Origin of the sequence: Paracoccus versutus (assembly GCF_000763885.1) — a bacterium.
Classification (GTDB): Bacteria; Pseudomonadota; Alphaproteobacteria; order Rhodobacterales; family Rhodobacteraceae; genus Paracoccus; species Paracoccus versutus.
Genome location: NZ_JRKO01000036.1, coordinates 1 through 53773, shown reverse-complemented (window position 1 = coordinate 53773; position 53773 = coordinate 1). Strand labels below are relative to the sequence as shown.

Here is a 53773-nt window from a genome sequence, read left to right as displayed (position 1 = left end):
CGGTGCGGAGGCCAACCCGGCGGGTGGGGCGGTTCCGCAGCATTCCTGCATCTCCTGTTGGCTTACCGGTTGATCGCCTGTTGGAGTGCCGCAATCCTGACAAGAATTTCACCGAACGATGGCGGAGTCTGATTGAACATCATCGGCGCCATCGCCCGATAGTCCGCGCGCAAGTCCTTGATCCGGGCGTCGTCCGGCATAAGCCGCAGCGTCCCCGGCCGAGCCGTGTCGTAGCTGGATCAGCCTGACCGAAAGAAGGTCGCCTTGTGCTTCGCCACCTGCGCCAACAGATCGAAGTCGCTGACAGCGGCCTGACCCTCTCCTGTGTCGAGGAGCATGGCCAGGTCGTAATAGTGCCGCGAGAAATACTGCGGCGTTGGCAACTGGGCCGGACGATGCGCTTCCGTGTGGAGGGCAGTGGCCTTCTATTATCATTTCCGCAGCAAGGACGATCTGATCGCCGCCTGGCTGGAGATGCGGGACCAGCCCAATCTGGCGGCTTTCCCGCATTGGTTCGCGAGGGCCAAGGGCGATCTGGCCGACAAGGTCCAGGTCATCTTCGACAATCTGGCCCGTTCCGCCCGCCGCCGCGCATGGAAGGGCTGCGGTTTCGGCCACATGCTCGGCCACGGCCTGCCACAGCGTTTCCTTGGTCGGAAAATGTCGAAACAGCGCAGCCTGCGTCTCACCCCAATTGCCGATGCGACCGCTCCTGTCGTCACCCGGTCCGGGCCGATCCCGTCGGCTAAATCCAGGACGGCAGCAACAATCTCGGCCTTGCGAAGCTCCGCTGACTTGCGCACGCGGCACCTCTTTAGTTAGCGATCAATCACAAACATACTCAGGCGGACTCATGCGATGCGTCAATCATCGGGCGTCTTCTTCTGCAAGAAAGAGGCCGGCCCGCCTCGGCCCTCGACGTGGCGAGTATTCAGCTTTGTTCGATCAATGCCCTCGGGTCTGACAGAATGAGCACGCCATCGCCTTACGTCGTCAGGCCAAGGGCAGCTCCACCCACGGCCGCCAGCAAAACCACAACCCACGGCGGAGCTTCCCAGGCCATCAGCGCCACGAAGCAGATCATGGCCAGCGCGAAGTCCGGCATGCCGCCGATCGCGCTTGTGAAGACAGGTGAATAAAGCGCAGCGCCGAGGATTCCGACGACGGCGGCATTGGCGCCCTGCATGGCCGACTGCGCCCATGTCGTACGGCGCAACTGATCCCAGAAGGGAAGTGCCCCGATCAGGATGAGGAAGCCCGGAAGGAAGAGTGCGGCAAGAGCGATTGCCGCGCCAGTGACGCCGTTCGGGGCCGGTCCCATGACCGCCCCGAGCCAGGCGGCAAAGGTGAAGAGCGGCCCCGGCACCGCCTGCGCGGCGCCATAGCCCGCGAGGAAGGCGTCATCCGACACCCATCCCGGCGTGACGGTTTCGGCCTGCAACAACGGCAGCACGACATGCCCACCGCCAAACACCAGCGAGCCGGCGCGATAGAAGCTGTCGGCCAGCGCCCATCCCTGCGCCTGCCCGGCCAGGAGCGGGAGACCAAGCAGCAAGATGGCGAAGAGTAGAAAGGCCATGAGGCCGGCTGTCCGTGAAACCGGCACAGGCAGATGCCCGCCGGTCGCAACCTGCCCCTTGCTCAAGGCGAGCCCGGCGATCGCGCCAAGGAGAATGGCGGCCATCATACCCATGGCGCCCGGCGCCCAGGCGAGCAGAAGCACGGCTGCGACCGCGATCGTGGCGCGCTCTTTGTCGGGGCAGAGGTTTTTGGCCATGCCCCACACGGCCTGCGCGACGATGGCGACGGCGACGATCTTGAGGCCATGCAGGACGCCGAGCGCAAGCGGGCCTTCGAGGCGTGTTGCGGTCATGGCGAGGCCGAGAAGGATCAGGGCAGATGGCAAGGTGAAGGCGAGGAAAGCCGCAAAGGCGCCGCCCCAACCCGCCCGGGTCAGGCCAAGTGCAAAGCCAACCTGGCTGGAGGCGGGACCCGGCAGGAACTGGCATAGTGCCACCAGATCGGCATAGGCGCTCTCGCTCAGCCATTTTCGCCGTGTCACCAGTTCGTCGCGAAAATAGCCCAGATGCGCGATCGGGCCGCCGAAGGAGGTGAGCCCCAGCTTCAGGAAGACGCGGAACACTTCGGAGACGCTTGCCTGCGATTGCCGGGGGCTGTGGTTCATTCGGGAGGCCTCGTTGGTTGACCATTTTTGCGAGCGATGATGCATGATCGGCACGGTGGGCGTATTCAGGTGATCGTTATCCGGTTGCGCTGCCGATAGCGACGCCTGTCGTAGCGGATCGTCTTGCCGCGCGACTTCCGGCCGGGAATGCAGGGCTTTATCCCTTTGTCTTGCAATGCATCCCTGAACCGGCCGGCGTCATGGCCGCGGTCGGCGATCAGCCATTCGGCGGCGGGCAAGCTGCCCAGGAGCGCCGCCGCACCGGTGTAGTTGTCGACCTGGCCAGCCGTCATGAAGAAGCCGAGGGGGCGACCTTTCGCGTCCGCGACGGCGTGCAGCGTCGTGTTCAGCCCGCCTTTCCTTCGCCCGACCAGACGCTCGCGTTGATCGTCGAGCCCCCTTTTTCCGACCGCAGGCTCGAAGCCGTGCGATGCGCCTTCAGGCAGGTCGCGTCCATCATCACGACCTTCTCCTCGCCCCCCTCGGAGGCTGATCCCTCCATCATCCGGCCGAACACCCCCTGTCGCCCCACCGTTTCCAGCGGTTGTAGAGCGTCTTGGGCGGGCCATGCTCCCGTGGAGCATCACGCCACCGCAACCCATTGCGGTTGATGAAGATGATCCCGCTCAGCACCCGCGGGTCATCAACCCGCGGCTTGCCATGGCTCTTCGGAAAAAACGGCCGGGCCGCTCCATCTGCTCGTCGGTCAGCCGGAAAAGGTTGCTCATCAGCACCCCCGTCAGCTCGGGTGCTTGAATCATCCAGGCCCGGCGGCATCAAGAAGATCAATGGGGCCTGACCCTATGAGCGGGCGATGGTCCTATCTGGCCCTAGGCCCGCAATTCGCGAGCGGCCTGCAGCCGATCGCAATCGTGGTGGCGATGCCATTGTTGCTGATCGGCGTCATCCTGGCACTGATGATCGCGGGCAGCATACTTGATGATCGGATGCATCATGCTGATGGGGCTGGTGACCAAGAAAGGCATCCTGCTGGGCCATTTCGCCAATCAGGAGCTAGCACGGGCTGGAACGGATCGCTGCGCTGGTCAGCGCCGGCGTGGCGCGGTTCCGGCTGATCATCATGACGACGCTCGCAATGATCTTCGAGATGGTTCCCCCTGGGCATCGCCATTACGGGCGGCGGCGCACAGCGTGTGCCAATGGCCTATGCGATGATCGGCGGGCTCATCAGTTTCACCATCCTGACGCTGGTCGTGATGCCGGTGATCTTATCCTATATCGACAGCGTCCCGGTTCATCCGGCCGTGCCCGTCGAAAGCGCTTGATGATCACGAGCATGAGCAGGGTGGGATGTTCACCCGCGCCGCAAACCGTCCCGCTCTTGCGCATCGGGACAGCCCAGAACCCGACGCGCCCATGTCCATGCCCAGGGCCGACCTCGACCCGGCCTTGCCGCCCTCGCCACTCCAGATCGCCATCCGCAGGGCCTGCGGGCTGGCGTGCCGAAGCCGGCAGGGTTCGGTTTCGTGCCGCGGCAGGACAGCGATGCACGGTCGTTCGTCGCCGTCCCTTGCCCTGCTATTCCGTCCCGGCAGACGCGGCCGCCTCGATCCGGGCGATGTCGATTCTCCGCATCGTCATCATCGCCTCCATCGCGCGCTTGGCCTTGGCGCGGTCGGGATCGGTCGTCAGCTCCATCAGCCGCTTCGGGGTGATCTGCCAGGAGTGGCCCCAGCGGTCCTTGCACCAGCCGCAATCGCTCTCTTGGCCGCCGTTTCCGACGATCGCGTTCCAGTAGCGATCGGTCTGTTCCTGGTCTTCGGTCAGAACCATGAAGCTGACCGCCTCGTTCGGCGTGAAGGCAGGACCGCCGTTGAGGCCGATGAACCTTCGGTTAAGGACGGTGAATTCGACGGTCAGCTCGTTGCCCGCCTGGCCGCCGGGATAGTCGGAGGGAGAGGCGTTCACCCGGTCGACATGGCTGTCGGGAAAGGTGGCGGCATAGAATGCGGCCGCCTTTCCGGCTTCGCCATGGTCGAACCACAGGCATGTCACGAGATCGGTCATCTCTGGTCTCCTTTGGTCTGGGGGTTTCGTACGGGATCGAGTGGAGTTTTCGTTTCCGGGGCCGCACGGTTTGCGCATGACGCTTTGCCGACGGCGATCCGTCGTCGCTATTGGTCGATTTCGGGCTGAACCAGGCTCGCAAGCTTGCGCAGGCTCTGCTGCCAGCCAAGGTAACAGGCCTCGGCCGGGATCAGGTCCGGCACCCCGGCCTGCTCGACGGTCATCTCGGTGCCCACCGACACGGGCTTCAGCGTGACGGTGACCCGCATCTCGCCCGGCAGGTTCGCATCGTCGAACCTGTCCGTGTAGACCAGCCGCTCGCCGGGAACGAGTTCGACATATTCGCCGCCGAAGGAATGGCTGTCCCCGGTGGTGAAGTTCCGAAAGGACATCCTGTGCTTGCCGCCGACCCTGGCATCCAGCTCATGGACGGTGCAGAGGAAGCCGAAGGGCGGAAGCCAGCTGGCAATGGCATCCGGTTCGATGAAGGCCCGATAAACCTTTTCGGGCTTCGCCGCGATGACGCGGTGCAGATTAATGGTGCTGGGCATGTCAGTCTCCTTTCGGGTTCGGGGTGTCGCCGCCCGCGCAGAACAGCAGCGTCAGGTAGCGGGTCAGATGGTCCATGCTGTCGGCGGCGACCTGTGGCCCGCCCTTTGCCTTGGCGAGGATGAAGGCGCCCTGCAGGACCGCCTGGATGTGGAGGGCGAGCGATTCGGGCGTCCAATCGGGCGACATGGCCCGGTCGCGCATCGCCGCCTCGATATCGGCCTCGAGTGTCCTGGCATGGGTGCTGATGCTGCGGTCGCAGGCGTCGCGAATGGCCGGAGCCGTCTCATAGGTCTCCTGCACCATGGTGCCGACGAGGCAGGTGAAATCGGGCACGCCGCCTTGCAGCAAGGCCTTGCGGAAGGCGAGATAGCCGAGCACGCGGTCGAGCGGATCGGCATGGTCGTGGTAGGGCGCAGCGGCGAACAGGGCGCCTGTCACCTCGGACCAATGCTCGGCGGCTGCGACGCCCAATTCGTCCTTGTTCCTGAAATGATGGAAGAAGGCGCCCTTGGTCACACCGGCGGCGGCGCAGAGCTCGTCGACCGTCGTGGCGGAATAGCCCTTGGCGCGGATCATCGACAGGGCGGCATCGAGCAGCTTGGAACGGGCATTGGGTTTCGCGGTCGGGGCGGGCATGTCACTCTCCTTGAGGATTAAAGATACCGACTGGTTGGTATGTAATCAAGGGTGAAGTGACGACGTGATGATGGAGAGACACCATGATGCGTTCACGAGCCGACTGATCAGGCGCATCACCTTCTCTCGGCCAGCATTCCAGAAAGGGGTTGCTTGGACTCGCTGCGGCGAGATCCGTGCCGAAACAGTGGCAATGCGGACTGGGGTTATCGCCGCAAGGACAGGGTGCCGCCGCCCACAATCAGCAACATCCCGAGGATCGAAATCGCGTCCGCACCTCCGAAAAGAGCAGTGAACCCTGCATAGGCGAAGTCGAAGGCTCCGATCATCGCTGATGCGGCGATGGCGATGACCATGAGCGGGCCCAGCTTCGGATTTCCATCACCCGCGCATGAAAAAACCCCGCCGCCACCGCCGCGGGATCGGTTCATCGATGGGGATGGCTTCAGAGACCGCGGGCGACGCGCTCGATATCGCCGCGGGTCAGGCCGATGTCGGTCAATTCGCGATCCGTCAGCCGGTTCAGTTCGCTGCGGGTGATGCGGGCGTCGTTCCATGCCGCGACCATCGCGGTCACGCGGGCAAAGACCTGGCCCAGGCCACGGGCAGCATGGCTATGGCTCATTTCGACAGCGGACATCTCGGCACCTTTTTTCATCTTGCCCATTCGGCGGGCATGTTTCGGACAAGGCGGATATAGGCCGGGCACCGGATGGGAAGTAGCCGTGATCCCGGCAAACCGGCCATGCATTCCGCGCTGCAGCATGGGCGGCCAGTCGGACGGATAGCAGCGCATCCCGACCCATTCCGGCCACTCGCGAGCCGCCGCCGCAGTGCGGCTTCCCTACCGCGGCCATTCGTGTTCGCCGCCGCGGGCATGGGGATATGCCGGACGCAAGCGGCCTGCCCTGATCAGCCGGCAGCGTCCGCGACCCCGAACGCCTGCCGGAAACCGATCCTGCCAGCCGGGGTGATCTCCAGTGCCCGCGTTCCGATGCGGCGCCGCACCCAGCCCTGATCCAGGGCATGGGTGCAGATGGCGGCGCCGAGAGCTCCGGCCAGATGCGGGCGGCGCTCGCTCCAGTCCAGGCAGGGACGGCAGAGCGGGCGGCGGCCGTGCATGTCGCGATCCGCCGCCAGGATGCCGAGGGCCTGCATCCTGGCTCGGCCCGAGCCCTGGCAGCTGTTCGCGGCGGCGCTGGCCAGCGGCGCTGGCTGGGTCGCGATGGGGGTGGCCGCCGTGAACGCGCTGATCGCGCCCTGGTTCATCCTGCGCCGTCCCGCCGCGCTCGGCATGGCCCATAACGGCGCGAGCCTGGGCGGGGTGATTTTCTCGCCGCCGTGGATCGCGCTGATCGCGGGCATCGGCTTTCTGCCGGCGGCCCTGGCCGTCGGCGGCGTCATGGTGGCCGTGGTCGCGACCCTGTCGGTGCTGGTGTTCCGGCACACGCCCGAAAGCATGGGGCAAAGCCCGGACGGCGTGCAGGGGGCCGATCCCCGGCCACGAGCGCCGCGAGGCGGTTCGCCCGCGCGCCGCTGGTTCTTTGCCGACGGCAAGTTCGTGACGCTGGCCGCCGGCATGATGCTGGGGCTCTTTGCCCAGATCGGGTTGCTGGCGCATCTGTTCTCGCTGCTGGTGCCGGTGCTGGGCGAGCGCATGGCGGGGCTGGCGATGGGCGGCGCGACGCTCGCCGCGATCCTCGGGCGTTCGGTGGTGGGCTGGATGATGCCGGTCTCGGCCGACCGCCGCCTGGTCGCCTGTGCCAGCTACGGCGTGCAGGTGGCTGGATCGCTGCTGTTCCTGCTGGCGGCGGGCGAGGGCGGGGCTCGGCATTGCGCTCTTCGGGTTGGGGATCGGCAATGCCACCTCGCTGCCGCCGCTGATCGCGCAGCAGGAGTTCACCCGGGCCGAGGTGGCCCGCGTCGTGCCGCTGATCGTCGCCATCGGCCAGGCCAGCCATGCCTTCGCGCCGGCGGCGTTCGGCCTGCTGCGCGGGGATGGCATGGTCGACGGATCCGGTTCGGTGCCGCTGCTCGCCTGCGCTGCGGCGATACAACTGGCCGCGATCGGCTGCTTTCTGGCGGGGCGGGTTGGAAGGCCGGGCCGCCGGGAGCAGGGGTGACGAGGATCGAGGCCGGCTCCGATGCTTCGGGCAGGGCAAACGCGCGCAGTCATCGCACGCAGCCCAGAACCGCCGGTCTGGCTCATCCCATGCTGCGTGGCTGCATTCTCCGAAGCTGCCGCTGACTGGCGCCGCGGCGAAATCCTGACCAGAATCGCCGCTCTATGGGACGGAACGGGCCTTCAATGGCAGGTCTTGTGCAACCCCTTATCCGCGTCCGGCACCTGCCTGCTGTCATTTCGCGCGATGGTGTCGTAGTGATGGCAAAACGATTCAGGTCAGATCATGCGCACTCATTTTGCCGCTCTTCTCGCTCTCGCTATCGCTACCGGCTGCGCGGTCGGTTCTGGTGCGGTGGTCAAGGGCGTCGGGTCAGACGATCTCCTGAAACTTCGCGCAGGCCCAGGCCTCAATCACAAGATCATCATCGGCCTGCCCGACGGAACGCGCCTTACCCGCCAGAACTGCGTCACGAATAACGGCAAGGTCTGGTGCAGAGTCTCGCTCACCGACAGGCCCGGTATCTGGGGTTACGTTTCAGCTGACTATCTGGCGCATCGCTGACAGCAACATTTCGCCCCGACGCTGCCGGGCGGCCTCGATGAATGCTGCACGCAAGGTTCCCGAAACCGCCACCCAGACGAGAGTACGGCGTTGTCCGCACATTAGGGTAAAGATGCGGGATAACCTGTCACCGACGGCATGTCGGATGGTTGTGCAAAGCTGAGACCTCCACTAGGCGACGTCCTGCCATGCAATGCCGGCGGACTGGTATAGCAGGATAGGGTCAAACATATAGGCAGACCTGCTGCGGATGATCGAGAATGGCAGCAGACGGCACGCGATTTCCCCAAGGTCTAGGGAGATACCTTAGCCAATTCACCCTGCGTTGGTGGTCCTCGTGGTGTGGTTCGGATTCGTTGCCACGTAAACGACGTCGCGAAGGCCATCGTCCGCATAGGCGTTCGCATTGGTGACATGGCCGTCATAGCCACCGACCTTGGTCAGCGTCCGGCCGTCGCGCCAGACCAGCAACAGGCCATGCTCTTCTTCCCAGGCGCAATTCGCTTCGACCATGACATACCAGCTGCTGTCGTCGCCGCGGCCTTTTCGCAGATCGAGAGTAGTCGGCGTGACATGTTTCCAGATGTCGGCAGGCGTTTCGGGAACACCCATCTGCTCGTCCAGCCAGTCTTGGCCGCCGACGGCTTCGCGGAAATCCCTATAATAGGCGAAGACATGGCGGGAATCCACGATCCGATCGGCGGGCGTGAGCATCAGGAACGTCTCCAGTGCCATTTCAGCGCCAGGATCCTCGGGATCGTCGATCAGCTCAACTTCGGCATTGTCGAAATACGGTATCCTGATCATGGCGCTATCTCCCTGGAATCATGCGTCGTGGGATCTTGGGGCAAGAAACATGATCCGCTTGGGCGGGGCAAGACGTCGGGTGCATTAGAGTTGCACAAAAATCCAGCATGCAGGGAAAGTTCTAACGAATCGCGTCAATCCGGCCCCCGGAAATTCGAGGGCGCATTATATCAGCGGTTCGAGAAGAACTGTTCGCGATTCCATGCTCATTTTGTATGGAAAAGTGGCGGCCTCCTTGATCGAAGCCTGGCGCCTGGCATCATTTGCGAACAATAAACTGCCCTTATCTAAACCGGTATAGCTGTAGAGTGCTTGACCCGACGCAGCACGAAGATTGACGACGAACTCGCAATGGAATCATGATCCAGTATTCCACGCATGAGTATCTTCTCGTAATCGGATACATCCTTTGCGACGAAGTGCAATAGGTAGTCCCTCTCGCCGCTGATAGAATAGAATTCTACAACATCTTCTTGCAGATCGATGAACTGCTCAAACGCAGCGCGCATGGCGCGAGCCTGGGCGTTCAATCGGATTTGGCAAAATACATCCAGGCCTCTCCCGAGTTTTTGGTCGCACGGCGGCCCCTAACACTCCGGCTTTCTCAAGGGCTTTGACGCGGCGCCAGCAGGATGCCGCAGACGAACCGACAGTTTCCGCCAGTTCCTGGCTGGAGAGATTGCCGCGCTTCTGAAGCGTCCGGATGATTCTCTGGTTTATCGGGTCGATCTGGTCCAGATGTTTCCGATTCTTCCAATTTTGTGAAATGAACATTTCAATAATGTAACCATACCCGGATGGGCTGAAAGAACTTTTCAGCTCGCAGATGCAAAACATGTCAGGAAAAGGCGTGCGAGAGGGAGGTCCGATGGCCAGAAGTTCGCTTAGCATTGCGCGACGCAACGCTCCTGACGTTTCCGTCGATTGGGTCGAGGTTCTGCGCCACATGGCCCTGAGCCGCGCGCTGGACGAGTTGGAGGAAACCCGTCTGGTTCCAGAAAAGAAGGTGCTCTACCAATTCTCTGCGCGTGGACATGACATGGCGCAGATCCTCCTGCGCATGCGCCTGGACGCACCTCATGACGCAGTTTGCGGCTACTATCGGTCGCGACCGATGCTGTTGTCGCTGGAGGTGGACCCTGAAGAAAGCGCTGGCTTCGGCTATGGGTCGCGCCGGCGGCTATTCGGGCGGCAGCGACATCGGTGTCGTCTTCAACTCTCCCAATCCTCGTGGTGCGACGGCGCTTCCCATGTGCGGTGGTGTCGGTGCGCAGTACAGCCCCATCGCAGGCTGGGCTCAGGCGATGGAATATCACGCCGAGGTGCTGGGCTCCGAGGGTCATGGGCGTTCAATCGGCGTGGTGCTGGGCGGGGACGGTTCCGTCGCCTCGAACGGGTTCTGGTCGGCTCTGACGATTGCGACGACGCAGAAGCTGCCGATGTTGTTCTATATCGAGGACAATGGCTTCGGTATTTCGGTGGCTTCGACGTTCCAGACCCCAGGCGGCAATATCGCGGCGAACCTGGCTGCCTGGAGAGGGCTCAAGATATTCACCGGCGACGGCACCGATCCTGAGGAGGCGGCGCTGCTGACCGCCCAAGCCCTTGCTTTCGTCCGCGAGGAACGTCTGCCTGCCATGCTGCGCCCGACCGTGCCGCGGCTTCAGGGGCATAGCTTTCAGGACACCCAGACATACAAGACTCCTGAGGTCGTTGAGGCGGAATGGGCACGCGATCCCTGGGCCAAGCTCAAGAATTACCTCGTGCCGGCGCTGATGAGCGAGGATGGCTGGAGGAAGGAGCTGGAAGCAGCCGCAGACCGCGCCGATGCTGTGCGTGAAGCGGCCGAGGCTCGGCCTGTCGCCAAACCTGAAACCGTGCTGCGCAACGTCTTCTTCGAAGGCGAGATGCAGGCGACGGGCGGTCTGATGCCTCAGGGCTGGGCCGCTCCCGCCAGCACCGATCTGGCGCGGCCCGAGGGGCAGCGCTCAGTATGGTCACGGCGATCCGTCGCGTTCTCGATCAGTAACTGGGGCTGAATCCCCGCATGCCGGTCTTTGGCGAGGATATCGGTCCCAAGGGTGGCGTCCACGCCGTAACGCTGGGGCTTCAGGAGAAATTCGGAACCGATCGCGTCTTTGACACATCGCTGTCCGAGGAGGGTATCATCGGCCGTGCCGTCGGCATGGCCCTTGCCGGCCTGTTGCCTGTCCCGGAAATCCAGTTCCGCAAAATATGCAGAACCGGCGACCGAACAGCTCAACGACTGCGGCTCGATGCGCTGGCGGACGAACAACCGGTTCGCGGCGCATATGGTCGTGCGTATGCCAGTCGGATTCTTCAAGTGCGGCGATCCCTGGCACAGCCAGACCAACGAGGTTGCCTTCATCCACAGCCCTGGCTGGAAGGTCGCTTCGCCCTCCAACGCCGAGGGCCTTCTGCGGACCAGTCTGCGCGGCAACGACCCGGTGATCTTCCTGGAACATCGCGCGATGCTGGACCACGCCTGGGCACGACGCCCCTGGCCGGGTGAAGATTACGCGATTCCCTTCGGCAAAGCGAAATTCGTGGCCGAAGGTAACGACGCGACCATCGTCACCTGGGGCGGGATGGTTGATCGTTGTCAGGAAGCGGCCGAAGGGTTCTCGGTGGATGTGATCGATCTGCGCACGCTGGTTCCCTGGGACCGGGAGGCGGTGCTGAACTCGGTCACCAGGACGCATCGTTGCCTGATCGTTCATGAAGACCTGCAAACCGCTGGTTTTGGGGGCGAGATTGTTCCGCATGACCAGATGCGGCTGGCTATTGCGTGAAACATGCTGAAATCCGTATCTGAAGCGCCTCAGGTGACGGCGGTCTTCGAGGCCGATTTCAGCGCCGTCATCGCACACCGCACTCATCGTAAAACGAAGTTCGAGGCCGATGGCATCTCACTGTCCTATGCTGCCTATATCGTCAGGGCGGCCGCAAAAGCCATGCTGGCCATGCCGCAGGTCAACAGCCGTTGGCATGCCGATAGGCTTGAAATTTTTAATGATGTGAACATCGGGATCGGCACTGCCCTGGGCGAGAAAGCCCTTGTGGTTCCGGTTAACGGCGTCGCGAACCGCGCCGAGGGATGGCAAGGACAGGACCACCGTTTCGCAGCGCTCCACGATTTCACGCGCCGACCCCGCCTGTTTCGCGCCCTACGCTGCCAGCGCCTCGACGGCGCTTTTGCGGATGTCGAAGGCAACCAGGTCGTAACCGCCCCGGATCAGGCGCATTGCCATCGGACGGCCCATGGCTCCAATCCCGATAAACCCAACTTCGGTCATCATATCCGCCTTGGTCGAGAGGTTATTCCTTCAGGGTCGATCCGGGGCCAGCCTTGGCCCCGGACCAGCGCGTCCGCACTACGCCTTATTCAGGTTCTTGTGTTCCAGATAGATCTGGATCGGAATCACCAGCGCCGACAGCGCAAGAACCAGCATCATGCACAGCGCGGCGGTTCCCGGCAGGTCGGGATAATTCCAGCGCTGATAGATCGCTGTCGCGACAACCACGTTGCTCGAGGTCAGCAGGAACAGCGGAAAGGTCAAGTCGCGCGCGCTATGCGCCACGATCCACAGCCAGGTATTGAGGATATGTGGCCAGATGATCGGGAACAGCACCTTGCGCAGGCTGGTTCCCCAACTCGCGCCGCTTACCGTGGCGGCATCTTCGAGCTCTCGGTGGATCTGGATCAATGCCCCGTTCATCGCCCGCGTGCCGAAGGACAGATACATGGCGATATGCCCGATCACGATCACCCAGATGGTTCCATTGAGCGGTGTCCTGAGGAACATCATCAGCAGCGCGATGGCCATGACGATTGGCGGGATCGCGGTGGGGGCGAAGGATAGCAGGTCCATGGCCCGGCCGCTCTTGCCGCCCAGCCGCACGGCGAACCAGCTGACCAGACAGGACAGCACGACGGCGAGGGTGGAACTCGTCAGGAACAGCAGTACGGTGTTGACGATGACGCGGAAGGTCTGCGGCTCGCTGAACACCCGGAAGTAGGCCGCAAAGCTGGCATCCGCGAGGGCGGCGAAGGACGGGAGCCTGTAGTAGGGGAACAGGCTGGCCCAGGCCAGCGTCAGCAGCGGCATTAGCATTAGGGCGAAGTAACCGCCCACCAGCAGGATCGCGAACACCTTCTGAAGCCCACGCAGGTGCAACAACTTGGGGCGGAAGCTCTTGCCGGTGACGGTGCGATAACGCTCGCTTGCATGAACCACGCGGAAATACATGAACATCAGCGCTCCGGCCAGGATCGCCAGGAACACGCCGAAGGCCGCCGCTAGCCCATAGTTCGGCAGGCCGAAATCCGGTGCCGCGGCCATGTAGATGCTGGTGGACAGGACCGGGGTCTGCGCGGTCAGGCCGATGATCATCGGCAGATCGAAATGCTGCACCATCGTCATGATCAGGTAGATCGAGATCGACAGCGTGCCGGGCGTCAGCAATGGCGCGGTGATCTTGCGCAGGATCACGAACCGGCTCGCCCCCGAAACGAACGCTGCGTCCTCAAGCGAGGGATCCATGTTGCGCAGCAGCCCGCTGACCATGATATAGGCCGTCGGAACTGCGCCAAGGCCGGCAATGACGGTGAGGGCCTGCATTGAATAGGGCGTGAATGGCGCCTGCTCGAGGTTGAAGATCGCCTTCACCATCACGTTGATGATGCCGTTGCCAGGGTTGAGCAGCAGGATCCAGCCATAGCCGAAGACCAGCGCCGGAACCGCCATCCAGGAAAACATCAGAATACGGACGGCGGTCCGTCCCGGCAGGTCGGTCCGCTCGGTCAGATAGGCGAAAGAGATGCCCAGAACGATGCCGATGGCAGAACTGCCCACGGCAAAGATGATCGTCCGCACGAACAGCGCGACGGTGCCCGAGCCGGTGAGGATCGAACGATAATTATCCAGCGTCAGTTCAGAGCCCGACAGGGGAACCGCGCCGGGGGGGAGAAAGCTGGTATAGATCAGCACCAGAAGCGGAAGCGCGATCAGCACGACCAGCAGGATCAGAAGCCCGTTGCGGACAACGAGCCGCGCGGTGCTTGAGGTATCGGGTTCCCACACCGCCTCCGTGGTAGCGCTGCTTGTGCGTGATATGCTCATGTCTACCCCCTCCTGCTGGCGGATTCGGCTGGAACCGCAATGCAGCATTCGGCTGGAAGCTGGACTTCAACCTCCTGGCCATTCGCAAGCGGCGCATAAGGATCTAGCGCGACGCGCATGACTTGCCCGCCAAGGATCACATCGGCCTCGATGAGGTCACCCAGGAAGGTTTGGCTTTCGATCCGCCCCACGAAGGTATTCTGGCCGCGCGTCGCATTTCTGGCGGCCACGGTGCGGACGACGTTCGGACGCACCACCAGCGCCACATCGGCACCGGGCGTCAGGCCGGAGGCGACGTTGCAGGCGACTTCACCGAATGAGGTCGTCACATGGCTGCCCGAGGCCGAAAGCTTGCCGGGGATCAAGTTGCTGCGCCCCATGAAATCGGCGGTGAATTCGGTGTTCGGGCGCAGAAAGACCTCCTGCGGGCTGCCCTTCTGGACGATATGACCGCCGCGCAGGAGCATGACCGTGTCGGACATCGACAGCGCCTCGAGCTGGTCATGGGTCACGAAGATCGTGGTGATCCCCATGGACTTCACCAGGTTGCGGATCTCGATGCGCATCACGTCGCGCAGCTTGGCGTCGAGGTTGGAAAGCGGCTCGTCCAGCAGGAGCAGTTCGGGCTGGTGGACAAGGGCGCGGGCCAGCGCAACACGCTGCTGCTGACCGCCGCTGAGGAAGGGGGCGGGACGTTGCGCGTAATCCTGAAGCTTCACCATCTCCAGTGCGTGCATGACGCGCTTGTCGACGTCCTGCACGCGCTGCCGCGCTCCATGGACCAGCGGAAAGGCGACATTCTCGAAAACGGTCATATGCGGCCAGATCGCATAGGACTGGAACACCATCCCCAGGTTGCGGTGGCTCGCCGGTACGAACAACTTCTGGGCAGAACTGTAGACGACCTTTCCGGCCATCTCGATCGAGCCCGCCGTCGGGGTTTGCAACCCTGCGATGCATTGCAGGATCGTCGTCTTGCCGCAGCCGCTGGGGCCGAGCATCGTAAAGAAGTCGCCCGCTTCCACCTCGAACGACACATGGTCGATCACGGTATGATCGCCGAACGACTTTAAGAGACTATCGACTTTCAGCATGTAATTCTCCTCTCCCCGAAGGAGGGCGCACTTTATCCTGGCACGGGCGCGAGCCGGCATGGCCAGGACGCGCCCGTGTGGTGGATCACGCGGTTTTCCCGGGTGACCCGGCTATTTCCCGGCGACGATATCCGCGAGGGTCTTGTTGACGCGCTCCGAGGTTTCCAGGTCTTCAGGGCCGCTCACCTGCGAGACCTTCGCGCCTGTGGCCGCGACACGCTCCTCGATCATGCGCACCAGATCCGCGCTCTTGTCGCCCGGACGAACCATCGGCTCATAAGCGTCGCCGACCGTTGCGCCCTCGACCGCCATCCAGGCGGTGAACAGCCGCGCGGTGTTCGGGTGTGGTGCGCCTTCAGGCACATAGATATGGAGGTTGGACAGGGCGATGATGTCGGACGGCAGCTTGAACTTCAGCGGTTCGCCGGTCCGTTCGCTGGTAAACGCGCCGATAGAGTTGATGACGCCGAAGGGAACAGCACCGGAAATGACCGCGTTCTGCACGGCGAGGGTGCCTTTCTCGAACACGGGCTGGTTGGCGAACAGCGCCTTCGCATACTCTACCGCGCCGTCATAGCCGATGACATAGCTGTTGATGTTGATCGGCGCGAAGAACGAATTGAACCCTATCTTGCCCTTCCATTTCGGGTCGAGCAGATCGTCGTAGGTCTCGGGAACGTCCGCGTCGTCTATGAAGTTGGGATTCCAGCCAAAGCCGTACGCGATGACATAATAGGGAAGCGCCACGTCGCGATATTCGTCGAACATCTGCTCTTCGAGATCTTTGATTGCGGGCAGTTGTTCGCCGAACACTTCCGTCCACGGGAATTTCGTGATCAAGCCCTGGTCGGCCATCAACACGGTGTCCTCCATGGAGGAACCGGCGATGATGTCCATGCTGACCGAGCCGCCGCCCGCCTTTTCCGTCAGTGCGCGCGAGTTCGAGGTTATCGGCGGGTTCGGAACCCATTCCAGTTGGGTTTCCAGACCGAAGCGTTCGTTGAATGCCTTGATCAGCGCCGCGTGGGTTTCGGTCTTTTGCGGGAACGAACCCCAGACTGTCAGCTTCCCTTCGGTCTTCGCGCCGGCGAGGATTTCATCGAAATTCGTTCCCGCTGCGGTTTCAGCGCTGGCCATGCCCGCGGGCGCCAGCATCGCGATGGGAAGGGAAAAGATAATCTGCCTGGTTCTGTGAACCCAACCCTTATGATTGCTCATGCTTTCCTCCTCTGTGCATTTCGCATTTGCGTTGCTTGTTCTTCCCCGGCGGCGTCGGACCCCCTGGACATCCAGGCCGACGTGGCATGTTCAGCGTTCCACCTGGTCAGTCGCGGGTTGCGGTCCCGAACATGGTCGCGGGCACTTTCGGGGCCGCCAGGGCCTTGCTTCGCAAGGCCGATCTTCGGCGATCACGCCTCTTGCGCGACCACCGGGTTCCGCAGCGTGCCGATCCGTTCCACGCTGACCTCGCAGACATCGCCCGGCTTCATGAAAACCTTGGGAGAGCGCGCCATCCCCACACCCGAGGGCGTACCCGTCACGATGATGTCGCCGGCCTCCAGCGTCATGCCGATGCTCAACAGTGAAACCAGCTTGCGGATGTCGAAGATCAGATCGTCGGTATTGGCGCGCTGCAAGACCTGATCGTTCAGACGCGTTTCGATCCGCAACCCCGCCGCGCCTGGCGGCAATTCGTCTGCCGTGACGAAGATGGGGCCAAAAGCACCCGTCCCGTCGAAGTTCTTGCCCACCGTCCACTGCGGCGTCTGCAACTGGAAATCGCGGATCGAGCCATCGTTGAAGATCGAGTAGCCGCATACATGATCTAGCGCCTCGGCCTCGGGGATTTCGCGCCCGGACTTGCCGATCACCGCGACCACCTCGCCCTCGTAGTCGAACATTTCCGAGACGCGGGGCCGGACAAGCGGCGCGCCATGCGCAACGAAGCCGCTGGGAAAGCGCGCGAAAACCGTAGGGAACGGCGGCACTTCCATGGCGCTTTCGGCGGCATGGTCGGAGTAGTTGAGGCCCACGCAAAGAACCTTGCCGGGATTGGCCAGCGGCGTGCGAAAGGTCACGGCATCGAGATCGAGCGGTGCGCCCGACCGAAGCGCCTGGGCGGCTGCCGCGAAATCATTGCGCCGCACGATCTCGTCCAGCGTGCCCGGAAAACCGCTGTCGGAGGCAAGGAGGCCGCGATATCCGTCGCCCTCCGTGGCAACGGCCAAGCCGCGTATCCCGGCGTTCTCGTAGCTCACAAACCGCATGCATTCCTCCCCGAACGCCGACATGCTTTCTGACAGCACAATCCCCAAAATAAAAGATTCTGTCAACTTAAATATATATTTTTTGCGAAAGATGGTGATATGGGTCGCTTACGAACAGAAGAGCGAATCCGACTGGCTTCCTGCCCGCCAGGGCATGACGGCCCGCCCCTGCGAGCAGCCGCGCAACCGCCCCCGGCACTCAATCCTGCTTGGTCGGATCTCTGAAATCACATGCAGAAACTGCGAGGTATCGCCAATGAACGTCGAGGTGCAGAATGATGGTCAAGCTGACGGGCAGGGGGCCGATGTAATCGTGATTGGCGGGGGCCCCGCCGGCCTGATGGCTGCGATAGAGGCCAGCGACCTCGGAGCCGAGGTGGTTCTTCTCGAATCGGAAAACCAGCTCGGCGGCGGCATGCTGCCTGCGACGGGTCATGTCACCCTGTGCGAAACGAAATTCGCGCCCGAGCCGCGTGCCCTTCTGTTGCAGGATCTTGCCCACGCCCATCCCGACGCCGATCCGGCCCTGTTGCAGGTCTATGTCGACAGGTCCGGCCGCAGTTTCGCCCGGCTTGAGGAACTTGGCGTCCGGTTCGCGAAATCGGTGCAGCTCGCGCATATGAGCGCGCCCTGGGCGCACGAGATGCCGTTGCAGAACCGGGGCGGCGGGGCGCAGATCGTCGATGCCCTGGTGGCAGCGGCCCAGTCCCGGCCCATCAGGATCCTGCGCAGGGTCCGGGCCAGGCGCCTTGTCCGCGATCAACAGCGCGTCACCCATGTCGAGGTCGAGACGGAGGGCCGGTGCCGCCGATTCGAGGCGCGGCGGGCGGTGGTGTTGGCTACGGGCGGGTTCAGCCGGAATCCCGATCTCATCAAGCATTTCGGAGGCCCCGGAACACAGCGCATCATGCCGGTCACTGCGCCGGGCTCGCGCGGCGACGGCCTGTTGATGGCGATGGCGCTTGGCGCCGGCACCCGCTTTCTGACCGCCGGAATTGCCGCATCTGGCCCGGTCGATCGCCACACCGGCGTGACGTCCATCATCAACTATTGCGGCGCCATCCTGCTCAACAAGGCGGGCAGGCGCTTCTGCGACGAATCGGAACCCTATACGGACATCACGCTGAAAGGACTGTCCCAGCCGGAGTCGCTGATGATCCAGATCTTCGACGCGAAGGTGAAGGACAATTTCAGCAAGACCATGTGGTCGAAAGTCTATGCCGGGGCGCGGGAGTTCACGGCCGACACGCTGGAGGACCTTGTCACGCGTCTCCGCCACGAATGCGGGCTCGACCCCGAAAAGGCCCTTGGGACGATCCATGCCTATAACGCCGCCATCGGATCGGGGCAGGACGCTTTCGGACGACGGTGTCTCGTCGGCTCGGTCGGCGCGCCCCAGCCGATCACGGCGGCGCCCTTCCATGCGATCATCGCGGTGCCGGGGACGACCCATTTCAACGGCGGCCTGGCCCTCGATGCGCAGATGCGGGTGCTGGATGTGTTCAACGAGCCTGTCCCTGGCCTGTTCTCGGCCGGAGAGGTGACGGGCGGTTTTCACGGCACCGGCTACATGTCGGGATCCCATATCGGGATGGCGCTTGTCTTTGGCCGGGAAGCGGGGATCAACGCCGCCGCACATTCCGTCAGGCAGGGCTGACAGACCGCCCGCAAATGCCACGGCGATCAGAAAGTCGGGCCGGATGAACGGAAACGCAACCGTTCATCCGCGCATCCCTCAGGGTCGGCAGCGCCTTCCGCCATCGACGATCAATTCGGACCCGGTGACGTTGCGCGCCTCGTCCGACGCGAAATAGACCGCGGGCCAGGCGATGTCGTCCGGCTCGATCATCCGGCCCAACGGGACTTCCGCGGTCATTACCTTCAGCGCCTCTTCCTCGCTGCCATAGCGGGCAGAGGCCGAAGCCCGGACGAAATCCGTCCAGACATAGCCCGGATGGATGATGTTGACGCGGATGTCGTAGCCGTGGATGGCAAAGCTATAGGCGGCCTGCTTGGTCAGCGTCCGCAGCGCCCCCTTGCTGGTCCCGTAGGCCGCGCCGCCATTCGTTCCCGACAATCCTGCCGTTGATCCGATATTCACGATCGAGCCTCCGCCCGTCCGGTGCATCGCGCGCGCCGCGGCGGACATGCCAAGGAAAACACCGTCCAAGTTGACCGACATGACCCGCCGCCAGTCCTCGAATTCGATGGCGTCATAGGGTTGCCCCGTTCGTGCCGCCACGCCCGCGTTGTTGACAAGGACGTCGAGACGCCCGAACCGCTCGCAGGTCCGGCGGACCACCTCTTCCCAGCTTGCCGCATCGGCAACATCGTGCTGGAGCAGCAGGGCTTGATCGTCGGGCAGGGCCAGCCTGTCGCAAAGCCGCTCGACCGCCTCGAGGTTGTAATCGGTGAGGCAGAGCTTTGCACCGCTTTCGGCAAAGCGTCGCACGAGCCCCGAGCCGATGCCACCGCCCGCGCCGGTGATGATCGTGACCTTGTCGGCAAGACGCATGGTGTTTGTCCTTCAGTTGGCCCGGCAATGGGCATGATGCTGGAAATCGTTGCCGTATCGCAACGGGACCGCAAGGCGGCCCTTCATCGGGATGTGGCGACCTGGTTGATATTCGAGTCGTCGCCCATGGCCGCCGACCGGCCCGCGATGCGCCCGAAGATCAGGGCCTTTCCGACCTGTGTCGCCGACATGTAGTTCGGGCCGTGGAAGCCGCCGATGATCTCTCCCGCCGCATAGAGGCCGGGGATCACGTTGCCAAACACATCCTTGACCTCCATCCGCGTAGTGACCTGCACTCCGCCGTTGTAGTGGCTGGTGCCGGGCCGGGTGATGGCCGCATAGTAGGGTGCGCTGTCGACGGGCGTTGCCTGACCGCTGTCCCCGACCAGATGGCGGCGGCCGAGCCTGTCGCCATCGGGCAGGCTCCGGTTGTAGTCCGCGATGGTCTCGGCGGCGGCGGCGGCGTCAAGCCCGCATTCCTCTGCGAGCTTGTTCAGCAGCGACGGCAGATCCGGTGCTGCATGCTCGACAAAGCCCGTCAGGGCGCGCGCCCACATGGTCGTGGCGAAGTAGTCCTTTGCCCGCTGGTCATAGACCTGGATCATCAGGGTATCCGGCTGCGACATCCCGGCTTTGCTGATGTCGCTATAAAGATCGGATTCGCGATGAAAGCGCTGCCCGTCCCTGTTGATCATCACCGCGCCGGCATAGATCATCAGGACACCCTTGCCGGTCACCGGATCGGCCGGTCCGGTCGGGGAAATGCCGGGTGCCATGTAGGCGGTGCCACAGCCAAGCGCGAGCGCCATCGTCAGCCCGTCGCCGCGCGACCCCGCACCGGTGAAAGGCACGATCTTGTCCGCTCCCTTCGGTCCCCAGTTGCGGATCATTTCGGCATTGCGCGTGAAGCCGCCAGAAGCCAGCACGATCCCGCGCGCGGCGCGGATGCGGAACGCGCCCTCCGGACCGTCGCCGTCGAGCATGGTCACGCGATCCCCCTCCAGGTGCAGGCGCCGCGCGCGATGTCCCGGCAGGATCTGTGCTCCGGCCTTCCTTGCCGCCTGTTCCAGCCCTTCTGTGATCTGTGCCCCGCCCCCCTTGCCGGACAGGGGCATCTCATGCGCCCAGGGGCGGCTCATCTTGGCCAATTGCACGCTTCGGGCGAAGTGGATCCCTCGCTCGGCAAGCCATTCGCAGGTGGCGCCGGCCTCATCGACATAGAGCCGCGACAGCCCATGATCGCCTTCGCCGTCATGGGCCGCGATGAGGTCGGCATAAAGCGCTTCTCGGCCACCCGGCACGATGGTCGTGTCGCAAAAGGCAGTATGGCCCGCCGAAAGTGCGGTGCTGCCCCCAGTCGCACCCTCGGATTCAAGCAGAACGGTCCTTGCGCCCCCTTCGGCGGCCTCGACCGCGGCGGCGAGCCCGGCCCCGCCCCCGCCGACGACCACGACATCTGCCAACATGACTTCCATATCGTCCACGACCTCCTTCGAACCGCAAAGCGCAGCGATCCCGTCCAGATAAGGACCAACCGCATCGCAGGTCAAACAAAAAGAATATTATCTTGTAAATCGTATATGATTAATCCTACACCTTCCTCCAGGTAGGGAGGGCAATCATGGAATCACAACGCATTGTCGTCGTGGGCGCTGGCGCCATGGGGTCGATGTTTGGAGGACGCCTCGCCGAGGGCGGCGCCGACGTCACCCTTGTCGACGTGAACCGCGACCACATCGGGGCCATCCAGCAGAACGGCGGCCTGATCCTGACGGGACATGGTGGCGACCGACACATCCCGATCAGGGCCACCACCGATGCCTCGACCATCACGGGGCCCATCGGCATCGCCCTGTTTCAGTGCAAGGCCATCTACAATCCCCAGGCAGCAGCCTCGGTTCGCCATCTTTTCGACGGGTCCGGCGCGGTCGCCGTCAGCTTTCAGAACGGACTCGGCAACGAGGAGGTCATCGAGGGGATCCTTGGAAAAGGCCGTGTCGTTGCAGGGCTGACGTCGCAATCCGCGATGATGGAAGCTCCGGGCCGCGTCCGCCATGTCGTCGACCTGCCGACGGATATGGGCGAGATCGGCGGCGGGCTGTCCGACCGTGTGACGCGCTGGGCCGATTTCCTGTCGCGCCACGGCCTGTCCGTCACGGCAAGCGCCGATGTGACGAGGGACAAGTGGCGCAAGCTGCTGGGCAATATCGGCCTTTCGGCGATCAGCGGGGCCACGAACCTGACGGCGGGGCAGATCGTCGATGACCCCCAACTGCGCGCCGTGGCGCTGCGGGCCATCGATGAAGCCGCTGCGGTCGCCAGTGCCTCGGGCATCCCGATCAACCAAGCCGAGGCTTATGACATTTTCTACCAGATCGCGCTGCCGCCCGAAAACCGCCAGATGAAATCGAGCATGCGCCGCGATCTCGAGGCGGGCCAGCACAGCGAGGTGCAGCAGATCTATGAGTCGGTCGTGGGTCTCGGAGAACGTCACGGCGTGCCGACGCCGACGCTCCACACATTGGCCGCCCTCATCCGGGGTCTTGAAAAGCACTTCATCGCCTGAAGATCAGCCAACCGATGTCCGGCTCTCGGATACCGGAACATCCGTGCCGAAATCCTGCGATTCCGACTTGGACCGGCATCTGCGGCGTCGCGTTTTCGCGACGCTCTGCAGGCGGGCTGGCAGCGGCATGGCCATCTGCCGCCATAATAATTTGCATATCGCAGACAAATCTATACATTCTGCTAACAACCGACATGTTTCATCTATGTCGCACAAACGAAGAATGTAGATTCAACGGGCGCATCACGATTATTATTCGATGCGGATTGCTGAGAGAGGATACCTATGCCCAAGACAACCGGTCAGAGTATGGCCTCTGTCGCGTATGACCAGATCAGAGCCGACATTCTGGGCGGTAGGTTTCTGTCCGAAGAAAAGGTCAAGATCTCTGATCTGGTCAAGGAACTCGGCTTCAGCCTCGGCGCGGTCCGCGAGGCGTTGTCCCGGCTGAGTTCCGAAGGGCTGGTGGTCGCGGAAACCAACAAGGGATACAGGATCGCCAAGATCACCGAGAGTGAGCTTGCCGATCTGACGCAGACAAGGGTGATGATCGAAAGCGAATGCTTGGCGAATGCCATCCGCAACGGCGATCTGAAATGGGAGACGAATATCGTGGCCGCCGAGTTCGAGCTGTCGCGCCTGCCGCTTCATGACCCGGCCAATCCCGAGCGGTCCAATCCGGCCTGGAACGCTGCGCACAAGCGGTTCCACGAGGCGCTCGTCGCAGCCTGCGACAGCCCCTGGTTGCTGCGCCTGCGGGAAATGCTGTTCGTCCAGGCCGAACGCTACCGCGCTGCGACACTTCCTTATGAGCGGCAAAGCCGTGATCTGGAGGGGGAGCATCGTGCGTTGGCGCAAGCGACGATCGCCCGCGATGCCCCGGCGGCCACCCAGCTTTTGCGCGACCATCTGAACAAAACGCGGCAGATTCTGATGGACACCGTGGTTGGAAGGTAAGGGCGTCTCCTACGGCATAATGAATCTATTTACCTAAAAAAGATATATTTTATCTTGCAATGTCTACTAATATCGGCTCAACTCCAGCCACGGAGAGGAGCCTGCGCGACTCTCGCGGATCCGGCAACTTCAGGAGATGCTGGTTTGCCTGCCTGAAATGCGCGCAGACATGGCCGGGCTGACTTCGTTGCAGGCGATCTGGCGGGGGTGGCCCACGCCCGGCAAGAGAGGAGAGATTAATGCCTTCGCAGTTGTTCGATGCCGATGTGCTGATCATCGGCGCCGGGCCTTCGGGTCTTGCGCTGGCGACCGAGCTGGATTTGCGCGGTCATAGCTGTATTCTGGTTGAGCGGAACGAGCGGACAGGCGTGCAGCCCCGCGCCAAGACCACCAACGTGCGCAGCATGACCCAGATGCGCCGCTGGGGCCTGGCCCCCGAGGTGCGCCGCCTGTCGCCGCTGACCGACGGCTTCCCGCGCGATGTCACTTTCACCACCGGCCTGTTCGAGCCGCCGATCTTCACGTTCCACGACGCCTTCTGCGCCGAACCCGACCGACGGGATGCCTTTCCCGAAAACGCCGAGTTCATTCCGCAATATGTGGTCGAGGGCATCCTGGCCGAGCATGTCCGCAGCCGGCCGCTCTGCGACCTGCGCTTCCGCACCCGGATGACCAGCTTCACCCAGGACGAAACCGGGGTGACTGCCACCGTGACGCAGCCCGACGGGACCGAGCGTGAGCTGCGCGCCCGCTATATGGCCGCTGCCGACGGCGGGCGCAGCAAGGTGCGCGAGGCCCTGGGCTACAGCATGCAGGGTCAGCGCGACCTGATGACCTTTGCCACGCTGATCCTGCGGATCCGTGGCCTGAACGACGCGCCCGGCCTGACCCGGGCATTGTTCCACTGGATCGTCAATCCGGAAGCGACCTGCAATATGGGACCTATGGACAAGGACGACCTTTGGTTCTGGATCAAGCCCGCCGCGCCCGATACCCCCGTGGAAAGCCTGCTGGCCGAGGTGCGCCTGGCCATCGGCCGCGATTTCCCTATCGAGGTGATGACCCGCGACAACTGGGTGGTCAATTCGCTGATGGCGGACCAGTATCGCAAGGGCCGGGTGTTCCTGCTGGGCGATGCATGTCATCTGCATTCGCCCTTCGGCGGGCATGGGATGAATCTCGGGATCGGCGATGCCGTCGATCTGGGTTGGAAGCTTTCGGCCAGTCTGGAGGGCTGGGGCAGCGAAACGCTGCTGGACAGCTACAACACCGAACGCAGGCAGGTCCATGCGGCGGTAATCGAGAGCTCCACCCGCAACTTCGCCTCGCTCAGTGACCAGTTCGCCGATCCGCGCCTGATGCAGAAAGGCCCCGAGGCCGATGCCGTCCGCGCGGCCACCGCCGAGGCGGTGGAGCGGCTGAAAAGCCCCGAGTTCCGCTCGCTGGGGCTGGTGCTGGGCTATCGCTATACGGACTCTTCCGCCATCGTGGCCGAGCCCGGCGACGAGCCGGAGCTTCTGGTCAGCGACTATCGCCCCAGTGCCCGGCCGGGGCATCTTTTGCCCCATGCCTGGCTGGCCGATGGCCGTTCGCTCTATGATCGGCTGGGACGGGGCTACACGCTGTTGTGCCTGACCGGCGGCGCCGAGACTGGCGCGCTGGTCGATCAGGCTGCCGCACGGGCAATCCCGCTGGAGGTGCTGGTCCTGGACGATCCGACACTGCCGGCCTTGATGGGTGCCGGCATGGTCCTGGTGCGGCCCGACCAGCACGTCGCCTGGCGCGGCGACAGCCTGCCGTCGGACAGCCGGTTGCTCGACGCGATGCAGGGAAAACCCGTCGCCGCGTAATGGTCTGCCGATTTCGGCCAGTGGTGCGCCGTTGGCCGACATCCCTCTCGGCAGATCGCGCAGGTGGTGACGGAACATATCGAATACCCAGGACGAACGGCCCGGCCAACAAGTTGGCCGGGCCGCAAATGTTCCGGTAAACGCCCATCCGTATCGGCGGCCGACGATCAGAAGTTGACGGCCCCGGCGCCTTTCGTGCCCAGCATCTGCCGCGCCTCGTCCGCCGTGGCGATTTCCAGCCCCAGTTCCTCGACGATACGGCGGATCTTGGCGACCTGCGCGGCATTCGACGGCGCAAGCTCGCCCCGGCCCAGATAGAGGTTGTCCTCCAGCCCAACCCGCACGTTGCCGCCAAGGATCGCGCCCATGGTGACCAGCGGGAATTGGTGCCGTCCGGCCCCCAGAACCGACAGCAGGTAATCCTTGCCGATCAGGCGGTCGGCGGTGGTCTTCATATGCATCAGGTTTTCTGGGTCGGGCCCGATGGCGCCGGTGATGCCGAAGATGCACTGGACGAAGAACGGCGGTTTCACCAGGCCAAGGTCGACGAAATGGGCCAAGTTGTAGAGATGGCCGACGTCGTAACATTCGAACTCGAACTTGGTGCCAAGATCGCCGAGTTCGCGCATTCCGCGTTCGATCTGGGTGAAGGTGTTCGACAGGATCATGTCGCGCGTCCCTTCCAGATAGGGCCTTTCCCAATCCCGCGGTTCGCCCTTCAGGGCACGCACGGCACCCGAGATGTTGAAGTTGAACGAGCCCATGTTCATCGACGCCAGCTCCGGTGCCGCGTGAAGCGCCGGTGCCAGCCGCTCCTCCAGCGTCATGCCAAGGCCGCCGCCGGTGGTGATGTTCAGGATCGCGCCGGTCTGCTGCTTGATGCGCGGAAGAAACTCCATGAAGCGCGCGGGCGACTGGTCGGGCCTGCCGGTTTCCGGGTCGCGGGCATGCAGGTGGATGACCGCCGCCCCTGCTTCGGCCGCCTCGACCGAAGAGCGGGTGATCTCGTCGGGGGTGACGGGAAGATGCGGTGACATCGAGGGGGTATGAATCCCCCCGGTAATCGCGCAGGTGATGATGATCTTGCGTGCCATTGCGGTCCCCCCTGCCTCAGGCCTCGGCCACGACGATGTTTTCGATGGCACCGATTTCCTCGATCTCGCAGCGGACCACGTCGCCAGGCTTGAGGAAGCGCGGCGGATTGAACCCGGCGCCGACGCCCCCCGGCGTGCCGGTGAAGATCAGGTCGCCCGGTTCCAGCGTCATGGCCTGCGACAGTTCGGCGATCTGGTCCCAGACGTCGAACACCAGATGCTTCAGGTTCGAGTCCTGGCGCAGTTCGCCGTTCACCCAGCTGCGGATCGCCAGCCGATGGGGATCGCCAATCTCGTCCGAGGTGACGATGACTGGTCCGATGGGACCATGGGTGTCGAAGGATTTGCCCAGCATCCACTGCGCAGTCTTGCGCTGCCAGTCGCGCACGCTGACGTCGTTGCCGACGGTGAAGCCGAAGACATGCTTCGGCGCATCCTCGCGGCTGATGTGGCGGCCGCGCTTGCCGATCACCGCGACCAGTTCGACCTCGTAATCGAGTTGATCCGAGACGCGGGGCAGTTCGATCCCGTCGAACGGCCCTGCGAGCGAGTTGGGCTGCTTGCAGAACCAGACCTGCTCCGTCGGGATGGTCACGCCCAGATGCTTCGCCTCTTCGATATGGTCGGCGTAATTCAGGCCGATGGCCGGCATTTTCTGCGGCGCCTCGACCGGGGCCAGCAGGCGAACCTCGGACAGGGACAGGCCGGGGGCATCGGCGATCCCATCCAGGTGGGGGGCGATGGTCTCCCACTCGGCGATCACCGCCAGCGCCGTGGCCGGGGCATCAGGCAGGACGCTGGCCAGCGGGACAATCTTGTCTCCGAACAGCAGGCCGGTTTCCGCGCCGCCACCGGCGCGGGTAAAGCGGATGAGCCGCATGGGGTTTCCTTTCGTTTGGGTCGCGGGAACGGGGCGGTCAGGCCTGGGCGAGGTTGAATTCGAAATCGGTGCCCCAGGCGGACAGTTCGCTCAATTTCCAGTTGCGCGGGCGCATTGGGAGATGTTCGTGCCAAGGCCGCGCCTCGCACATGTCGAGTTCAGGGATGTAGACGTCCATGTCGGTGTAAAGCTCGATCAGCACGCGGTCGGGGTCGAAGTGATAGCCGGCCAGGTTATGGCCTGCGGTGTGGCGGGCCGGCCCCCATTCCACCTTGACCCCGCGTTCGCGCAGCACGTCGCTGGCCATGGCGTGCGAGGCATTGCCCTTGAGCTGGAAAGCGATGTGGTGGATGCGGTCCTCGGGGGCATCGACGATGTTCAACACATGATGATCGCGGTTGCAGGTGTAGAAGTTCGCGATGCCCTCGATCGTGTCGGTAAAGCGAAAGCCCAGGAAATCCTCGATGAAGACCATCAGCCGCTTGGCATCGGAACTGATGATGGCCACGTGGCCCAGCCGCAGGGGCGCGATGCCGGTGCGCTTGAAGCCCGGCGCCGGGGTATCGATGTCGGTGTAAAGCTGCACGGCGATCTTGCCCGGCGCCTCGATCTCCAGCATCTCGCGGATGCCGGGCTGGCTGTCGGTCTTGATCTCGGCCTTCAGGCCCAGGTTCTGCGCCTCCTTGCGCAGGGCGGCCAGATCGCTGTCGGGCTTCAGTTGCAGGCCGATGTTGCCCAGTCCCTTGGCCGCCGTCTGGCGCAGGATGATGTTGTGATGTTCGTAGCCGACCGACAGGTAGCTTGCGCCGTCCCCGCGGTCGGTTTCGGTCATGCCGACGGTTTCGCCGTAATAGTCGAGGGCGCGGGCGAGGTCCGGCGTATCCACGCCGACATAGCCCAGTTGAAACACCTTGGGGGCATAAGGCTTGAGCATGATTTCCTCCCTTCATGCAGATCGTTCGGTCTCGGTCGCCGACAGTGGGCCGCGGTTTGCATTCGGCCGGTCGTCGAGGGGAGTCGGCTTTCCAACAGCCATAGAGCCGAAGGCAAGTCATGTCCATAAAATATATTATTATAGAAAAAATAATTTATGAATTGGTGCCCCCGAGCCAGTGAGGTCGCCCGCGCTGGGAAAGCGCCCAACAAGCAGGATGGACCCGTCATTGGGAGCAGGCCAAGGCGAGCTATCCCCCGATCGTTGGACAGATTTCCGGCCGATTTAAGCAGCTGCCTGCGCCCGTTGATCGGTTTCGATGCCGTTCCACCACGGCGGGCGGCTGGATGACGACGCGCGGCACGCGCTGCGCTTGCTCATTGACCGGCAGGCAGGTGCCGGGCGGACGCAAAGTATGGAAAAACCGTTGGCACCGGGATGAGCGCGGATTAAGCCCGCGTCGATCCCCGGGGACGATATCAGCTCGTCTCGATCCGCGCACCACGCGCGGATCTCCTTGCTGTCTTGGGCTGGGCAAGGGGCGGGAACAGATGCCACGTTCGGAATCCCGCCTTTCCGCATACCATCGGCGATCAGGCACCCGCCGGCGATACGGCAGAACAGGAAGTCACTTTGGCCGCCGAATGCGTCAGGGAGCATCGCCCGGATCGGCTCGGGTCCGGCTGAAGACCGGACTGAAGACCTAGAACGGGCTGCTGGATCCATCCAGCTGGTGGTTCGCCTACCTGGTGGAACCGCCATGCCAGAGCCTGCATCGGAAGAAATCTTCGGCAGGTGACATGCGATGCCGCACTCGCCTCCGGCGCCACGATCAGCGTTGCCGACCAGACCATCGGTTCGGTCTCCACGCCGCCGTCCGACTGGCGGGAGGCGCCACTCTTTGCCGGCAGTATGACCGGCGGTCCGGATGCGGAACTACCCCAGCCCAGCGGTCTGTTCGTGCGCTGGCCCGATGCAGAACCTGCGCAGTCCGATGGCGCATTGGCTGCCGATCCGGAACCGCATGCCGAACGGGCCGACACCGCTTCAGACGCCCTCGCACCGCAATCCGGGGGCCTGTTCGTGCGCCGTTCCGATGCAGGAGCCGTGCAATGAAAAAACATTCCAAATGCTACTTCGCCCGCACAGACAGGAGGCCGCAGCCATGAGGATCGCCTATGCAGACCCGCCCTATATCGGCTGCGCGCATCTCTACCGCGACCGTCCCGATTATGCTGGCGAGGTCGATCATGCGGCGCTGATCGCACGTTTGCAGCGGGACTACGACGGCTGGATCCTGCATGCCGCCGCGACGCCGCGCTCCCTCGCCGTGCTCGCCCCGCTGGTCGAACCGACGGGCGCGCGCTGGATGGCCTGGGTGAAGGGGTTCGCCGCCTTCAAGCGCAACGTCCCCGTCGCCTGGGCCTGGGAGCCGGTGATCGTCAAACCCGCCCGCAAGCCCGTGGTCAGCAAGCGGCTGGTGCTGCGCGACTGGATCCAGGAAAGCATCACCCTGCGCCGCGGGCTGACCGGCACCAAGCCGGAAGCCGTCTGCCACTGGGCCTTCGAAATGGTCGCCGCGCGGCCCGAGGATGCAATCGACGACCTGTTTCCCGGCACCGGCGCGGTCACCGCAGCCTGGCATAGCTGGCAGCGGAAATTCACCCTGCCGGACGATCCGATGCCCGATTGGGCGCTATTGGACAGCACCCGCCGGGGGCGTGCCCTTCCGAGGAGCACGTCATGATCTTTTTTTCGTCAGATCGTAGCATGGGCGGTTTTAGCGTAGAGCCGGGGGGCGCGGCCCTGCGGACCGCGCCCCCCGGCTTGGAGAGGCAGGATAAAGGCCCCGGCCCGTCAGACCTACGCTATTGACATGGCGGGTCTTTTCCGGGGCCAGTCGGTCGGCGGCCATGCCGCTTTTTGGGGGCTTCGCCGCGATTTCAGCGCCGATTTCGGCACTGTTGCGCGGATCGCGGGGCAGGGAGGGTTGTCATGAGCCATGACGACCGCGAGTTCCGCATCCGCCCGGGCAGGCCGCGCTCGACCCCGGCGCCCCGCAGCGGCAGCTTCGTCAATCAAGTGCTGCGCGCGGCGCGGAAGGCCGGGCCGGTCCGAAAGTCGGGATCGGCCGGGGAATCGTCGTCCTCGGGGCGATCCGTCCGCACCGGCCACTCGACCTTTGGGCGCGGACGGGCGGGCTTTGGCCGCTCGCGTCTGTTCTCGCCGCAACGCCGGGTGGTGGTGAAGGCGCGGGTGGTCCGGCACAGGGGCCGGTCCTTCCGCTCGGCGCCGATGACGGCCCATCTCGCCTATCTCCAGCGCGAGGGCGTCCGCCGCGACGACAGCGGCGGGCTGATGTCCCACGCCCGCAGCGATGATGCCGACGATCCCGCCTTCGCCGAGCACTGCCAGGACGACCGGCACCATTTCCGCTTCATCGTCTCGCCGGAGGATGCCGCCGACATGGCCGACCTGAAGCGGTTCACCCGGGACTTCATGACGCAGGTGGAAAAGGACCTCGGCACGGATTTGGACTGGATCGCCGTCGATCACTGGAACACCGACAATCCCCATGTCCATGTCATCCTGCGGGGACGGGCGGATGACGGCAAGGATCTGGTCATCTCGCGCGACTATATCCGCGAAGGGCTGCGCGGCCGGGCACAGGACCTGATCACACCCAGGAACTGGGGCCGCGCCATGACCACGAGATCCGCCGCAACCTGGTGCGTCAGATCGAGGCCGAACGCTGGACCGCGCTCGACCGCCAGCTGGTCCGGGATGCCGCGCGCGGCGACATCATCGACCTCGCCCCGCATCCGGACCGGCAGCCCGACGCCTATGCGAACTTCAAGGTCACCCGGTTGCGCAAGCTCGAGACCCTCGGCCTCGCCGAGCAGCTCGGCCCCGGCCAATGGGTGCTGACCGAGATCGCCCGGGCGGTGCTGCGGGAGATGGGCCTGCGCGGCGACATCATCAAGCGCATCCATCGCGGCCTCAGCGAACGCGGCATCGAGCGCGGCAGCGCCAGCTATGTGCTGGCCGGCGAGAGCCTCGACGATCCAGTTCTCGGCCGGCTGTCCGAGCGCGGACTCGACGACGAGCTGAAGGGCACCGCCTAGGCCGTGGTCGACGGCGTCGACGGGCGCAGCGATCACATCCGTCTGCCCGATCTCGATGCCGCCGGCGACAGCATGCCGGGCTCCATCGTCGAGCTGCGCAAGTTCGACGATGCCAATGGCCGGCGGCGCGTGGCGCCGGCGGTGCGCTCTGATCTCGATATCCGGGCGCAGGCGACCGCCACGGGTGCCACCTGGCTCGACCGCCAGGCCCTTGCCCGCACCCCCGTCGCGCTTGGCGAGGGCGGCTTCGGGGTCGAACTGCGGCAGGCCATGAAGCAGCGGGCCGAATACCTGGTCGAACAGGGTCTCGCCCAGCGCCAGGGAAGCCGCGTGGTCTTCGTCCGCAACCTGCTCAATCGCCCGCGCGACCGCGAGGTCCAGGCGCTCGGCGAGAAGCTCGCGGCCGAGACCGGCCTGCCCTTTGATCGGGCGGTGGCCGGCGAGCATCTCACCGGCACCTATCGGCGCCGCTTCCTCCTGGCCTCGGGGCGCTTCGCCATGATCGACGACGGATTCAGCTTCAGGCTGGTGCCCTGGACGCCGTCGCTGGAGCGCTATCGCGGCCGCCATGTCTCCGGCAAGGCCCGCGGCGATGGCGGCGTGGACTGGTCCTTCGGCCGCAAGCGCGGACTCGGGCTGTGACGGTGATCAGTAGGGGCAGTCGACGCCCAGCCTGGCTATGCCTTCGATGACGGCGAGGCCGTCCCCGACCTCCTGCCCATGCCGGGTGATTTCGGCAACTTTCAGATCCTGTACCTGCGATATTGCGATCAGCCCGCGCGCCGCGAGGTGATCAAGACAATCCCTCAACGTTACGCGACTGGATGGCATTCCGAGTTGGTCCAGCCAGGACGACAGGATTTCCTCGTTGCTTTTCCCGCAAGGTGACCGCGAAAGGGCACGGAGGATGGCCAGGGCGCGATGCGCGGATGTGATGGTTTCCAGCGTCCCGGTCTGGTTCGATCCGTAGTCCGGCATTGGTTCCCTCATGGATGGTTTCAGAAAACGACGTTGCCGACCCCGGGTGGCATCGCGGCCCGCCCAACCGACTTCCTATCGGATCAGTGCCGCCACCTCTCGGAATCGGGGATGCGCCGCCGTGCGCAGCCACTCGAACAGCACCATCTCCGTGGTGACGATCTCGGCCCCGTGGCGCTCCATCCGGCGGATCGCGGTTTCCTTGCTTTCCGGCTGCCGCGATCCGATCGCATCGCGCACCACATGGACCTGATGCCCAGTTTCCAGCAGTCCCAGCACCGTCTGCAACACGCAGACATGCGCTTCCCAGCCTGCGACGATCACCTGCGCATTCGCAGGAATGCGATCCGCGAAACCTTCCTTGCCACAGGCCCCGAAGGATTGCTTCGCCACCACCGGGGCATCGCCGACCGGCAATTGCCCGACGGTCGGGCCAAGACCTTTCGGGTTCTGCTCGGTCAGCAGGCTTGGAACATCCAGCATCCCGGCTGCTTCCAGAAGCCGGCCGGCATTGCGCAGGGCAGCTTCGGCCTCATGAATGGCAGGCATCAGGCGGGCCTGGAAGTCGATGAGCAGAAGCAGCGAACGGGCGGAGTCGATCAGGGACATGGGTCATCCTTTCGGAGGAAAGTCGATGTGTTTTGCTGCCGCGCTCAGGCGACGGTCGCGGGTCCAGAGCGTGGTGCCGGGGGCGAGCAGGGTGGCGGCGATCAGATGCGCATCGACATAGCCGATGCCGAGGCTGAAAAGCCGCCGCGCGTCGATCAATGCCATCACCTCGGCATGGCTGGCCACGGGCGCCTGCGGCAGGCCCTGCATCGCGGCGATGACGGTTTCCCGGTCCTTGAGGCTGCCGAGCGCCAACTCGCCGATGATGAAGGGATGCGCCAGCACCTGTTCGGCGTTCAGGAGATCGACCAGTTCCGTATCGCCCGCGCGTAGATGGTCGATCCAGATCGAGGTGTCGACGAGGATCACGGCGCCGGCTGCCGCCGCGGGGCCACCGAGGCCCGCTCGTCGGTGCCGCCGAGCAGGGCGAGCCGCCGGGCGCTCTCGCGCTCGATCAGGGCCTTCAGCCCCTCGCGCACCAGAACGGCCTTCTCGCCGATGCCGGTGAGCTCGCGGGCCTGCTGGAGCAACTCGTCATCGAGGTTCAGGGTCGTGCGCATGGCCATGTTTCCGAAAGTGACGCATCCAATGTAGCATCATTCGGTGCCGATTACGATGTATTGCACGGAACCTGCCCGCGGCAGCCTGCCGGTATTTTTACGCTTCCCTACGCTGAACTGCGATCAGCCCAAGCATAGCCGTTGAATCCCGCGACAGGCGGGTTTTTCTCATTGCATCGGATACCTGCAGGGAGGCTGGAACCACCTTGTCCGGCACGAAGATCCTTTGGGGCCAGATCGGCGTGGTCTTCCTGATCGTGCTCACCTTCATCTGGGCGGCAACGCAATACGTGGCCTGGAGCCTCGGCTTCCAATCGCAGCTTGGCCCAGCTTGGTTCGAGATCTGGGGCATCCCGGTCTATTACCCGCCGGCCTTCTTCTGGTGGTGGTATTTTTATGATGCCTACGCCCCGACCACCTTCAACATCGGCGGCATCATCGCGGCCTCGGGCGGGTTTCTGGCCATCGGCATCGCCATCCTGATGTCGGTCTGGCGCGCCCGCGAGGCCGAAGACGTCGAGACCTATGGTTCGGCCCGATGGGCGAAGCCGGACGAGGTCCGCGAAGCCGGGCTGCTCGGGCCGGACGGCGTGGTGCTGGGCAAGCTGGGCGAGGACTATCTGCGCCATGACGGCGCCGAGCATGTGCTCTGCTTCGCCCCCACCCGCTCCGGCAAGGGCGTCGGGCTGGTGGTGCCGACGCTGCTGACCTGGCCGGGCTCGGCCATCGTCCACGACATCAAGGGCGAGAACTGGCAGCTCACCGCCGGGTTCCGGGCCAGGCATGGCCGGGTGCTGCTCTTCGATCCGACCAATGCCCGGTCCGCCGCCTACAATCCGCTGCTGGAGGTGCGGCGCGGCGAATGGGAGGTCCGCGACGTCCAGAACATCGCCGACATCCTGGTCGATCCCGCAGGCTCGCTGGAAAAGCGCAACCATTGGGAAAAGACCAGCCACGCCCTGCTGGTCGGCGTCATCCTGCATGTGCTCTATGCCGAGGAAGGCAAGACACTCGCCCGCGTCGCGGCCTTCCTCTCCGATCCGCGGCGCTCGATCGAGGCGACGCTGGCGGCGATGATGAATACCCCGCATCTGGGCGAGGCAGGCCCGCATCCGGTCATCGCCAGCGCCGCGCGGGAACTGCTGAATAAGTCCGAGAACGAACGCTCCGGCGTGCTGAGCACGGCAATGTCGTTTCTCGGCCTCTATCGCGATCCGGTCGTCGCCCAGGTCACCAGCCACTGCGACTGGCGCATCGCCGAGCTGATCGCGGGCGACGTTCCCTCGACGCTCTACCGCGTCGTCCCGCCCTCGGACATCTCGCGCACCAAGCCGCTGATCCGGCTGGTCCTCAACCAGCTCGGGCGGCGGGGCCGCGCTACAGATCCTTCAGCAACAGATCGCAAAGCCTGGTGCTGGGTGACAGCATCACCTTCAACGAACGGTGGTCGGCCATCCTGTCGGGCAGCTACACATGGTTCGACGTCAAGAATTATGACGAGACCGGCACGGTCACGCAGAGATACAGCAAGAGTGGCTTCAGCTCCAGCGTGGCGCTGACCTACAAACCTGTCGCGAGCGTCGCCACCGATGCCGACTCGCTGCAAAGCGGCGGTATCGCGCCGACCACGGCCGCGAACGCCGGACAGGTGCCCGCACCCGAGCACAGCAAGCAGGTCGAGGCTGGGGTCAAGGCCGACCTAGGCGGCCTGGATGCTTTGGTGGCGGTGTTCCGTATCGAGCGACCCTTCCCTTTCACCGGCGAGAACAATGTCTATCCTGATCGTCTGAATGCTGGGCCGCGCGCTGGACGCAATGTCGATGGGCGACGATGAGGCCCATACGCTTGGCGTTCCGGTGGCGCTGATCCGCTATGCCGTCATAGCCGTTGCGACGATGGTCTCGGCGATCTCGGTGTCGATGGTGGGCATCATCGGCTGGATCGGCCTGATCATCCCGCATATCGCGCGGCTGATGATCGGTTCGATGAACATGCGCCTGATCCCCGCTTCGGCCCTGCTGGGAGCGTCCTTTCTGGTCGGTGCCGACATCCTGGCGCGGTCGCTTTCGGGTATCGAGATCCCCATCGGCATTGTCACCGAGATCCTCGGCATCCCGATCTTCGTCCTCGTCCTGTCGCGCGTCCGCCGGGGCTGGACATGAGCAGGGTCGTCATCTCTGCGCAGGGTCTGGGTTTCGACCGCGACCGGCGCGTCATCCTGTCGGACGTCGAACCCGCTATCCGCGAGGCCGAGATCGTCGCCATATTGGGCGCGAACGGGGTGGGGAAATCGACGCTGCTGCGGCTTATGCTGAAGCTGCTGCGGCCGGCGCGCGGCAGCGTCTCTCTGTATGAAGCCGGACATCCTGTTTTCCTCGCGTGCGTTACCCGACGCTGTTTCCAGGCAGCTTCGGGTGGCGGGCATCGCCGTGGCGTCCTTTCGCAGCAATTCCATCGACGCGCTGGTCGAGCGCGTGTTGATCACCGGCGAAATGCTTGGGCCGGATGCGCTTGAAGTCGCCAGGAGATACCAAGGCTATTTCGACGACAACCGCCGCCGCGTCGCCGAGCGGCTGGAAGGCATCCCGCCTGATCGGCGCGTAAGGGTCTACCTGGCCTCGGGCGCGCCGCTTTCGACCTCGGGACGACCGTCGCTGAACCAGGACTGGATGGATCTGGGCGGGGCGATCAATATCGCGGAAAGCTGGTTCGGAGACATGCCTTATGCCTCGGGCATTGCCTCGCTTGAGGATATCATCGCCGGAAACCCCGATGTCATCATCTCGATGAATGCCGAGGACGCCGAGGAAATCCGCACCAGGCCGCAATGGCGCAACGTCAAGGCGGTGCGCGAGGGCCGGGTCTACGCCAATCCGCGCGGGCTGTTCTGGTGGTGCCGGGGAACCTCGGAAGAAGCGCTTCAATTCCTCTAGCCGGCCAGCACGCTCTATCCGGACGCCTTTGCCGATATCGACATGCGCGAGGAAACCCGGCGTTTCTATCGCAACTTCTACGGCATCGAACTGGTCGACGACGAGATCGCCGAGTTCCTGAAGTCGACATACTGACGCAGCAGTCCGGGATGATCATAGAGACAGCAGTAGATGAGCAGCGGACCTTTGAACCAAGCTTCTTTTGAAGTGGATGCCTTGGTCGGTGGCGCAATCTTTCCGCCCACCCGCGCGCGAGAGTTTTGTCGCATCGGGCAATATGCCGCAATATGCCCTTTGCCTTCCCTTCGTTATGCTTGAATGAATATAACGATTCGGTGGGATGCGAGGAGGAGACGAGGGTGGTGGTTCGTATCGGCAAAGGACCGGCCGCATTGGCATCGGCACGGTCCATCCCGGCCGTCGCGCGGGCACTGGCGCAGGGCCCGACGGGAACGGATCGCTCTGGCCCCTCCCGGCGGCAGCGGTGATGCGGATGGGCAGGCCGGCCCCTCTTGCGCCCGCCCGGCAGGTCGCACGGCCGCGACGCTGGCGCCTGACGGTGATCCCCGCCCTGGCGCTGGCCCTGCTGGGACTGGCCGTATTTTCTCTGGGACTGGGGCGGGTGCCCATTCCACCGGGCACGGTGCTGGCGGTGCTGGCCTCGCAGTTCTGGGAGGTTCAGGCCGACTGGTCGCCCGCGGTCGAGCAGATCGTGACCAATGTCCGCCTGCCGCGCATTCTTGCCGCGATGCTGGTGGGGGCGGGGCTGGCCGCGGCCGGCGCAGCCTACCAGACGCTGTTTCGCAATCCCATCGTGGCGCCGGACGTCCTGGGGGTCTCGGCCGGGGCGGGCTTCGGGGCCTCGCTTGCCGTGACGCTGAACCTTGGCGCCTGGGCGATCCAGGCGGGTGCATTCGCCATGGGGCTTTGCGCCGTGGGGCTGGTCCTTGTCGTGGGGCAGGCCATCAACCGCCATTCGCTGATCGTGCTGGTGCTGGTCGGCGTGGTGATCGCGGCGTTCTTCCAGGCGATGATCTCGGTGCTGAAGATCGTGGCGGACCCCGTCGACGTGCTTCCCGCGATCACGTTCTGGCTGCTGGGCGGGCTGAACCGGGTGACGCCCGGCGACCTGCCCTTGGTGGCGCTGCTGGTCGGGCTGGCACTGGCGGTACTTTACGCCCTGCGATGGCAGGTCAACGTGATGAGCGTCGGCAGCGAAGAGGCGCGGATGCTGGGCGTGGACACCGGCATGATCCGCATCGCGCTGATCCTGTCGGCCACGCTGATGACGGCGGCGGCCGTCTCGATCGCCGGGATCGTCGGCTGGGTCGGGTTGGTGGTGCCGCATATCGCGCGGCTGCTCGTCGGCTCGTCCTTCGACCGGCTGCTGCCCGTCTCGGCCCTGACCGGCGCGCTGTTCCTGCTGCTGGTGGACAACCTGTCGCGCGGCGCCACCACGATGGAGATCCCGCTGGGCATCACCACCAGCGTCATCGGCGCCCCGCTGTTTCTGCTGCTGCTGTTGCGGGCAAGGACGGGCTGGTCATGAGGCTGGCGGTATCCGGCCTGTCCTTTGCCCATGGTGCCGGCGCGCAGCGGCTGGAGAATATCGGCTTCGTGCTGGATCCGGGCGAGGTGCTTTGCGTGCTGGGGCCGAACGGTGCGGGCAAGACGACGCTGCTGCGCTGCCTGATCGGGGCGCTGACGCCTTCGGGCGGCTCGATCCTGCTGGACGGACGGCCGGTGGCCAGCCTGTCGCCGCGTGCGCTTGCCCGCGGCATGGCCTATGTGCCGCAGGCGACGCAGCCGGCCTTCGGCCACCTGGTGGGCGAGATGGTGTTCATGGGCCGCTCGCCGCATCTGGGGCGGCTGGACATGCCGGGCCGGGCGGACCGGGCCATCGCCATGGACTGCCTGGACCGGGTCGGGCTGGCCCATCTGGCCGAGCGTCCCTTTGCCGCCATCAGCGGCGGCGAGCGGCAACTTTGCCTGCTGGCGCGTGCGCTGGCGCAACAGGCGCGATTGCTGATCCTGGACGAGCCCGCGGCCAGCCTGGATTTCGGCAACCAGTTGCGGCTGCTGGATCTCGTCGCCGGGCTGGCGCGGGACGGGCTGGGCATCCTGATGGTCACGCATCACCCCGACCACGCCCTGCATGTCGGCAACCGCTTCATCGCGCTGCGCGGGGGGCAAATGCACGGGGCGGGGCCGGTCGCCGATCTGGCGCGGCCCGGCTATCTGAGCGCGCTTTACGGCCGCGGCATCCGCATCATCCGCGATGCCGACGGCACGCTGGCCTGCGCCCCGCTTTTCCATTCCCCGCAACCGGAGAGCAACCATGTTCCTTAAAGCCGTCCCCATCCTGTCAGGGATGCTCGTCCTTGGCCTGTCGGGCGCCGTGCTGGCCCGCGACATTACCGACATGGCCGGCCGCATCGTCGCCGTGCCGGACCGGATCGACAGCGTCGCCACGCTGGGCTCGGTGCCGGTGATCAACAGCTTCGTCTTCGCCGCGGGCCAAGGCGCGCTGATCGCCAACGACCTGCCGCCCTGGGCGCGGCAATCGGGCCGCTGGGCCTGGCAGGACGTTTTTGCGCCGCAGCTTGCCCAAAGCCCCCGCGTCGAGGATGCCGAGCGCAACCTGGCGCTGGAGGAACTGCTAACGCTCGATCCAGACGTGGCGCTGACTTTCGCCCAGGACACGGCGGATCTTTTGGATCAGCACGGCATCGCGACCGTGGTGCTGCGCATCCAGACGCCCGATGACGTCAAGGACGGCGTGGCGCTGGTCGGCGATTTGCTGGGCAATGCCCGCATCGGCCCGGATTATGCCGCGTGGTTCGACGGCACGCTGGCCGACGTCGCGGCGCGGGTCGAAGGTGTGGCGGACCGGCCCTCGGTGCTTTATCTCAATCCGGTCAACATGACCCAGCCGCATCTGGTGGCAGAGTGGTGGATCACGGCTGCCGGCGGGGTTTCCGTCACCGACGACGGCCGCAGCGAGGAAACCCTGGCGCTGACCACCGAGGTCGTGCTGGCCGCCGATCCCGACATCGTCATCGTCGGCGACCCGACCCATGTCGCCCGCCTGGACGAGGACGCCAACCTGTCGCAATTGCGCGCGGTGCAGGAGGGTCGGATTCTCGTCGCGCCGATGGGGGCGCATATCTGGGCCAATCGCACGGTCGAGCAGCCGCTGACCGTGCTTTGGGCGGCCTCGCATTTCCACCCCGAGCTTTTCCCCGAAGCCGCGTTGATCGCGACGGTGCGGGACTTCTACAAGAGCTTCTTCGGCACGGAACTCGACGACGGGCAGCTCCGCGCAATCCTGGGGGGCAGGGTATGAGCGTCCCCTGTCCAAAGGACAGTGCCGTAAGCGCATCGTATCTTGAACGGACCTATGATGCCGTGACCGGGATACTCGGCGCCGAGGCCGAGGCGCGGACCGTCGGTCGCGCCACGCTGGGGCTGTTCTTCGTCGCCGTCACGCTGGACAGCGGCCATACCGGGCTGTGCGCCACGCCGCTGAAAGACATCCCCGAGGCGGTGTGCTGCCCCTCTTCGGCCATGGCGATGCCCTTTCCCGGCAAGCTGCGCGGCATGGGTGCGCTGCGGCTGGCGCAAGAGGCGCTGTCGCATGCGGGGTTGCGCCGCGCGCTCGGCATCGCGGCGCTGAATGCGCTGGCCCATCTGGCGGCCGAGCGTCGCGGGCCCCAGGGTTATTGCGTCGTCGAGGATGCCGACGCCTTCGACATCGCCCGCATCCGGCCCGACGAGACGGCGGTCGTGGTCGGCGCCTTCGGCCCCTTCCTCAAGGCGCTGCGCGGCATCGGCGCGCGGCATTTCGTGCTGGAAAAGGATCCGGCCACCCTGCGCCCCAACGAGATGGAGCATTTCCGCCCCGCCGAAAGCTATCCCCGGATCGTGCCCAAGGCGGACGTGTTGCTGATCACCGGCACCACGCTCGTCAACGACAGCCTGCCCGGGCTGATCGCCTGCGCCCGCCCCGAGGCGCGGGTTGTGCTGGTCGGCCCGACCGTGCCGATGCTGCCCGACGCCTTTCTTGCCCGCCGGGGCATGATCCTGGGCACCGTGCGCGTCGCCGATGCCGATGCGCTGCACGAGGTGCTGGCGCAAGGCGGCTCGGGCTATCACTTCTTCGGAAAATACGCGCCCAAGATCGTTCTGGCGCAGGATTGAACGCAACGCTTGAAGGGACATGCAGATGAGCGACGATGCAAGGACCGTGACACTGACCAAGATGTGCCTGAAGCATGGCATCGGCATCCCGCGCGAAGGCGCCTTGGCGGCGCGCTTCCAGGCGGCCTTTCCGGCGGCGCATTACGACGACGAGGCCGGCGAATGGCGCATGGAATGGAAGAAGGGCGGCTTTGCCGAATCCAATGCCCGGCTCGAGGCGTTCTTCGCCGAAAGCGGGGTGAGCGTTGCCCATGTCGACAAATGCTGAGCTGCCTGCTGCCCTCGGCTTACCCCGGATAGGCCCGCTTCGAGAACAGGCGGTGATAGACGAGCGCGACCGCCACCAGCGTCACCGTTCCCGCCAGGATCGGCACGGCCAGGAAGGACCAGCCCGCGCCGGCCAGGATCACCACCAGCGGATCGCCGCCCGCGGGCGGATGCACGGTTCGGGTCAGCTGCATGACGGCGATGTCGGGGCTTCCCTCCCTGGATGCCTCGGGGGTTGCACGAGGTGTCTTGTGGACAGGGCCGAGCCTGCATCCCGTCGCATGCAATCGCAAATCGGAGTTTTTCAACGATCCATAGACGGCTTCGATGATACCGCCCGGCGGCATGCGATTTTCCTGCGGTTCCGGCGGGTTGGGAGCGGGCTTCGCATCGGTCGCCGGCCAGTGCCGCGCCGCGAAACCTTGCTCAGCCGGGCGGGCTTGACAGCTGGCGCGGTTCCCGTCACCCCGGCGAACGATATGTCCATATGGAAATAACGAATCGATGCGCCCCGCTTCCGGTATCCTGCTTTCCCAAGGCCGCCTTGCCGACCGCACGCCCGGCGCCATTCCCGGCGCCAAGGCCGTCGCCGAAGCCTTGGCCGCGCAAACCGGGCTTTCCGTGCAATCGGTCGGAACCCCCGCGCCGGCGGCCGAGGACGGCTGGCAGGACGCATTGCGCGAGGCCGGCCCCTGGCTTGGGCAGCTTGCCGACGCGGTCCGGCACCGGATCGAAGCCGGCGAGCGCCCGCTGGTCGTCGCCAATACCTGCTCGGCCAGCATCGCCACCTTGCCGGCGGCGGCGCGGATGATCGACGGGCTGAACGTGCTTTGGGTCGATGCGCATGGCGATTTCAACACGCCGGCGACCACCGAGACCGGCTATCTTGGCGGCATGGCGCTGGCCGGGGCCTGCGGCCTGTGGCGGACCGGACATGGCGGCGAGGTCTCGCCCGCGCGCGTCGCCCTGTTGGCCGCCCGCGACATCGACCCGCCCGAAGAGGCCCTGTTGGCGCAGGCCGGCGTGCGGCGGTTTGCGGCGGGGGCCGAGCCGGAAACGGTGCTGGCCGCCCTGGGCGAGGGGCCGATCTGGTTGCATGTCGACTGGGACGCAATGGAGCCCGGCACGGTCCCCGCCGCCTATTCCGTTCCCGGCGGGCTTGTCCCCGACCGGCTGCGCGCCTTTCTTGCCGCCATCCCGCCGGAGCGCATCGCCGGGGTTGAGCTCGCCGAATTCGAAATGCCGGGGACGGCGCAAGCGGCGCAGGGGGCCATCGCGACCATTCTGGACATCGTCGGCCCGCTGCTTCCCCCCGAGCGATGAGCCGGGGCTAACCGGCCTGCTGCGGCGCGAAGGCGCCCGAGACCCAGCGCGGCAGGATCTCCTCTCCGGTCAGCGGCGCGAGGGGGATGTCGTCGCATGCCGGATCGACCCAGCGTGCCTCGGCGATCTCGGTGCCGGGACGATTTCCGTTTCCTCCGGCAGATGCAGCAGGAACAGGTCGGCGACCACCTGCCGGCCGGGCTCGTTCGCAGCGCGGGCGCGAAACCGGCCCAGGGCGCGCATCTGCCCCGCATCCACCCGCAAGCCGGTTTCCTCGGCAAGCTCGCGGCACAGGGCGGCCGCGGCGGCTTCCCCGGCGTCGATCCTGCCGCCGGGCTGCTGGAAGGCGTGCGTTCCGGCCTTGCGCACCAGCAGCGTCCGGCCGTCTGGGCGCAGGACCAGTGCCACCGCGATCATGATGTCCATCCGGCTCTCCGTTCTTGATCCGATGCGGCAGGACCAGCCCGCCCGCATGGCAACGCCGCTGCGCCAGAGACCTTGCCGCCTTCGATCCACCATCCCCGTCCGGCGGGCGCAGCCGCTGGCCTCATGCGGCAAAGATCGCGTCGAGGATTTCCGCCTCGATGGCGGCCAGCTCGGGGCTGCCGCGGCGGGTCGGGCCGACGCGCAGGATCGCGGTTTCCTTCAGGATGCCGCCTTGCCCCAGCACGATGATGCGATCCGACAGCGCCACCGCCTCGGCCACGTCATGCGTGACCAGAACGGCGGTGAAGCCGGCGCGATCATGCATGTCGCGGATCAGGTTCTGCATGGTCAGCCGGGTCAGCGCATCCAGCGCGCCCAACGGCTCGTCCAGCAGCAGCAGGCCGGGATGGCTGACCAATGCGCGCGCCAGGGCCGCGCGCTGGCGCTGGCCGCCCGAAAGCTGCGCCGGCCAGAAATCCGCCTTGTCGGCCAGCTGCACCGAGGCAAGCGCCTCGGCCACCGCTTCGGGATCGGGGCCGCGGCGCAGCCCGACGGCGACATTGCCGGCGATGGTGGCCCAGGGCAGCAGGCGCGGCTCCTGGAACATGATGCGCAGCCGGTCGCCGGCCCGGTCCGCCGGCAGCCCGTCCACGCCGATGCTGCCCGAGCTGGGCTGGTCCAGCCCGGCGATCAGCCGCAGCAGGGTGGACTTGCCGCAGCCGCTCTTGCCGACGATGGACAGGAACTCGCCCGGCCGCACCTCGAGGTCGAGGTCGGCCAGCACCCGGTTGCCCGCGAAGCTGCGGCCCAGGTTGCGGGCCCGCACCGCCGCGCCGGCCCCGTCCGGCCGCAGCATGGGCGGGATGGCGATGGCGCGCGGCAGGATCTCAGTGATTGGCATAGGCGGGGCTCCATTTCAGGGCGCGCCGCTCCAGCGCGCGGGTCAGCGTGTCGGCCAGCTTGCCGAGAGCCGCGTAAAGCAGGATCGCCAGCACCACGACGTCGAGGATCATGAACTCGCGCGCCTGCATCGCCATGTAGCCCAGGCCCGACGAGGCCGAGAGCGTTTCGGCCACGATCAGCGTCAGCCACATGATGCCGAGGCCATAGCGCAGCCCGACGAAGATCGAGGGCAGGGCGCCCGGCAGCACGATGCGGCGAAACAGCGTGCGCCCGTTCATGCCATAGGCGCGGCCCATCTCGATCAGCTGCGGATCGACGTTGCGGATGCCGTGCAGGGTGTTGAGATAGATGGGAAAGAACACGCCAAGCGCGACCAGGAACAGCTTTGCCCCCTCGCCGATGCCGAACCACAGGATGACCAGCGGGATGAGCGCCAGATGCGGGATGTTGCGGATCATTTGCAGCGTGGCGTCGGTCAGCAGCTCGCTGCGGCGCGAGACGCCGTTGGCGATGCCAAGCGCAAAGCCGATGCCGCCGCCCACGGCCAGGCCAGCCAGCGCGCGGGTGGCGGAAACGCCAAGGTGGTTCAGCAATTCGCCCGAGGCGGTCATCCGCACCGCCGTCGCCAGGATGGCCGAGGGGCGCGGCATCACCGTATCCGCGATCAGCCCGGCCGCGCCGGCGATTTCCCACAGGACCAGGATCGCCGCCGGCACGGCATAGGGCAGCAGCGCGGCGGGCTGCGGCAGGCTTGGCCGCCAGCCGGCCAGGCGCTGCACTTTCAGGGTTTCGGCAAGGCTCATGTCACGCTCCCTGCTTGGCGGCGGGCGTCCAGACGACCGAGGCGATGTCCAGCTGCCGGGGGATGATGCCCAGCTTGAAGAATTCGTCCGCAAGCTCCTGTTCATAGGCGACGTGCCTGGGCTCGATGAAGCCGACCAGCCCGAGGTCGCTGCCCTTGCGGGTCAGGAAGCGTTCCATCACCGATTCCGGCAGCCCGGTGGCCTTCGAGAGGGTGGCGATGGTGCCGGGCAGGTCGGCCTGGCCCTGCTTGCCCACGGCCTGCACCGTATCGATCAGCGTGGCGATCAGGTCCGGGTTGTCGCGGGCATAGTCGCCGTTGGCGGAATAGAAGTTGAACTCGGGCGCGAGCTGCTCGGTGGTGACCAGGACGCGGGTATTCGGGCGCGCCTCGGCCGAGGCGAAATAGGGATCCCAGATCGTCCAGGCCCCGATGGCGCCCGCGTCGAAGGCGGCGATGGCGTCCGGCGGCGACAGGTCCTGCGGCTTGATGTCGTCCAGCGTCAGCCCCGCCGTGCGCACAAGCTTGATCGTCGCATAATGCGCCGAGCTGCCGCGCTTGAAGGCGACGGTCTGGCCCTTCAGATCCTCGACCTTCCGGATCGGGGAATCCTTGGGCACCAGGATGGCATGGCCTTCGCGCGAGCCCTGGCCCGCGCCGACAAAGACCAGGTTGCCGCGCGCGGCATGGGCAAAGATCGGCGGCACGTTGCCGGTATAGCCGAAGTCCAGCGCGTTCGCCGACAGCGCCTCGAGCAGCGGCGGCCCCGAGGTGAACTCGGACCAGCTGACCCGGATGCCCTGGTCGGCCAGCGCCTGTTCAAAGGCGCCCGACCCCTTGACGAGGCCCAGAAGCCCGCCCTTTTGCCAGCCGACCCGCAGCTCCGTCGCGGGGGCGGCGCGCAGGATCGTCGGTGCGGCCAGCGCGGCAAGACCCAGGGCCAGCGTGGCGCGGCGCGAGAATGTGATGCTCATGACGATATCCTCTCAGAAGGCTTGCAGCAGCGGCGCGGGCTCGGCGGCCGGCTGGGGAACGGTATAGGGGGACAGGAAGGGTGCGAACTGTTCCACCGCCCGGCCCAGCCGGGCATGGGCGGCATCGTCGGCCAGCTTGCCGCCGGTGAATTCGCGGTCGGCGACATAGACGCCGGTGGCCAGCGTCTGCGCCTCGAAAAAGGCCATCAGCGGGCGCAGCTGGTGTTCGATCACCAGCGCATGGCGGTCGCCGCCGCCGGTCGCGGCCAGAAGCACGGGCTTGCCGGCCAGCATGTCGGGATCCAGGAGATCGAGGACATGCTTGAACAGCCCGGCATAGCTGCCCTTGTGGACCGGGCTTGCGATCACCAGCGCGTCGGCATGGATCAGCTCGGTCAGATGCGACAGCGCCTCGGGGTCGAGGTCGCCGATGTGGCGAGCATGGCCCAGCGAGGGGCCCAGATCGGCAAGATCGAAGACATGGCCGACGGCGCCGAAGCGGTCGGCGGCCAGATCCACGGCGGTCTGGACAAGGGCACGGCTGCGCGAGGGCGCAGAAAGGCTGCCGGCAAAGCCGGTGATGGTCAGGGCGGTCATGATGATCTCCTGTTCTGTTCGGTCCCGATGGGTCAGGACAGAGGGGACGTGGGGCCGGCGACGGAGGGTCGTGTCGCCGCCGGGGGCAGGATAGGGCCCGGCAGGGCATGGCGGGCGATCTCGCGCGCGACCCGGACCTGGCGCACCGCGCCCGAGGCCAGCTGCGGCGCCAGCCGCCCGGCAACATGGCGGCCGCACCGCGCGGTCCGGACATGCGGATCGCCATTCGGCGCGGTCGCCTGCGGGTCCGGCAGGCCTGGATTCCCGGCCAGCCCGTCCGCGAAATCGGTGCGGATCTCGGGGTCGATCGGCATGCGAAGCGCGTTTCGCCGAGGCGCCGGGTCAGCGGCGGAATGGGCCGAGCCGCGGCCGGAACCGGGCCGCGGCTCGGCCACGGTCAGGCGCACCGGCAGCCGCCTCCGCGCCGGTTGCCATGCCAGCACGGCGCCGGCGCGACCGTCCTGCGGGATGGCGATGCGCAGGGTCGCGGACATGGTCTCAACCTCCGGCTGCGGCAAGGCGTGGCGCGGGCTGGGCCGGGCGATAGTCGTTGCCGACCGTCTCGCCAAAGGGGCCCATGTTGGCCGCAAGGCTGGCCTGCGGCAGCGGGTGTTCCAGCGGCAGCAGCGGCAGGACGCGTTCGCCGAAGCTGTAGGCCTCCTCCAGATGCGGATAGCCCGAGAGGATGAAGGTATCGATGCCGATGCGGCGATATTCGTCGATGCGCTCGGTCACGGTTTCGGCATCGCCGACCAGTGCCGTCCCGGCCCCGCCGCGCACCAGCCCGACACCCGCCCAGAGGTTCGGGCTGATTTCCAGCCTGTCGCGGCGCCCGCCATGCAGCGCGGCCATGCGCGCCTGACCGACCGAATCCATCCGCGCAAAGGTTTCCTGCGCCTTGGCTATGGTGGCCTCGTCCAGCCGGCTGATCAGCTGCTCGGCCGCCTGCCAGGCCTCGGCATTGGTGTCGCGCACGATGACATGCAGGCGGATGCCGAAACTGACCTCGCGCCCCTCGGCCTCGGCCAGCCGGCGCACGGATGCGATCTTGTCGCGCACCTGCGCCGGCGCCTCGCCCCAGGTCAGGTATTTGTCGATCTGCCGCGCCGCCACCTTGTTTGCCGCATCGGACGAACCGCCGAAATACAGCGGCGGGCCGTTCTTCTGCAGCGGGTCGAACAGCAGCTTGCCCTCGTCGATCTTCAGGTGCTTGCCATGGTGGTTCACCGTCTCGCCGGCCAGCAGCGCCTTGTAGACGTTCAGGAATTCCTCGGTCACTTCGTAGCGTTCGGCATGGCTCAGGTGGATGCCGTCGCCGGCGTTCTCGACCGGGTCGCCGCCGGTAACCACGTTGATCAGCAACCGCCCGCCCGACAGCCGGTCCAGCGTCGCGGTCATGCGCGCGGCCAGCGTCGGCGATTGCAGCCCCGGCCGCACCGCGACCAGGAAGCGCAGCTTTTCGGTCTGCGAGGCCAGCGCCGCCGCCGTGACCCAACTGTCCTCGCAACTGCGGCCGGTGGGCAGCAGAACGCCGAAATAACCCAGGGAATCCGCGGCTTGCGCCACCTGGCGCAGATAGGGCATGTTGACCGCCCGGCCGCCTTCGGCCGTGCCAAGATAGCGGCTGTCGCCATGCGTCGGCAGGAACCAGAGCACGCGGATCTTGTCGGGGGTTGGAATGCTCATGTTGGGGTCCTTTCGCTGATATCACGGCCGGGCGCCGGGATGCCGGTCGTCCTTGCGACCCAAGAAAACACTTAAATACGATCAGGTATATAGTGATTTTCGGTGAGATGGGAATTTGGGCTGAAACCAGCGTTTCGTGCAGCGGATTTGGAAGAATTCGCTAGAGAGGCGACGTCCGAGGGACTGATATTCTCTTGTCCGGCGGGGCTTGGGATCGGCACGTCCAAAAAGAAGATGCTGCCCGAGGCAGTGGGGCGCATGATTGCCGCTTGTGCTGCCGCCGCGAATAGACACCGACACCTGCCATAAGCAGAAGCACTACCCTATCCGGCCGGCGACTGCGAGGAGCGTAGCCTGCGAGGCTTCGTCGCACGATGTGATGCTGGGCTTGGGCGCGAATGCATGGTGGTCGAGGGAACTTCGGACGGCAAAAATCGGATAGCAACCGCTGTTTTCATGTGTCCGCTGCGGTTCTGGCCGATCAGAAACGCGCGGTTTCCCCGATTTCGGATAGCCGGCTAAGACCGATCTGACCACCCGATACCGCCAGCCGGTGGCTGGCGTTGCGCCTCACGAATCCCTCGTCATGGCAGACGAACAGCACCGTTCCGCCGGATTGCGTGAACTCGGTGATCGCGCGCTCAAGCCGGTGCTGATGACGGGGATCGAGGCCGCGTTGGGTTTCGTCGAGGATCAGCAGGCGCGGGCGATGGGCAATGGCGGCGGCCACGGCGGTCAGTCTGCGCGCGCCGTTGTGCTGGTCCAGCGGATGGGCGAGGGCCAGGGCCTCCAGCCCCAGTGCGGCCAGCGCCCGCAGGGCCAGCCCAGGCGGATCGGGCAGGCGATGAAGGCGGGGGGCCATCATCGCCTCGTCCAGCAGCGTGGCGGCAAGAAACTGTCGGTCGGAATTCTGGAGCACCATTCCCAGAACCGCCGCCAGTTCCTTCGGCTTCGCCGGGCCGACCTGCACGCCCGCGACCGTGATCCGGCCCTTCGAAGGCCGCTCCAGCCCGGCGATCAGCCGCATCAGCGTCGTCTTGCCCGCGCCATTGGGTCCGGTGATCGCGACGGCCGCCCCTTGCGGCAGGTCCAGCTCCAGCCCCCGAAACAACGGCCTCGCCGGGTCGTGGGCGAAGTCCAGGTCGCGGATCGTGATCATGTCCCCGCTTTCCACGGGGCGGGCGGCGGGTGGCGAGGGTTGCGGCATATCCTGGAACGGGTGCAGCCTGCCGTCGCGCAGCTGCATCAGCTGGAAACCCTGCGCGCGCCAGGCCTCTGCGCTAACGTCCAGCGCAAGCACCGACATGTCGGGCGCAAGCCGGGTCAGCCGCTGGGTCAGACCCTCGCGCGCCTCGTGGTCCAGATCGGTCAGCGGCTCGTCCAGGATCAGCAGGGCGGGCCGCATCGCCAGCGCACCGGCGATGGCCAGTCGCTGCGTCTCGCCGCCCGACAGCCGCCTTGGATCGCGCAGGGCCAGGGCCGTCAGCCCCATCGCTTCCATGGCCGCCTCGACCCGGTCCAGGACCTGGCTGCGGGGCAGGCCAAGGTTTTCCGGCCCGAAGGCGATCTCGGCCCGGACCGTGGCCGCCCGGCCCGACAGTTGCAGGTCCGGCCTTTGCCCGACCAGTTGAACGGTCGCCACGCGCTCGGTCCCGGCTAGCGCGGCCAGCGGCCGCCCCCGCCACAGCACGGCCTCGCTGCCGGCAAGGCCCGCGGCACAGCGGGCCAGCGTGGACTTGCCCGCCCCGTTGCCGGCGATCACCGCGACCCGCTCACCGGGCGGAAGGTCGAGGTCCAGCTCGTCGAGGACGGCTGGCCCGCCCGGCCAGGAAAAGCGCAGGCCCCGCAAAGACAGGCTCATGCCAGCATCCCCAGGATCAGGATGCAGGCGGCCAGCAGCGCCGAGGCCAGCCGCAGCCGGTATTGGCCCGGCGTGTCGGGCGGGGGCGCCAGCAGCGTGCGGCAGGGTTGGCTGCGAAAGCCCCGTGCCTCCAGCATCTGCGCGCGCGGGGCTGCCTCGACCAGTTGCAGGCGGATCAGCGCGATGGCGATATGCGAGATCGCGCGCAGGCGTTGCCGTGGTGATCCGCTCAGCGGCAACCCGCGCAGTTGCAGCGCATCGCGCAGCGCCGCCCCTTCCAGCGCCAGCCCCTGGGCCAGGCTCAGGGGCGCGGTCAGCAGATAGGCGATGCCAGAGGGCAGGCCCTTGTCCTCGAGCCCGTCCGCCAGTTCGCCGGGGGTGGTCGAGCCGACGATCATCAGTCCCGCCGCCAGCAGCGCGGCAAGGCGCAGCAGGATCATGCCCGCATGGGCAAGGCCGGCGGGATAGATGGCGACGGGGCCAAGGACGGTCGCCGGCCCCCGCGCGATCAGCAGGCCATGCACCAGAGCCAGCGCCAGGGCCACGGGCAGAAGCAGCAGCGCCATGCGGCGCAGCACGAAGCAGCCCAGCCCCGAGGCCGCCGCGACGGGAAGGCAGGCGAGGGTCGCGAATGCCAGGGCGACCGGCCCTCCCACGGGCAGCAGCGCCAGGACCGGCAGGCAGAGCGCCAGCCGGGTCACGGGATGCAGCCGCCTCGGCGGGCCCGGCACGGCGGCCATACGGGTTCAGGCGCGGCTGTGGCGCAGGAATGGCCAGTCCCCGGCCATGCGCAAGGGCAGGCCGCGCAGGATCGCCCAGGCCAGCAGAGCGGTCACCACCTTGTCGGCAAGGTTCGAGGTGATCACGGTGATGAGGGTCGCGCCGAACAGGTCGCGCCCGGTTTGCAGCATCCATGCGGTGATGAAATCCGCGCCGCTGCCGGTCACGCCGCCGAACAGCCAGACCCGGATCGGCACGGCGACCAGCGACAACGCAACGGCGATGACGACGCCCGAGATCGCTGCCTGGACCGGGCCGCGGAACATTCCCGCTCGCGCCAGCAGTCCGGCGGCCAGGCCGATGACGCCCGCGACCGGGGCGAAGGCGGCCGCGGTCGGCGACAGGATCAGGCCCCAGATCAGGTTGGTGGCGACGCCGGTGATCAGCCCTGCCAGCGGCCCGGCCATGACCGCGACCACCATCGTCCCCAGGGCATCGAGGAAGATCGGCAGCTTGACCGCCTGGGCGATCTGGCCAAGGGCCATGTTCACCGCGATGCCGACCGCCATCAGGACCAGCATGCGGGTGGAAAACACTGGATTCATCGGGATGTTCCTTGATTGCTGCCCATCATGCGTCTTGCGTCACGACAAGTTCGTCATAGCCGGACAGGGGGCAGGGCAGGCGGGTGAAGGCAAGCTCGGGCAGGGCCAGGACCACGATCTCGGCGGTGGTGTAGATGGCCGATCCCTCGGGCATCAGGTGCCCTCCGAAGCAGCGCCCCTCGCCGTCCGAGATGGTCAGGTGCAGATGCTCTCCTGCCGCGTCGATGGTGCCGACGAGGGAGGTGATCTCGAAATGGCCGGAATAGGCCGTCGCCTCGGGGCTGTTGGCATGGCGGATGCGGACATCGGTCAGGCTGCCGACGCAGGTCACGAGCGCCATCGCCCGTGTCCCCGATGCATCGAACGCCGCCCGCAGTCCGGCAGTCAGGTTTTCACCCGGCTTCAGGCGGAAGGCATGGAAAACGCCGGATGAAATCATGTCCATCTATCCTGCGCATTGATGCTGTTGACCACCTTCATTCCAGAAAAGACCATCACCCTCAACAGGTTTTGCGGAATACGCGGCCGTTCGGGGCTACCGGGCCGATGCCTGGGCTTTGGCGCAAGCGTGTCGAATGCCGATCACGGGGTTGCCACCGGCATGGAGCAGGATGGCATCGGCCCCTTCCTCGATGGTCGTCTGGATGAATGCGCCCTGATGGGCCAGGAGGGTCGCGAGTATCCGAATCCTTGGCCCGATGCAGAGGCGGCATCCACTGGCCCGCTGCCTCTCGCAGATCGCTGAAGCACTGGAAACCGGGCGAGGCTCTTCAATCGCGGGGACGGCCGGGAAGATCCAGGATCTCGCCTAGCCATGGCAGGGCAAAGCCGCACCAGCTTTGCGATGTCGGTGTCAGCTGGTCGCGCTGGTTCACGGTGCCGACGGGGATGCCGATTTCCTCTGTCTCCGCGCCCTCGCCGGTGGTGCAGATCGGAGAGCCGCATTCCGGGCAGAAGAACTGCCGCCTTCGCTTGCCGTTGTCCGCAACCTTGACATAGCGGAGCGGCGCCGGTCAGCCGGAACGCCTCGCGGGGGGACTGTGGCGGTCACGCGAAAGGCGCTGCCGGCCAGCTGCTGGCAGTCGGTGCAATGGCAGATCGACACCCGCCCAGGGTCGATCTCTGCCTGGTAGGTGGCATGGCCGCAATGGCAGCGCCCGTCGACTTTCATCCCTGTGCCCGCCTGTTCGTCGTGATTTCTTCAGCCATCCTGCCGCTTGCGCCGGGCGATGGAAACCTCGGCCGCCTTGAAACCGGACCGGCGCGGCGAGGGAGGTCGAAGGCGCCTATGTCGCCCGTGGCCGCACCGCCCCGGCCACGGCAGCGGCGGCAAGGATCAGCGCCAGGACCAGCAGCATGGCCATGCGCAGCCCGTATGTCTCGCCGATGAGCCCGAGCAGCGGAGGCCCGACCAGGAAGGCGATATAGCCGCAGATCGTGACCGTGCGCACCCGGCCAGTCGCATTTGGTCCCGATGCTGCTGCTGCCGAGATGGCGATGGGGAACCCCAGCGAGGCGCCAAGGCCCCACAGGACCACCGATGCCGCGGCCAGCGCCGGCACCGGCGCCAGGATCACCAACGCCAGCCCGGTCGCGCAAAGCGCCGCAGTCACGCGCATGACGGCCGCCGGACCATGGCGGCGCAGGAAGATCCCGCCCGCGAACCGGCCCAGCGTCATCGCCGCGGAAAAGCCCAGGTAGACCAAAGACCCGATGGCGGGCGAGAAGCCGTGCTCGTCCACCATCAGGATCGGCAGCCAGTCGTTTGCCGCCCCCTCGGCCAGGGCCACCGCCAGCACGACCAGGCCGATCAGGTAGAGCCGCGGATCGCGCCAATAGGCATCGTGGCGAAGGGCAGGGGCGGTGCCAGCTTTGGTCCTGGCGGCGGCAAGGCCGGTCCCTTCCGGTATCCAGCGGCCAAACCACAGGACCGGCGGCGCCGCGGCTGCGGCGACCAGGCCCAGATGCCATGCAACGGGCAGGTCGATCCGGGCAAGGGCTGTGCCGGCCAATGCCCCGAAGACGGTGCCCAGGCTGAAGCAGCCATGCAGCGCGTGCATCAAGGGACGGCCGGAAAGCCGCTCGACCTCCGCCCCCTCGACATTGATGGCGATCTCGCCGGCGCCCATGCCCAGCCCGAAGAAGCATAGCCCCAGCGCAACCACCGGGGCGAGGCCCAAGCCGGTGCCCGCGGCCATGACCGCCACGCCGAAAAGCAGCAGCCAGGTGCCCGAGATCGCGACCTGCCTGGTTCCCCGGCGGCCCACCAGCATGCCGGCCAGCAGGATGCCGCACATCGACCCGGTCGAAAGGCCAAGCAGCACCAGCCCCATCTCGGCAAGCGAGGCGTCGATCCCGTCGCGAATGGCGGGCGTTCGCGTGACCCAGGACGCCAGCGCCACGCCGGGGATGAAGAAGAAGGCGAAAAGCGCGAGCCGCCGCCGCCTGAGGTCGCCGGTCATCGGCCGGGCTCCGTGCATGGGATTGCATTCGGGGGGCATATGGGCACAGGTTTCAGGCAAGGGGAAGCGGGCCCCGGGGGATTTCCCCTGGGAGAGCCCGCGACCGGAGCCGGTGCGCTGGATCGCTGCCCTCTGCGACCCGGCACCTGCGCCAAGGGCGAGTTGCCGCTGAGCCAGAGCTTCCGGCATCAGGACGTTCTCGGCAACGCTGATACTGGGCGGCTGGTCTGGGAGGCCAAGATTGCCCGCCGCCGCGTGGTGTTGGAAATCTCGGGGGCCGGCTGGATCCACGGCCTCAACCTCCTTGCGCCGCACCGCGGTCCTTAACAGGTCGCTGAAATAGTCGCGCAATTGGGGCGGTTTCCCGATGTTTGCGCAATTCAGCGTCCGGTGCCGAGTTGGTTTCGGCAGGAGACATGCCTGCCCGCCATCGGCCCGATCGCGGCGCTGAAGGCGCTGATCGGCAGCCCCAACCACGCCCACAAGGGTTGGGTCTGGGAACAATACGACACCCAGGTCGGCGCCGACACCATCCGCCGCCCCGGC

General features: G+C 65.6%; 64 protein-coding genes and 7 pseudogenes (1 of these 71 cut by a window edge). 29 read left to right on the top strand and 42 right to left on the bottom strand.

The window, feature by feature from the left end; genetic code table 11:
* On the bottom strand, nt 1-43 hold the 5' end (the start) of the coding sequence (locus IT40_RS28765; RefSeq protein ID WP_147307343.1) for a hypothetical protein. Its footprint begins 992 nt before the window's first position; only the first 43 of its 1035 coding nucleotides appear in the window; the start codon lies at nt 41-43; its stop codon lies beyond the left edge, outside the window.
* A gap of 374 nt (nt 44-417) precedes the next feature.
* Between IT40_RS28765 and IT40_RS29635 the strand changes: the two genes are divergently transcribed.
* Nucleotides 418-822: a hypothetical protein gene (locus IT40_RS29635; RefSeq protein WP_052096069.1), complete on the top strand. Its 405-nt coding sequence runs from the start codon at nt 418-420 to the stop codon at nt 820-822.
* Between the two features lie 163 nt (nt 823-985).
* Here IT40_RS29635 and chrA read toward each other — a convergent pair whose 3' ends face one another.
* The 3 genes and pseudogenes from chrA to IT40_RS28760 all read right to left on the bottom strand — a co-directional run bounded on the left by chrA (nt 986) and on the right by IT40_RS28760 (nt 3162).
* Nucleotides 986-2185 (bottom strand): chromate efflux transporter, encoded by a 1200-nt coding sequence (chrA, locus tag IT40_RS16555; RefSeq protein ID WP_036757560.1) that lies wholly within the window; start codon nt 2183-2185, stop codon nt 986-988.
* A gap of 71 nt (nt 2186-2256) precedes the next feature.
* Nucleotides 2257-2913 (bottom strand): annotated as a pseudogene (locus tag IT40_RS27725) (IS5 family transposase); the annotation flags it as partial.
* Between the two features lie 102 nt (nt 2914-3015).
* Entirely contained in the window at nt 3016-3162 is a 147-nt protein-coding gene (locus IT40_RS28760) for a hypothetical protein (RefSeq protein ID WP_157034085.1), read from the bottom strand.
* Nucleotides 3163-3345: 183 nt separating this feature from the next.
* On the opposite strand from IT40_RS28760, the gene IT40_RS30530 reads away from it, so the two are divergent.
* A complete protein-coding gene (locus IT40_RS30530; RefSeq protein WP_275600370.1) occupies nt 3346-3471 on the top strand; it encodes a hypothetical protein in 126 nt (41 codons plus the stop codon).
* Between the two features lie 253 nt (nt 3472-3724).
* On the opposite strand, the gene IT40_RS16540 is transcribed toward IT40_RS30530, so the two are convergent.
* The 6 genes from IT40_RS16540 to IT40_RS29630 form a co-directional block, all read right to left on the bottom strand.
* Complete coding sequence (locus tag IT40_RS16540; protein WP_036757558.1) at nt 3725-4213, bottom strand: VOC family protein; 489 nt, start codon at nt 4211-4213, stop codon at nt 3725-3727.
* Between the two features lie 107 nt (nt 4214-4320).
* Nucleotides 4321-4764, bottom strand: a complete 444-nt coding sequence (locus IT40_RS16535) for an SRPBCC family protein (RefSeq protein ID WP_036757556.1) — start codon at nt 4762-4764, stop codon at nt 4321-4323.
* A 1-nt stretch (nt 4765) separates the two neighbouring features.
* Nucleotides 4766-5401 carry a TetR/AcrR family transcriptional regulator gene (locus IT40_RS16530; protein WP_036757553.1) on the bottom strand — a complete coding sequence of 212 codons (636 nt, stop codon included), beginning with the start codon at nt 5399-5401 and terminating at the stop codon, nt 4766-4768.
* Between the two features lie 206 nt (nt 5402-5607).
* The gene (locus IT40_RS28755) at nt 5608-5757 is read right to left on the bottom strand and encodes a hypothetical protein (protein ID WP_157034084.1); all 150 of its coding nucleotides are present in this window, start codon (nt 5755-5757) and stop codon (nt 5608-5610) included.
* An 89-nt stretch (nt 5758-5846) separates the two neighbouring features.
* A complete protein-coding gene (locus tag IT40_RS16525; RefSeq protein WP_036757600.1) occupies nt 5847-6041 on the bottom strand; it encodes a DUF1127 domain-containing protein in 195 nt (64 codons plus the stop codon).
* Between the two features lie 272 nt (nt 6042-6313).
* Nucleotides 6314-6670, bottom strand: coding sequence for a hypothetical protein (locus IT40_RS29630; RefSeq protein WP_208855404.1), 357 nt, complete (start codon nt 6668-6670; stop codon nt 6314-6316).
* On the opposite strand from IT40_RS29630, the gene IT40_RS29625 reads away from it, so the two are divergent.
* The gene (locus tag IT40_RS29625) at nt 6558-7649 is read left to right on the top strand and encodes an MFS transporter (RefSeq protein WP_338117897.1); all 1092 of its coding nucleotides are present in this window, start codon (nt 6558-6560) and stop codon (nt 7647-7649) included. The genes IT40_RS29630 and IT40_RS29625 overlap by 113 nt on opposite strands.
* Nucleotides 7650-7809: 160 nt before the next feature.
* On the top strand, nt 7810-8088 hold the full coding sequence (locus IT40_RS27710; RefSeq protein WP_084197214.1) for an SH3 domain-containing protein: 279 nt from the start codon (nt 7810-7812) through the stop codon (nt 8086-8088).
* 315 nt (nt 8089-8403) lie between these two features.
* Here IT40_RS27710 and IT40_RS16510 read toward each other — a convergent pair whose 3' ends face one another.
* From IT40_RS16510 to IT40_RS30870, 3 genes are all read right to left on the bottom strand, one after another.
* Nucleotides 8404-8895, bottom strand: a complete 492-nt coding sequence (locus tag IT40_RS16510; protein ID WP_036757551.1) for a DUF6985 domain-containing protein — start codon at nt 8893-8895, stop codon at nt 8404-8406.
* A gap of 287 nt (nt 8896-9182) precedes the next feature.
* Nucleotides 9183-9425 (bottom strand): Lrp/AsnC ligand binding domain-containing protein, encoded by a 243-nt coding sequence (locus tag IT40_RS30875; RefSeq protein ID WP_420874799.1) that lies wholly within the window; start codon nt 9423-9425, stop codon nt 9183-9185.
* A complete protein-coding gene (locus tag IT40_RS30870; protein WP_420874805.1) occupies nt 9388-9669 on the bottom strand; it encodes an Lrp/AsnC family transcriptional regulator in 282 nt (93 codons plus the stop codon). Before IT40_RS30870 ends, IT40_RS30875 begins: the two co-directional genes overlap by 38 nt.
* A gap of 305 nt (nt 9670-9974) precedes the next feature.
* Here IT40_RS30870 and IT40_RS29610 point away from each other — a divergent pair, with 305 nt between their 5' ends.
* The 4 genes and pseudogenes from IT40_RS29610 to IT40_RS30865 all read left to right on the top strand — a co-directional run.
* The gene (locus IT40_RS29610) at nt 9975-10934 is read left to right on the top strand and encodes a thiamine pyrophosphate-dependent enzyme (RefSeq protein WP_208021390.1); all 960 of its coding nucleotides are present in this window, start codon (nt 9975-9977) and stop codon (nt 10932-10934) included.
* Between the two features lie 8 nt (nt 10935-10942).
* Nucleotides 10943-11068: pseudogene (locus tag IT40_RS30525) on the top strand (alpha-ketoacid dehydrogenase subunit beta); the annotation flags it as partial.
* Nucleotides 11069-11171: 103 nt separating this feature from the next.
* Nucleotides 11172-11708 carry an alpha-ketoacid dehydrogenase subunit beta gene (locus IT40_RS30520; RefSeq protein WP_275600369.1) on the top strand — a complete coding sequence of 179 codons (537 nt, stop codon included), beginning with the start codon at nt 11172-11174 and terminating at the stop codon, nt 11706-11708.
* Nucleotides 11709-11711: 3 nt separating this feature from the next.
* Nucleotides 11712-11978 (top strand): annotated as a pseudogene (locus tag IT40_RS30865) (2-oxo acid dehydrogenase subunit E2); the annotation flags it as partial.
* Nucleotides 11979-12083: 105 nt separating this feature from the next.
* On the opposite strand, the gene IT40_RS27700 reads toward IT40_RS30865, so the two are convergent.
* The 5 genes from IT40_RS27700 to IT40_RS16480 all read right to left on the bottom strand — a co-directional run bounded on the left by IT40_RS27700 (nt 12084) and on the right by IT40_RS16480 (nt 17466).
* Nucleotides 12084-12212: an NAD(P)-binding domain-containing protein gene (locus IT40_RS27700; protein WP_166443848.1), complete on the bottom strand. Its 129-nt coding sequence runs from the start codon at nt 12210-12212 to the stop codon at nt 12084-12086.
* Nucleotides 12213-12290: 78 nt separating this feature from the next.
* Entirely contained in the window at nt 12291-14087 is a 1797-nt protein-coding gene (locus IT40_RS16495; protein ID WP_084197211.1) for an ABC transporter permease, read from the bottom strand.
* Nucleotides 14042-15133: an ABC transporter ATP-binding protein gene (locus IT40_RS16490; protein ID WP_036757545.1), complete on the bottom strand. Its 1092-nt coding sequence runs from the start codon at nt 15131-15133 to the stop codon at nt 14042-14044. The genes IT40_RS16495 and IT40_RS16490 overlap by 46 nt, the downstream gene beginning before the upstream one ends.
* A 111-nt stretch (nt 15134-15244) precedes the next feature.
* Complete coding sequence (locus tag IT40_RS16485) at nt 15245-16351, bottom strand: ABC transporter substrate-binding protein (RefSeq protein WP_084197207.1); 1107 nt, start codon at nt 16349-16351, stop codon at nt 15245-15247.
* 191 nt (nt 16352-16542) lie between these two features.
* Nucleotides 16543-17466, bottom strand: coding sequence for a fumarylacetoacetate hydrolase family protein (locus IT40_RS16480; RefSeq protein WP_243700264.1), 924 nt, complete (start codon nt 17464-17466; stop codon nt 16543-16545).
* A 190-nt stretch (nt 17467-17656) separates the two neighbouring features.
* On the opposite strand from IT40_RS16480, the gene IT40_RS16475 reads away from it, so the two are divergent.
* Nucleotides 17657-19057, top strand: coding sequence for an FAD-dependent oxidoreductase (locus tag IT40_RS16475; RefSeq protein ID WP_052096064.1), 1401 nt, complete (start codon nt 17657-17659; stop codon nt 19055-19057).
* Between the two features lie 78 nt (nt 19058-19135).
* Here IT40_RS16475 and IT40_RS16470 read toward each other — a convergent pair whose 3' ends face one another.
* Together IT40_RS16470 and IT40_RS16465 are read right to left on the bottom strand one after the other, a co-directional pair.
* Nucleotides 19136-19915: an SDR family NAD(P)-dependent oxidoreductase gene (locus tag IT40_RS16470; protein WP_036757542.1), complete on the bottom strand. Its 780-nt coding sequence runs from the start codon at nt 19913-19915 to the stop codon at nt 19136-19138.
* An 83-nt stretch (nt 19916-19998) separates the two neighbouring features.
* Nucleotides 19999-21390 (bottom strand): FAD-dependent oxidoreductase, encoded by a 1392-nt coding sequence (locus IT40_RS16465; protein WP_243700265.1) that lies wholly within the window; start codon nt 21388-21390, stop codon nt 19999-20001.
* Nucleotides 21391-21536: 146 nt separating this feature from the next.
* On the opposite strand from IT40_RS16465, the gene IT40_RS16460 reads away from it, so the two are divergent.
* The 3 genes from IT40_RS16460 (at nt 21537) to IT40_RS16450 (ending at nt 25288) form a co-directional block, all read left to right on the top strand.
* Nucleotides 21537-22481, top strand: a complete 945-nt coding sequence (locus tag IT40_RS16460; RefSeq protein WP_036757538.1) for a ketopantoate reductase family protein — start codon at nt 21537-21539, stop codon at nt 22479-22481.
* Between the two features lie 285 nt (nt 22482-22766).
* The gene (locus IT40_RS16455) at nt 22767-23438 is read left to right on the top strand and encodes a GntR family transcriptional regulator (protein ID WP_036757535.1); all 672 of its coding nucleotides are present in this window, start codon (nt 22767-22769) and stop codon (nt 23436-23438) included.
* A gap of 239 nt (nt 23439-23677) precedes the next feature.
* Complete coding sequence (locus IT40_RS16450) at nt 23678-25288, top strand: FAD-dependent monooxygenase (RefSeq protein ID WP_036757533.1); 1611 nt, start codon at nt 23678-23680, stop codon at nt 25286-25288.
* Nucleotides 25289-25455: 167 nt separating this feature from the next.
* Here the strand turns inward: IT40_RS16450 and kce are convergent, their stop codons facing one another.
* Genes kce through IT40_RS16435 form a run of 3 tightly spaced genes read right to left on the bottom strand, consistent with a single transcriptional unit; the run spans nt 25456 to nt 28196 of the window.
* A complete protein-coding gene (gene kce, locus IT40_RS16445) occupies nt 25456-26382 on the bottom strand; it encodes a 3,5-dioxohexanoate:acetyl-CoA acetone transferase (RefSeq protein WP_036757530.1) in 927 nt (308 codons plus the stop codon).
* Nucleotides 26383-26398: 16 nt separating this feature from the next.
* Nucleotides 26399-27262, bottom strand: a complete 864-nt coding sequence (locus tag IT40_RS16440) for a fumarylacetoacetate hydrolase family protein (RefSeq protein WP_036757527.1) — start codon at nt 27260-27262, stop codon at nt 26399-26401.
* A 37-nt stretch (nt 27263-27299) separates the two neighbouring features.
* On the bottom strand, nt 27300-28196 hold the full coding sequence (locus tag IT40_RS16435; protein ID WP_036757525.1) for a VOC family protein: 897 nt from the start codon (nt 28194-28196) through the stop codon (nt 27300-27302).
* A gap of 795 nt (nt 28197-28991) precedes the next feature.
* On the opposite strand from IT40_RS16435, the gene IT40_RS27695 reads away from it, so the two are divergent.
* From IT40_RS27695 to IT40_RS30850, 5 genes are all read left to right on the top strand, one after another.
* The gene (locus tag IT40_RS27695; protein WP_243700263.1) at nt 28992-29312 is read left to right on the top strand and encodes a hypothetical protein; all 321 of its coding nucleotides are present in this window, start codon (nt 28992-28994) and stop codon (nt 29310-29312) included.
* Between the two features lie 49 nt (nt 29313-29361).
* Nucleotides 29362-29943 (top strand): hypothetical protein, encoded by a 582-nt coding sequence (locus IT40_RS16430; protein WP_036757522.1) that lies wholly within the window; start codon nt 29362-29364, stop codon nt 29941-29943.
* A gap of 248 nt (nt 29944-30191) precedes the next feature.
* Entirely contained in the window at nt 30192-31124 is a 933-nt protein-coding gene (locus IT40_RS30860) for a relaxase/mobilization nuclease domain-containing protein (protein ID WP_425272533.1), read from the top strand.
* Nucleotides 31064-31321: a DUF3363 domain-containing protein gene (locus IT40_RS30855; RefSeq protein ID WP_425272531.1), complete on the top strand. Its 258-nt coding sequence runs from the start codon at nt 31064-31066 to the stop codon at nt 31319-31321. The genes IT40_RS30860 and IT40_RS30855 overlap by 61 nt, the downstream gene beginning before the upstream one ends.
* A 3-nt stretch (nt 31322-31324) precedes the next feature.
* Complete coding sequence (locus IT40_RS30850; protein WP_425272530.1) at nt 31325-31963, top strand: DUF3363 domain-containing protein; 639 nt, start codon at nt 31325-31327, stop codon at nt 31961-31963.
* Between the two features lie 6 nt (nt 31964-31969).
* Here the strand turns inward: IT40_RS30850 and IT40_RS16420 are convergent, their stop codons facing one another.
* The 4 genes from IT40_RS16420 to IT40_RS16405 form a co-directional block, all read right to left on the bottom strand.
* Nucleotides 31970-32299, bottom strand: a complete 330-nt coding sequence (locus IT40_RS16420) for a VpaChn25_0724 family phage protein (RefSeq protein ID WP_036757520.1) — start codon at nt 32297-32299, stop codon at nt 31970-31972.
* Between the two features lie 75 nt (nt 32300-32374).
* The gene (locus tag IT40_RS16415; protein ID WP_036757518.1) at nt 32375-32908 is read right to left on the bottom strand and encodes an isochorismatase family protein; all 534 of its coding nucleotides are present in this window, start codon (nt 32906-32908) and stop codon (nt 32375-32377) included.
* Between the two features lie 3 nt (nt 32909-32911).
* Nucleotides 32912-33277 (bottom strand): type II toxin-antitoxin system VapC family toxin, encoded by a 366-nt coding sequence (locus IT40_RS16410; protein ID WP_036757516.1) that lies wholly within the window; start codon nt 33275-33277, stop codon nt 32912-32914.
* Entirely contained in the window at nt 33274-33468 is a 195-nt protein-coding gene (locus IT40_RS16405) for a type II toxin-antitoxin system VapB family antitoxin (protein WP_036757591.1), read from the bottom strand. The genes IT40_RS16410 and IT40_RS16405 overlap by 4 nt, the downstream gene beginning before the upstream one ends.
* A gap of 206 nt (nt 33469-33674) precedes the next feature.
* Between IT40_RS16405 and traG the strand changes: the two are divergent.
* The 10 genes and pseudogenes from traG to IT40_RS16365 all read left to right on the top strand — a co-directional run.
* Nucleotides 33675-34838, top strand: a pseudogene (traG, locus tag IT40_RS16400) (IncP-type conjugal transfer protein TraG); the annotation flags it as partial.
* Between the two features lie 26 nt (nt 34839-34864).
* Nucleotides 34865-35302, top strand: a pseudogene (locus IT40_RS27690) (TonB-dependent receptor domain-containing protein); the annotation flags it as partial.
* Entirely contained in the window at nt 35289-35630 is a 342-nt protein-coding gene (locus tag IT40_RS16395; RefSeq protein WP_208021387.1) for an iron chelate uptake ABC transporter family permease subunit, read from the top strand. The pseudogene IT40_RS27690 and the gene IT40_RS16395, both read left to right, overlap by 14 nt.
* Nucleotides 35627-35761 (top strand): annotated as a pseudogene (locus tag IT40_RS30110) (ABC transporter ATP-binding protein); the annotation flags it as partial. The gene IT40_RS16395 and the pseudogene IT40_RS30110, both read left to right, overlap by 4 nt.
* Nucleotides 35762-35819: 58 nt before the next feature.
* Nucleotides 35820-36401: an ABC transporter substrate-binding protein gene (locus tag IT40_RS16390; RefSeq protein WP_072463115.1), complete on the top strand. Its 582-nt coding sequence runs from the start codon at nt 35820-35822 to the stop codon at nt 36399-36401.
* 493 nt (nt 36402-36894) lie between these two features.
* A complete protein-coding gene (locus IT40_RS16385; RefSeq protein ID WP_036757514.1) occupies nt 36895-37950 on the top strand; it encodes a FecCD family ABC transporter permease in 1056 nt (351 codons plus the stop codon).
* Nucleotides 37947-38750, top strand: a complete 804-nt coding sequence (locus IT40_RS16380; RefSeq protein ID WP_052096052.1) for an ABC transporter ATP-binding protein — start codon at nt 37947-37949, stop codon at nt 38748-38750. Before IT40_RS16385 ends, IT40_RS16380 begins: the two co-directional genes overlap by 4 nt.
* Nucleotides 38740-39747 carry an ABC transporter substrate-binding protein gene (locus tag IT40_RS16375; RefSeq protein WP_036757513.1) on the top strand — a complete coding sequence of 336 codons (1008 nt, stop codon included), beginning with the start codon at nt 38740-38742 and terminating at the stop codon, nt 39745-39747. Before IT40_RS16380 ends, IT40_RS16375 begins: the two co-directional genes overlap by 11 nt.
* 62 nt (nt 39748-39809) lie before the next feature.
* A complete protein-coding gene (locus IT40_RS16370) occupies nt 39810-40601 on the top strand; it encodes a DUF364 domain-containing protein (protein ID WP_052096049.1) in 792 nt (263 codons plus the stop codon).
* A 25-nt stretch (nt 40602-40626) separates the two neighbouring features.
* Entirely contained in the window at nt 40627-40869 is a 243-nt protein-coding gene (locus IT40_RS16365; RefSeq protein WP_036757584.1) for a hypothetical protein, read from the top strand.
* 19 nt (nt 40870-40888) lie between these two features.
* On the opposite strand, the gene IT40_RS30105 is transcribed toward IT40_RS16365, so the two are convergent.
* Nucleotides 40889-41062 (bottom strand): HPP family protein, encoded by a 174-nt coding sequence (locus IT40_RS30105; protein ID WP_243700262.1) that lies wholly within the window; start codon nt 41060-41062, stop codon nt 40889-40891.
* A gap of 310 nt (nt 41063-41372) precedes the next feature.
* Here IT40_RS30105 and IT40_RS16355 point away from each other — a divergent pair, with 310 nt between their 5' ends.
* Entirely contained in the window at nt 41373-42191 is an 819-nt protein-coding gene (locus IT40_RS16355; protein ID WP_036757511.1) for an arginase family protein, read from the top strand.
* Nucleotides 42192-42260: 69 nt separating this feature from the next.
* On the opposite strand, the gene IT40_RS16350 is transcribed toward IT40_RS16355, so the two are convergent.
* The 11 genes from IT40_RS16350 to IT40_RS16300 form a co-directional block, all read right to left on the bottom strand.
* Complete coding sequence (locus IT40_RS16350; RefSeq protein WP_243700261.1) at nt 42261-42617, bottom strand: NUDIX hydrolase; 357 nt, start codon at nt 42615-42617, stop codon at nt 42261-42263.
* 121 nt (nt 42618-42738) lie between these two features.
* Nucleotides 42739-43518 carry an ABC transporter ATP-binding protein gene (locus IT40_RS16345; protein WP_036757508.1) on the bottom strand — a complete coding sequence of 260 codons (780 nt, stop codon included), beginning with the start codon at nt 43516-43518 and terminating at the stop codon, nt 42739-42741.
* Nucleotides 43505-44323 (bottom strand): ABC transporter permease subunit, encoded by an 819-nt coding sequence (locus tag IT40_RS16340; RefSeq protein WP_083539197.1) that lies wholly within the window; start codon nt 44321-44323, stop codon nt 43505-43507. Before IT40_RS16340 ends, IT40_RS16345 begins: the two co-directional genes overlap by 14 nt.
* Before the next feature lies 1 nt (nt 44324).
* A complete protein-coding gene (locus IT40_RS16335) occupies nt 44325-45296 on the bottom strand; it encodes an aliphatic sulfonate ABC transporter substrate-binding protein (protein ID WP_036757505.1) in 972 nt (323 codons plus the stop codon).
* A 12-nt stretch (nt 45297-45308) separates the two neighbouring features.
* Nucleotides 45309-45893 (bottom strand): NAD(P)H-dependent oxidoreductase, encoded by a 585-nt coding sequence (locus IT40_RS16330; protein ID WP_036757502.1) that lies wholly within the window; start codon nt 45891-45893, stop codon nt 45309-45311.
* Nucleotides 45894-45925: 32 nt separating this feature from the next.
* A complete protein-coding gene (locus tag IT40_RS16325; protein WP_036757498.1) occupies nt 45926-46387 on the bottom strand; it encodes an FAD/NAD(P)-binding protein in 462 nt (153 codons plus the stop codon).
* A gap of 4 nt (nt 46388-46391) precedes the next feature.
* Nucleotides 46392-47579, bottom strand: a complete 1188-nt coding sequence (ssuD, locus tag IT40_RS16320; RefSeq protein ID WP_036757496.1) for an FMNH2-dependent alkanesulfonate monooxygenase — start codon at nt 47577-47579, stop codon at nt 46392-46394.
* Nucleotides 47580-48060: 481 nt separating this feature from the next.
* Complete coding sequence (locus IT40_RS16315; protein WP_036757493.1) at nt 48061-49440, bottom strand: ATP-binding cassette domain-containing protein; 1380 nt, start codon at nt 49438-49440, stop codon at nt 48061-48063.
* Nucleotides 49437-50141, bottom strand: coding sequence for an energy-coupling factor transporter transmembrane component T family protein (locus IT40_RS16310; protein WP_166436129.1), 705 nt, complete (start codon nt 50139-50141; stop codon nt 49437-49439). The genes IT40_RS16315 and IT40_RS16310 overlap by 4 nt, the downstream gene beginning before the upstream one ends.
* Nucleotides 50142-50186: 45 nt before the next feature.
* Nucleotides 50187-50765, bottom strand: a complete 579-nt coding sequence (locus IT40_RS16305) for an ECF transporter S component (RefSeq protein WP_036757487.1) — start codon at nt 50763-50765, stop codon at nt 50187-50189.
* A gap of 25 nt (nt 50766-50790) precedes the next feature.
* Nucleotides 50791-51204 (bottom strand): PPC domain-containing DNA-binding protein, encoded by a 414-nt coding sequence (locus tag IT40_RS16300; protein ID WP_166436128.1) that lies wholly within the window; start codon nt 51202-51204, stop codon nt 50791-50793.
* Nucleotides 51205-51231: 27 nt separating this feature from the next.
* Here IT40_RS16300 and IT40_RS28745 point away from each other — a divergent pair, with 27 nt between their 5' ends.
* The gene (locus IT40_RS28745; RefSeq protein ID WP_147307317.1) at nt 51232-51510 is read left to right on the top strand and encodes a hypothetical protein; all 279 of its coding nucleotides are present in this window, start codon (nt 51232-51234) and stop codon (nt 51508-51510) included.
* 25 nt (nt 51511-51535) lie between these two features.
* Here IT40_RS28745 and IT40_RS30845 read toward each other — a convergent pair.
* From IT40_RS30845 to IT40_RS16295, 3 genes and pseudogenes are all read right to left on the bottom strand, one after another.
* Nucleotides 51536-51703, bottom strand: a pseudogene (locus IT40_RS30845) (GFA family protein); the annotation flags it as partial.
* A complete protein-coding gene (locus tag IT40_RS30840) occupies nt 51637-51936 on the bottom strand; it encodes a GFA family protein (RefSeq protein WP_208021386.1) in 300 nt (99 codons plus the stop codon). The pseudogene IT40_RS30845 and the gene IT40_RS30840, both read right to left, overlap by 67 nt.
* A gap of 115 nt (nt 51937-52051) precedes the next feature.
* On the bottom strand, nt 52052-53227 hold the full coding sequence (locus IT40_RS16295; RefSeq protein ID WP_036757481.1) for an MFS transporter: 1176 nt from the start codon (nt 53225-53227) through the stop codon (nt 52052-52054).
* Nucleotides 53228-53773 lie beyond the last annotated feature (546 nt).

Bases quoted from the DNA above. Each gene is read 5' to 3' on its own strand.
- chrA (WP_036757560.1), bottom strand. From the start codon at position 2,185: ATGAACCACAGCCCCCGGCAATCGCAGGCAAGCGTCTCCGAAGTGTTC.
- IT40_RS30530 (WP_275600370.1), top strand. From the start codon at position 3,346: ATGGCCTATGCGATGATCGGCGGGCTCATCAGTTTCACCATCCTGACG.
- IT40_RS16540 (WP_036757558.1), bottom strand. From the start codon at position 4,213: ATGACCGATCTCGTGACATGCCTGTGGTTCGACCATGGCGAAGCCGGA.
- IT40_RS16535 (WP_036757556.1), bottom strand. From the start codon at position 4,764: ATGCCCAGCACCATTAATCTGCACCGCGTCATCGCGGCGAAGCCCGAA.
- IT40_RS16530 (WP_036757553.1), bottom strand. From the start codon at position 5,401: ATGCCCGCCCCGACCGCGAAACCCAATGCCCGTTCCAAGCTGCTCGAT.
- IT40_RS28755 (WP_157034084.1), bottom strand. From the start codon at position 5,757: ATGGTCATCGCCATCGCCGCATCAGCGATGATCGGAGCCTTCGACTTC.
- IT40_RS16525 (WP_036757600.1), bottom strand. From the start codon at position 6,041: ATGTCCGCTGTCGAAATGAGCCATAGCCATGCTGCCCGTGGCCTGGGC.
- IT40_RS29630 (WP_208855404.1), bottom strand. From the start codon at position 6,670: ATGAACCAGGGCGCGATCAGCGCGTTCACGGCGGCCACCCCCATCGCG.
- IT40_RS27710 (WP_084197214.1), top strand. From the start codon at position 7,810: ATGCGCACTCATTTTGCCGCTCTTCTCGCTCTCGCTATCGCTACCGGC.
- IT40_RS16510 (WP_036757551.1), bottom strand. From the start codon at position 8,895: ATGATCAGGATACCGTATTTCGACAATGCCGAAGTTGAGCTGATCGAC.
- IT40_RS30870 (WP_420874805.1), bottom strand. From the start codon at position 9,669: ATGTTCATTTCACAAAATTGGAAGAATCGGAAACATCTGGACCAGATC.
- IT40_RS29610 (WP_208021390.1), top strand. From the start codon at position 9,975: ATGACGCAGTTTGCGGCTACTATCGGTCGCGACCGATGCTGTTGTCGC.
- IT40_RS30520 (WP_275600369.1), top strand. From the start codon at position 11,172: ATGCGCTGGCGGACGAACAACCGGTTCGCGGCGCATATGGTCGTGCGT.
- IT40_RS27700 (WP_166443848.1), bottom strand. From the start codon at position 12,212: ATGACCGAAGTTGGGTTTATCGGGATTGGAGCCATGGGCCGTCCGATG.
- IT40_RS16495 (WP_084197211.1), bottom strand. From the start codon at position 14,087: ATGCTGCATTGCGGTTCCAGCCGAATCCGCCAGCAGGAGGGGGTAGAC.
- IT40_RS16490 (WP_036757545.1), bottom strand. From the start codon at position 15,133: ATGCTGAAAGTCGATAGTCTCTTAAAGTCGTTCGGCGATCATACCGTG.
- IT40_RS16485 (WP_084197207.1), bottom strand. From the start codon at position 16,351: ATGAGCAATCATAAGGGTTGGGTTCACAGAACCAGGCAGATTATCTTT.
- IT40_RS16475 (WP_052096064.1), top strand. From the start codon at position 17,657: ATGAACGTCGAGGTGCAGAATGATGGTCAAGCTGACGGGCAGGGGGCC.
- IT40_RS16470 (WP_036757542.1), bottom strand. From the start codon at position 19,915: ATGCGTCTTGCCGACAAGGTCACGATCATCACCGGCGCGGGCGGTGGC.
- IT40_RS16465 (WP_243700265.1), bottom strand. From the start codon at position 21,390: ATGGAAGTCATGTTGGCAGATGTCGTGGTCGTCGGCGGGGGCGGGGCC.
- IT40_RS16460 (WP_036757538.1), top strand. From the start codon at position 21,537: ATGGAATCACAACGCATTGTCGTCGTGGGCGCTGGCGCCATGGGGTCG.
- IT40_RS16455 (WP_036757535.1), top strand. From the start codon at position 22,767: ATGCCCAAGACAACCGGTCAGAGTATGGCCTCTGTCGCGTATGACCAG.
- IT40_RS16450 (WP_036757533.1), top strand. From the start codon at position 23,678: ATGCCTTCGCAGTTGTTCGATGCCGATGTGCTGATCATCGGCGCCGGG.
- kce (WP_036757530.1), bottom strand. From the start codon at position 26,382: ATGGCACGCAAGATCATCATCACCTGCGCGATTACCGGGGGGATTCAT.
- IT40_RS16440 (WP_036757527.1), bottom strand. From the start codon at position 27,262: ATGCGGCTCATCCGCTTTACCCGCGCCGGTGGCGGCGCGGAAACCGGC.
- IT40_RS16435 (WP_036757525.1), bottom strand. From the start codon at position 28,196: ATGCTCAAGCCTTATGCCCCCAAGGTGTTTCAACTGGGCTATGTCGGC.
- IT40_RS16430 (WP_036757522.1), top strand. From the start codon at position 29,362: ATGAGGATCGCCTATGCAGACCCGCCCTATATCGGCTGCGCGCATCTC.
- IT40_RS30860 (WP_425272533.1), top strand. From the start codon at position 30,192: ATGAGCCATGACGACCGCGAGTTCCGCATCCGCCCGGGCAGGCCGCGC.
- IT40_RS16420 (WP_036757520.1), bottom strand. From the start codon at position 32,299: ATGCCGGACTACGGATCGAACCAGACCGGGACGCTGGAAACCATCACA.
- IT40_RS16415 (WP_036757518.1), bottom strand. From the start codon at position 32,908: ATGTCCCTGATCGACTCCGCCCGTTCGCTGCTTCTGCTCATCGACTTC.
- IT40_RS16405 (WP_036757591.1), bottom strand. From the start codon at position 33,468: ATGCGCACGACCCTGAACCTCGATGACGAGTTGCTCCAGCAGGCCCGC.
- IT40_RS16395 (WP_208021387.1), top strand. From the start codon at position 35,289: ATGGGCGACGATGAGGCCCATACGCTTGGCGTTCCGGTGGCGCTGATC.
- IT40_RS16390 (WP_072463115.1), top strand. From the start codon at position 35,820: ATGAAGCCGGACATCCTGTTTTCCTCGCGTGCGTTACCCGACGCTGTT.
- IT40_RS16385 (WP_036757514.1), top strand. From the start codon at position 36,895: ATGGGCAGGCCGGCCCCTCTTGCGCCCGCCCGGCAGGTCGCACGGCCG.
- IT40_RS16380 (WP_052096052.1), top strand. From the start codon at position 37,947: ATGAGGCTGGCGGTATCCGGCCTGTCCTTTGCCCATGGTGCCGGCGCG.
- IT40_RS16375 (WP_036757513.1), top strand. From the start codon at position 38,740: ATGTTCCTTAAAGCCGTCCCCATCCTGTCAGGGATGCTCGTCCTTGGC.
- IT40_RS16365 (WP_036757584.1), top strand. From the start codon at position 40,627: ATGAGCGACGATGCAAGGACCGTGACACTGACCAAGATGTGCCTGAAG.
- IT40_RS30105 (WP_243700262.1), bottom strand. From the start codon at position 41,062: ATGCAGCTGACCCGAACCGTGCATCCGCCCGCGGGCGGCGATCCGCTG.
- IT40_RS16355 (WP_036757511.1), top strand. From the start codon at position 41,373: ATGCGCCCCGCTTCCGGTATCCTGCTTTCCCAAGGCCGCCTTGCCGAC.
- IT40_RS16350 (WP_243700261.1), bottom strand. From the start codon at position 42,617: ATGGACATCATGATCGCGGTGGCACTGGTCCTGCGCCCAGACGGCCGG.
- IT40_RS16345 (WP_036757508.1), bottom strand. From the start codon at position 43,518: ATGCCAATCACTGAGATCCTGCCGCGCGCCATCGCCATCCCGCCCATG.
- IT40_RS16340 (WP_083539197.1), bottom strand. From the start codon at position 44,323: ATGAGCCTTGCCGAAACCCTGAAAGTGCAGCGCCTGGCCGGCTGGCGG.
- IT40_RS16335 (WP_036757505.1), bottom strand. From the start codon at position 45,296: ATGAGCATCACATTCTCGCGCCGCGCCACGCTGGCCCTGGGTCTTGCC.
- IT40_RS16330 (WP_036757502.1), bottom strand. From the start codon at position 45,893: ATGACCGCCCTGACCATCACCGGCTTTGCCGGCAGCCTTTCTGCGCCC.
- IT40_RS16325 (WP_036757498.1), bottom strand. From the start codon at position 46,387: ATGTCCGCGACCCTGCGCATCGCCATCCCGCAGGACGGTCGCGCCGGC.
- ssuD (WP_036757496.1), bottom strand. From the start codon at position 47,579: ATGAGCATTCCAACCCCCGACAAGATCCGCGTGCTCTGGTTCCTGCCG.
- IT40_RS16315 (WP_036757493.1), bottom strand. From the start codon at position 49,440: ATGAGCCTGTCTTTGCGGGGCCTGCGCTTTTCCTGGCCGGGCGGGCCA.
- IT40_RS16305 (WP_036757487.1), bottom strand. From the start codon at position 50,765: ATGAATCCAGTGTTTTCCACCCGCATGCTGGTCCTGATGGCGGTCGGC.
- IT40_RS16300 (WP_166436128.1), bottom strand. From the start codon at position 51,204: ATGATTTCATCCGGCGTTTTCCATGCCTTCCGCCTGAAGCCGGGTGAA.
- IT40_RS30840 (WP_208021386.1), bottom strand. From the start codon at position 51,936: ATGAAAGTCGACGGGCGCTGCCATTGCGGCCATGCCACCTACCAGGCA.
- IT40_RS16295 (WP_036757481.1), bottom strand. From the start codon at position 53,227: ATGACCGGCGACCTCAGGCGGCGGCGGCTCGCGCTTTTCGCCTTCTTC.